Raw genomic sequence first — 57,671 nt, forward strand, 5'->3', positions numbered from 1 at the left:
CACCCATCTAACCAAGCATTTTTAAACATCAGTGGTGAATACCACACGCCGCCTAAGATAAAGGTGGCAAGGGCTGCAATTAGCACCGCAATAAAATTAAAATCTGCAAAATTCATAGCGTGGCTCACAAATAATACACCCTACTAAGCGTAGCTTGCGAACACCGTACGAGCAAAATTCGTGCGTTGCTCACTGGAGTGCGACATATTGCCGCACTGTGGCGGTTTGTTATTGCACCTCGCCCCTAAGCAATTGAAAATTCAGACATGCTTTTCAATTCTCAGTGGATATTATGAAGATAAAGTCAGCCCTTGGCGCAACCATCACCGCACTTCTCGCAGTCAATAGTCAGGCCATGGAAGTGATCACCGTGCACTCGCAACACCATGATACGGGTGCTCGTTTAATGCAAATACCGGCACAAAAGTTTGCAACCGACACAGCCGATTGGCTCGATGGTGTTGTTGGTGCGGGTGTAAACAAAAATGGCCCGATAACAGGTTTAGCGCAATACCGAGGTATGTTTGCCCAACGCATTAATGTCGCCAGCAATGGCCTCAACTTCAGTGGTGCAGGCCCCAATTCAATGGATACACCACTCAGTTACACCCCTGCCATCATTATTGCAAACATGGACATCTATCGCGGTATTGCCCCGGTCAGTGCCGGTATCGACACGCTTGGCGGGGCCATTGACGTAAACATGCGCCGCGCTGAGCTCGATAGCCCATTGACTGTTAATGGCCGCATCAATGCGCAAGATAATGGCTCAGGAGTCAATGCTAGCCTCGCTGGGGGCGCTGGTAATAGCCAATTTGCTTGGCTCGCCTACGCAGATACGCGTAACAGTGATGAACAAGAGGCCAAGGAAGGTGCTATTCCGAACAGTGATTATCAGCGTCACCAGTATGGTGTGCTTACCACGTCGGCCCTAAATCAAGGGCGCCTCTTCGCTAATATTCATCGTACCGATACCAAACAAAGCGGCACAGCCGCGCTGCCTATGGATATTGATTACATCGACACCACACGATTTGAGGTATCGGGTGAGCACGAAATCAGTGACACAACGCTGTTATGGGGTGTGGGCTTTCAAGATGGCGAGCATGGTATGGATAACTACCAACAGCGCGCCCTCAGTACCGCGCAAAAAGCACGTTATACCCTGGCTTTAGGACGCAGTACCAGTCTCTTTGCCCACATACAAACAGGGGCTTGGCTATGGGGCTATGATGGCAGTATCAACCGTCATGATGCGGACATCACTAATCCAAACAATGACGCGTTTTTCGTGGAAAACTTTAATAATGTTGCTGATGACCGCCATAGCCTATTCACCGAATACACGTTTAGCCACCGCAAGCTCAACACAACAGTAGGCGCACGGTTGAAATACAATGTTGCCGATGCCGATAAGGTAAGTTCCACCATGGCCATGATGATGCCAGCGGTTGCAACCTTACAAACTCGTTTTAATGATGCAGACAAAAGCGTCAGTGATACCACTTTCGATGTGGTCATCAATAATCGCTATACGTTGAATTCACACTCAGACCTCAGTTACGGTGTCGCTATCAAAGAGCGGGCTGCGAGCTATCAAGCGCGTTATTTATGGCTTCCCATGCAAGCAACCGGGGGCCTTGCGGATGGTAAAACGTATGTCGGTAATATCAACCTTAAACCTGAAACGGCGTACCAAGCGAATGTGGGTTGGTCATACACCAGTGAGCGGCTCTCGATAAAGCCTCAGCTATTTTATCAACGAATTGATAATTACATCCAAGGCACCCCCAGTGAAGACAGTCTGGTGAATATGGTGGCGATGATGATGTCTGGGCAAGGCGCGCTTCGCTTTAGTAATATTGATGCTCACCTTTACGGGGCTGATATGAGCGCCGAGTATCAACTCTCTCGTCAGTGGCAAGTTAATGCTCAGATTAGTTATGTGCGCGGTAAACGCAGCGATGAGGTGAATGACGATCTCTATCGTATCAGCCCACTTAACGGCCAATTGAGTGCCCATTACTATGCCAATGATTACCAAGTGGCTGCGCGTTGGCGCTTCGCCCAGTCGCAAACGCATGTGTCGCACTATAACAACGAGCTGAGCTCACCCGGCTATGGTGTCGTTGATGTGAGTGTAGATTATGATATCAACAGCCATTGGCAGTTCAATGCAGCGGTTAACAACCTGTTTGATCACAGCTATGCGCCACATCTCAACGGCATAAACCGTGTTGATGGCCGGGAGTTAGATAAAGGACAGCGTTTACAGGCACAGGGCCGTACTCTCCATCTAGGTGTTAGTTTCTCTTTGTGATAGCTACCAAAGGCCACGTTATTATTGGCCTTTTTTCTTTTCTAAAGCCTCCTCAGCAAGATTAATTTGCCACCGGTTTTTTCTGCAACTTACGTTGTAAGGTACGTCGGTGCATGTTGAGTTGGCGCGCTGTTTGCGAAATGTTGCCATTGTTGCGCGTCAGCACCGCTTGAATATGTTCCCACTCCAAACGCTCAGGAGACATGACCTCATCGTCGTGCGAAACGTGTGAATGCACAATATCATCCTCCAAAGTGGCTAGTAAAAGTGCCATAGACACAGGCTTAGCGAGATAATCATCAGCGCCGAGCTTCACTGCTTTAACAGCAGTGGCAATACTGGCAAATCCAGTTAGCAATATGATGCGCGCACTCGGCAGCAAAGAGCGCAGCGGAGCAAGCAGTTGCAGTCCAGACTCATTATTTAAATTCATATCCAAAATAATGTGACTGGGGCGTAACTGTCGTGCTTGGAACAGGGCACTTTGCACACAATCAGCATGTGCCTGCGCTTGGGTGTGCGCTTCTAGGCGCCGCATGAGTGTTCGCGCAAAGGCCAGGTCATCTTCAATCAGTAACAGCTTCATAGCGCCTCTTAGGAATAGTGATATCAATGCATGCACCGTGTTCATTGTTAGCCAATGCCAAAGTGCCACCAATGCGCTCTATCGTGGCGTTGGTTAGCCACAGCGCCACACCAAAACCATCGCTACTCGCTATCACTGCGCTGCCCAAGGAGGCCTGCATCTCAGCGCTAAACCCTCGGCCTTGGTCCTCAATTCGCCAATGAAGAGCAGAGTCAGAGTCGCGGATGGTAATCGTGATACGCTCTGCCCCAACCTCTTCGTTTGCCCGCACAGCATTGGCCAATACGTTAATCACAGCGGCACTCAACAATGGGTCACTAATAATTTCAATATGTTCACCTTGATGTGGGAGCTGACAATGCAGTTGCTGAGAAGGATAATTCAGCGTGAAGGCTTGTCGGATCTCATCAACGAGCTGTAATAGCGGCTGGTAATGTGGCGCTCTTTCATGAGCATTACGCAGTTGCTGCGCCCGGGCACGAAACAAATCTAACTGCCGCTGACACTGCGTCAAAGGCACCGCCATATCATCAATCACAGGCTGTAACGTCGGACTGTCGGCGCTTAGCTCCCTTGCTTCATCATGCAACAGCGCCAAATTTGCAAGCGGTGTGGCTAATTGGTGGGTCGCTTGCGCTGCAGCGCTGCCCAAGGACACAAGCTGCTCAGCGCGAAGCTGCTCTTCTCGGCTTTGGGCAATAGCGCGTTGTTGTTTTGCCAAAGTGCGAGACAATGCGCTAACCAGAGTGGCGACCACAACTGCACTGAGTACAAAGTTTATCCACATGGCGATAAAATGGTGGCGCATTTGCATGCCATGCTCACCTTGATGATGCAATGGCATCATCATCACTAAGGCCGAGTAAGCAGCAATTGCAATCACGGTTAACAACACCGTTAAACGCCCAGGTAAGGTCACAGCAGCAATCATAACCGGCAACAGCAACAACGATACAAAGGCATTGGTCGCCCCGCCACTGTGCATAAGCAGCAAGGTTAAAAACAAGATATCAGCTAATAATTGCCACACTACGGTGGCGGCGCCCACCGGTGCGCGACTGTGGATGCGTCGTCGTAGCACCACCACACTCAGCAGCTGAAATAGCGACTCCACGGCGATGATGCTCAACAGCGGCAAGAGTGCTAACGCAAAATCAAGTACATAGTAAGCAATGAGCACCGCCAGTAACTGCAGTGCAATGGCGACACTGCGTAGCAATAACACACGGCGAATGCTGGATTGTAATAGCAGGTCCAAAATAACAGCGCTAAGAGGTGAAGAATAACGAAAGTCTATCGTTATTCTGGCGTTGAGAAAAGCACAGAGTGGGTGACTACGGCGACGTTACCGACTTAACTGGAAGGCCTCACAAGGCGTGCCTTGATGGTAAACTAAACGCCAATCTTGATTGCTATTCAGGCACCATATCGACATCCTTACAGAGTAGTGCCATTGCCCTCCTTTGATGCGTCTGAGCGCACCTCGGTAAGAGAGCTGAGCGACATCAGCGCACAGCATACGCCCTTCAAAATCTTGATTGTGAAAGGTGGGTTTGCGCCCCTTGGCTTGTTCTTTTGGTAGCCGAGCAAGCACATTGTCCTTATCAAAGCGCCGGCCATCGGCCGACACCTCGATAAAACGTTCATCAAGCAACTCATTTAATCGCGAGGCATTGCTGCGCACCTCTTCGCTCATTAAAGTTCTCTCTAACTCAATCAGTTGCGCCAACGTTTGCGCTTTAATCTTGCTCATGATGTTTGATGACTTTCCCTTCTTTCATGACAAAGGTCACTGCGCTTAGTTGCGAAATATCCTTTAATGGCGACTGCGCAACAGCAATTACATCAGCGTAGTATCCGTTTTGCAATTTGCCAACTTCCTTGCCCATATTCAATAGCTTAGGTGCTTGCTCTAAACTAGTCGCCAACGCTTCACGGGGCGACAAACCATACTCAACTAACAATGCAAATTCGCGGGCGTTATCTCCATGGCGGGATACCCCGGAGTCGGTACCAAATGCGATATTCACGCCTTCATCTAAAGCCCGTTGGAATGATGCTTTCACCACCGGGGCGACCTGCGTTATTTTGTCTACTATAGCCTGAGGAACCTTATCATTGTGCTTCACTTCCTCACTCACAGAGATCCCCGCTAACAATGTCGGCACTAAGTAAGCGCCCGTACTTTTAAACAGCGCCACCGTTTCGTCATTAGCATAAGAGCCGTGTTCGATAGAATCGACTCCGCTGCGAAGTGCAGCTGCAACCCCCTGGGCGCTGTGTGCGTGAGCTGTCACAGGGCGACCAAGGTTATGAGCGGTATCAACAATCGCCTTCATTTCCTCATCAGTCAGTTGCTGATTGAGCCCCGCTTGAGTGTTACTCAATACCCCGCCGGTGGCCGTGATTTTGATAACTTGCGCCCCGGCTTTAACAATCTCGCGCACCGCCCGTGTGCAATCATCGGCGCCATTGCACACGCCCATGCGTGGAGCAAACGCATCAAGCACCTCTTGTCTATACCCATGTAAATCACCGTGGCCACCTGTTGGAGTCACCGCCTCACCTGCAGCAATAATACGTGGCCCCTGTATTACGCCACTTTCTACTGCTCGTTGCAGCGGAAAAATCACCTCGTTATAACTGCCCAAATCACGTACGGTAGTGAACCCCGCGTTGAGGGTATTGCCAAGAAATTGCGTAGCACGTAACGCCTGATCGGCCTCGACCTCCTTCAACCACCTTTCAGGGTCAGCCTGAGGATCACGTTCAAAACTAATATGCACATGCAAATCTATTAGCCCCGGCATTACAAATTGCTCCTTAAGGTCAATAGTATGCGCGTCGGCCAAGCCTAACGTCTGAGCACTGACATAGCCTTCATGAATGCCCTGGACACGACCGTCTACTACTTCCAGGGTTTGCCGCTCAAGAACATCGGCATTGGCCGCTGGGAGTAATTTACCGGCATAAATCAATGTACTTTGCGCCCAAGCGCTTGCGCTTGATAACGCCAAAAGTAAGCTTGCACATGTGATGAGTTTCATTGTTTTTCCTTGGTTATTATTTTCTTTTACCTGAACATACTTTGCCGGTGCAAACCAGTATAACTCGACCAAAACGCTGCATTTTGGTATAAAGTTGCCATAGCAAAGAGATCGGGCCAGATGAATAAACAAACGTCCGACGCAGCAACCTTAGGAATTTTTATGCACTATGCAGAGATCACTGGCTGGGGCAAATGTATCCCACCAGCACGCATTACTAACGATGACATTGCCACCGTGGTTGATACCTCAGATGAGTGGATCAGCTCTCGCACCGGTATTAAAGCCCGCCATATTAGCCACGTAAGCACTGCTGAGCTTGCAACCGTGGCCGCCCAACGCGCGTTAGATTGTGCTGGCGTTGACGCCGAGCAGCTTGATCTCGTGCTGGTCGCCACTTGCACACCAAGTACCATGGTCGCCAACACAGCCTCGGAAGTGCAACAACGCTTAGGCGCCAAAGGAGCCGCTACGTGTGACAGTAACGCCGCTTGCTCTGGTTTTTTATATGCGCTGCAAATGGCCACGGCACAAATCCAGGCAGGCATGATTAAAACCGCTGTTGTAGTCGCCGCCGAGCGCATGCTGTGGTATGTCAATTGGGCCCTGCGTGACAGTGCGGTGTTATTTGGCGATGGCGCGGGTGCGGTGGTACTGCAAGCCAGTGAGCAACCATTAGGGTTACTCGCGAGCAAAAGTGGCTGTGACAGCAGCGACCGTTCAATTTTGCATATTAGTAACTTTGGCACCAACGTGAATAAATACCAGACCATTGGCGGGTCTGATTTAAACTTTGTTGGCCCGGAAATCTTCAAACGTGCCGTCAAAGGCATGAGTGTAGCCTGCGACGATGTGTTGAGTCAGGCACAACTTAGCCTCGATGACATCGATGTATTAGTCCCACACCAAGCGAACTTACGAATTATCCAATCAATTCAACAGCGCTTAAAAGTAGACGATGACAAAGTGATGGTTAATATCGATGAATACGGCAATACCTCCGCAGCAACCATTGCTATTGCCTTGTGTGAGGCTGTAGAAAGAGGGATGGTCAAACCTGGCGCGAATATCATGTCAGCCGCCTTCGGCGCTGGCCTGACATGGGCAGCCAGTTACATAAAGTGGGGTGAGCGTGTAACTCCAGTGCGTGATAGTCAAGCGGCGTTACCTGAGTGCTCGCAAACTGGGTTAGAGCTCATTGCCGAGGCGGTAACGGCCTGCCAACAAGGGTAACGCGACTATGGGCTGCAATGGTGGCCCAATTACTTTAAAACTTTCATAAATGCCGCTATGGTTACCTTGAGCGTAAGCTATATAGGAACAGTGTTATGGCTAAAGACGGTTTGAAAGTAGATATAGAGCGCCACCAGCAGTGCATCTATATCGCCTTAGTACTGACCGGTACGTTGAATCATGAGCACTATCAACTACTGACGCCATTATTCGCTTCAGCCTTGGCTGATATTGACGAGCCCATTGTCGATGTTTTCATCGACGCCAGTCAGCTAGACGGTTTTACAACACGAGCTATGTGGGATGACTTTAAGTTAGGGGTTATTCATCGTAAGCAATTTAAACGCATAGCCTTGTACGGCCATAAAAAGTGGCAAAGCTTCGCGGCAAGTGTTGCAAATTGGTTTGTTAGTGGCGAAGTTAAATATTTCGACGACCCCCGCGCGGCAATCGCCTGGTTATCTGAACATTAAAAAAGGCCGCTCACGCGGCCTTTTGTGTAACTTTTTTCTTAGCTACCAAAGCGCTGTTGCAACATGGTGTATGCAGCACGAATACCAAAAGCCTCACCACCAACCGGGCGACCTGGTAGTGCGCGCACATTCCAGGCCATAACATCAAAGTGCACCCACGGTGTTTCTTTGGCAACAAACTCTTGCAGGTAAAGCGCTGCGGTAATGGCGCCGCCAAATGGCCCTTGTGAGCAGTTGCTCATATCCGCCACGTCGCTTTTCAACAAGTTTTTATACTGAGCAAACAGTGGCATACGCCATACTGGGTCTTGGCTTTGATAGCCAGCCTCTGTCAACGCCTGAGCGATGCCATCATCGCTACTGAAAAAACCGGGTAACTCGGTGCCAAGAGCAATTCGCATAGCGCCGGTGAGGGTGGCGAAATCCATAATAAGATCGGGGTTATCTTGCTGCGCTTCATCAAGCGCATCGCACAATACTAAGCGACCCTCGGCATCGGTATTGTCAATTTCAACGGTAATGCCTTTACGGGTTTTAACCACATCACCTGGGCGAAACGCATTACGTGACACCGCATTTTCGACTGCAGGAATTAACACCCGTAGCTGCACGTTTAATCCAGCTGCCATAATCATATTAGCAAGGCCCAATACATGCGCTGCACCGCCCATGTCTTTTTTCATTAAACGCATGCCCGCCGCAGGCTTTAAATCTAAACCGCCGGAGTCAAAGCATACGCCCTTGCCTACTAAAGTGATTTTAGGCGCCTTTTTATCGCCCCAACGCAAATCAAGTAATCGCGGCTTGTTTTCACTGGCACGACCGACCAAATGAATGGTCGGATAGTTTTGCTCTAATAGCTCATCACCGATCCACTGTGAGAATTGGCCATTGTAGCGCTCAGCTAAGTCGCTCATGACTTCACTTAAGTGTTGAGGCATCATATCCGCCGCAGGCGTATTAACAAGGTCGCGCACTAAGTTTGTCGACTCAACACTGGCTATCAGCTCATCGAACAACGCCTTATCGGTTATGAGTAAACGCGCTTTCGGTGCATTCGTTTGTTTATAGCCAGTGAATTGATAGCCACCGAGCGCAAAACCCAGGGCAATATCACGTTCGTTGGCGCAGTCAGTCAGTTGATAATCGCCCTCTGGCAACTTGTTCACACTGTCTCCAGCGGCCCACACACTTTGCTCATTATCGCTGACTAAGACTGCCAGTTTAGGTTCGCCATTGTCGGTATTTGGCACAACACATAGGCCTTGACCTCCATCGAGTGAACGCAATACCCAAGTTCGGGTAAAGTCGTCCTGTTGCTCAGACCATGTCTCTAAGTTGTTTTGATTGATAACATAAAAAGGGATTGGCGCGTTATCCTTATGCGGCGTATTTACCAAAAGATTCATTGCAGACTCATCGTTGGTTGCTGATAATATTCAGCATATCAAGTTCGCCTTATAATTGGTATAGGATGAGTAATGGCGTCTTCACTTTCCAGCCGACGGTTGTTTTTTGCCCTGGGCTTAAGCAACGAGGCAAAGTCTTCACTCGCGCACTGGCTACAACACCATGTCATCGCCGATAAAGCCTTTACGCAACCACGAAACTGGCACTTAACCCTATTATTTCTTGGCAATACCCCTTTGAATACGGAGGCTGCGCTGATTAAAGAAGTGAGAACTCTGCGGCTTAGGAAGTTTAACTTAAAGGTGGCAGACATCGATTGGTGGCCCAGTAATGGCATTTTTCACCTTCGCCCCAGCTCACCACCTAACGCGTTATTAACACTGCACTATGGCCTCAAAGAGATAGCACAGAAACATGATATTGAAGATCCGCATCGACGCTATCGCCCCCACATCACCCTAGCAAGAAAATGCAAAGCGATGCCCACAGTTGCTCAACCGATGCCAGCTTTTGACATGCAAGTGCATAGGTTTACATTGTTTGAGTCGACCCGTGATGAGCAAGGCTTGGTCTATCGCCCGATTGAACATTTTACGCTGTATTAGCGTGCTTTTAAGCAAATACATTGAGACTCTGAGGATGGCACACTATGCTAAAGGTAACCGGTTCCCTACATCGCATTACCAGTCAGAACCACGACTTTGAATTATCTATTTTCAAGGATCCATCATGACGCGATTTATTTACTTTCTTTTACTTTTTTCTTTCGTTGCCCACGCAGAAAATGTGCATGTCGGCGATTTTGGCGCCACAGCCAATGATCAACAAGATGACAGCGTAGCGATACAAAGCGCCCTCGACTCACTGGCCAAAGGTGACACGCTTATCTTTGCTGAGGGCACGTACGATGTGTGCGCCACCTTAGTGTTGCAACACAGTGAGCAAATCACCTTGCGCTCTTTTACACAGAGTAAATTAAAAAAATGTGCAAACTTTTCTGGAGAATACTTGCTTTACGTTAAGCCAGCGCAAGACTTCACCTTGAGCTCGTTACATTTTCAAGGACTCCATAACGGTCACCAAGTTAGCACCTGGGGCAAACAAGGCGTGTATATCGCCTCAGCTACAAACGTAAAAATTATCGGCAATGAGTTTAGCAACTTTGGTGATGCCGCTTTGCGAGTGACCTCCGGGCCTGAAGCCGATTATTTCACCACCAATACCCGTGAAGTCATGATCGCCAGCAACCGCTTTAGTCAGTGTCGGCAAGTGACAACAACACAAGCACAGACAAACTCTTACGTGGGAGGGGTGAATGATATTGTGGTGTTGGACAATGAATTTGAGAGTTGTACCCTTAAGCTTTCAACTCGTGCGCCAGCACAAACTGCGAATGTGTTGTTCAATACCTTTAAGGATATTAACAAGACCGCATTTGAGGTGAGCTACTACTCAGATCTGTGGGTCGCTCATAATCGCTTTATGAACATCGATGGGTTTGTAATGAACTTATACCCGAATTCTCAAGCTCCCCGACAAATTCCATGGGATAACATTATGTTTGAGAAAAACTTTATTCATAACACTCGATTTGGTCTGCGTCTAAATAGTCTTGGCAGAGAGCAACTGCGCCCTGTGTACGCGTTGACCGTGCGCGATAACCGTTTTGAGCAAGTCCACTTCGCCGAGGAAACCAACTGGCGTGATATTGTGCGAACCTACAGCTACTCTGATCACGCTTCTTTCGATGGAGTACATATTTCTGGAAACGAATATGAACTCGCACCAGACAGCGATTTTCTTTACATTGATCCCCTTAGTCGCAATGTGTATATCGACAACAACACAGCCCTGCCCACCCAACCGGGCAGTTAGCTGAGCGCCGCCTAGTTGGGCACGCCAGTGGCTAAACTAGTCCTTAGGAGGGGGACTGTCGTCGCAGCGGGATGAATTCTTAGCAGGTGGTTTAGGGTGACTGAACGAGCTAGGTAACACCTCAACCCCTACCAGCTTGGCAATTTTAACAACAAGGGGGATGGTAATAGGAGCAAATGGCAGTATTGCAAACACGCCTAAACCCAGCCCCTTTAAAATATCTACAAACTGTTCATTTGCCACTTTGAGTTCATGCTTAGTGGCGTTACCACGCGTGTAGCGTCGGTAAATATCCAGCATCTCTTTTGTTTCTTGGCGTTCTTGCGCCAAGGCCCACTTCACCGTCACCATCGCGCGACGTAATTTCAATTTTTGTCGCCGCCGAGAAATAAGCAGCACGCGGATTGGAGCGCGATGGAATAAACGATAGATGCGCATAAGGTCTTCACTAAGTAGTTACTAAATGATTGTCACACAGATAACCCCTAGACGCTAGCACCATGCAATTTATCCCACTTAGGTCTAATATTTTGTAACAAAAGTTATTGTTGTGTTGAATCTATTGTAAACAACATGTATAGATACCTTATACACAATGACAACAAAGAATCATAAATCTGTATACTAACTGGGGGATACAATATGAAGTTGAAATACAGAACTCTGCAAGCAGCCGTTCGCTGCGCACTTCTTTCCACATCAACGGTAGCGCTGCTACACACCGGTAATGCACTTGCTGAAGACGATAGCAATGCTGAAAAAACGAAAAATATTGAAAAAATCGCCGTCGTAGGGTCACGTGCTGCACCACGCTCTATCGGTAGTTCTCCTGTTCCGGTTGACATTATCGGCGGTGAAGAGCTCAGTAAGGTGGGTAATTCCGATATGTTAGAAGTGCTTAAAGGCACTGTTCCATCATTTAATGTACATAGTAATCCTATCAGTGACGCAGCAACGCTTGTGCGCCCTGCCAACTTGCGAGGTCTCCCCTCTGATAGCACACTAGTCTTACTCAATGGCAAACGCCGCCATCGCGCCTCGGTCATCGCATTTTTAGGCGGTGGTATTAACGATGGTGCACAAGGCCCTGATATTTCAGTGATCCCAAGCATCGCGCTGAAACAAGTAGAAGTATTGCGCGACGGTGCTGCGGCGCAGTACGGGTCGGATGCAATTGCTGGGGTAATGAACTTCGTGCTTAAAGATGCCAGCGAAGGGGGTACGTTTGAAGTACGTCATGGGCAATACTACGAAGGCGACGGTGATAGCACTCAAATTGCCGGTAACATTGGTTTACCGTTCACTGATAACGGCTTCGCTAACTTAAGCTTCCAATATAAAAATGCTGACGCGACAAGTCGCAGTACTCAGCGCGCTGACGCGATTGCGTTAACAGCGGCGGGCGTGCCGGATATTGACGACCCAGCACAAATTTGGGGTACCCCAGAGATTGAAGACGACATTTCCATTTTTGGTAATGTTGGCTTAGAGCTAACCAATGATGATGAGTTCTACATGTTCGGTAACTATTCTGAGCGTGATGTTCGTGGTGGCTTCTATTATCGTAACCCGCATACACGCCCAGGTGTGTACTCCAACGATGGCGGTGAAACGCTGCTGGTGGGTGATTTAACTGGCGATATGAGCGGCAACTGCCCAACCAATATCCAAATCGACGATAACGTACTGGACAACCCAGAGTACATTAATGGCGTTGCTAATAACCCTGATTGCTTTGCCTTTAATGAAATTCTGCCTGGTGGCTTTACGCCAAACTTCGGCGGTAATATCGTTGACACCTCATTCACGGCAGGTGTGAAAGGTGAGTTTACCGATGGCTGGCTCAAAGGTTGGCTCTATGATGCCAGTGGCTCAGTGGGCTATAACGCCTCACGCTACTTCCTCTATGACACCGTAAATGCCTCTTTAGGTCCGCAAACACCGCGCGATTTCTCACCAGGTAAATACGAGCAGCTAGAGAAAACATTTAACTTCGATATCACCCGAACCTTTGATTGGGGCTTGTATTACGATGCCAACGTTGCCGGTGGTATTGAGTGGCGTGAAGAAACCTTCACCGTGATCGCTGGCGATGAAGATTCTTTTGAAATCGGCCCGCTGACAGAGCAAGGCTTCAGTATTGGTTCTAACGGCTTCCCTGGCTTTAAGCCTTCACAAGCCGGTGAATTCACACGCCGCAACTATGCAGCCTATATTGATATCGAAACACCATTCACTGAGAACTTTTTAATGGGCTGGGCGCTGCGCTATGAAGATTACGACAGCTTTGGTTCAACAACTAATTACAAAGTAACGGGTCATTACACTATTAACGACATGTTCTCATTGCGTGGTTCATTAAGCACTGGTTTCCGTGCGCCTACTGTTGGGCAAGCGAACGTTAGTAACGTGCAAACGAACCTAAGCAGTGGCGTGTTGGTTGATTCGGCGCTGTTACCACCAACTAACCCGATTGCGGTTCAGCTCGGTGGTGAAGAACTACAGCCGGAAGAGTCTGATAGCTATACCTTCGGTGCGGTTTACCAAAACGGTGATTTCTACCTAACCATGGATTACTACAACATCGATGTAGAAGACCGTATCAGTCAATCAGAAAAAATCGTGCTTAGCGATGAAGATAAAGACATCTTAAAACAAGCAGGTGTGCCGAATGTCGACCAACTTGCACAGGTCAGTTTCTTCACCAATGACTTCGACACCACCACTGAGGGTGTTGATATCGTAGCCAACTACAGCACTGATTTACTCGATGGTTTCTCAACCTTTAGCTTGGCGTACAACTGGAATGAAACTGAAGTGACCAGCTTCAGTGATATTACCGGCGACTTTAAAGTACAACGCCTAGAAGAAGACCTACCTAATCATCGTGGTACAGCAACTTGGTCACAACAATGGGATTCATTCTCTGGCTTTGTGCGCGTGAATTACTTCGGTGAGTACCAAGGTGTTCATGTTGACTTCGACCAAACAGCAAAAATGGCCGATGCCGCAGTAACGGTGGATGCAGAGGTGACTTACTACCCCACCGAAGCCATCGGTCTATCTGTGGGTGCACAAAACATCTTCGACCAAGAGGCAGAGCCTTTAGATTTCGAGGACCGTACAGGTATTCCTAATAACAATTGGGGTGGCTTGTACTATGAAACCTCGCCGTTTGGTTTCAATGGTGGCTATTACTACGTAAAAGCGACTTATAGCTTCTAATAGAAGCGCATTAACCACATCACAGGCGGGCGTAAAGCCCGCCTTTTTTATGCTTGCGTCGACACAGGCCGCACGGTATGTTGAATTAAAAAGCTTTACCGAATCACTATGACTATTTTAGAGCGCGCTAATCAGCTGCTAAGTGAAAATAAACTGAAGGAAGCCGAGTTTCATTTTAAATCGGCGCTTGAAGCCGACCCGAATCAAGGCGAGGCACTGTTTGGTTTGGGTCGCATTGCCATCCGCTTAGAAAAGTACCCCCAGGCAGTCTATTTGCTACAAAAAGCCTGCCAAAGGCTTCCTAAAGTACTCGACCCCTTATTTGCGCTTGCCGATGCATTTGACGGCCTAGAGAAACGTAGTGATGCTTATGAAGTACTGCACTACTGCACCAAAATTGCTCCTCATAACGGCGAGTCCTTTTATCGCTTAGCCCTGCACCATCTTACCTATGGCTATATCAAAAAAGCTAAGCAGGCTCTGCTCAATGGCTTGGGCTGCCCCGATCACCCGGTCACCCCATACATATACTATGAGTTAAGCCAACTGAAAGGTAATAATGTTACTTCTAAACAGATTGCTCATATGCACACTCTGCTTAGCGCAAGCCGTAGCACGCAAGCCAAAGTGGTGCTGCATTACAGCTTGGCAAAAAGCTATCATAACAGTGGTGACAAAACTCAGGCCTTTGCTCACTATCGTTTAGCCAATGAAATGCAATATACCTTGTGTACGCCTTTAGGCGAGGGCTTCGAGCAGTACATCAACACGCTCATAGCGCAGTTTTCAACAACCTTTATTGCTGAGCAACAAGACACCTTAAAGGCCAGCTTTATTCCGGTGTTTATTGTTGGCATGCCACGGACAGGTTCCACCCTGTTAGAGCAAATGTTGTGTCAGCACCCAAGCATAGCAAGCCTAGGTGAAAACGACGTTATTAGTGCCAAACTGATGGCTTATTTGAGCGCGGTCAATGAAGCTCCTTTCCCACAATGCATGGCCAATACAAACACCGATATTCGTAACCGACTGCGACAGATGTACGTTGATGAACTCACCAAGCATCAACTCGCTCACCGTGTCGTGATCAATAAACTCCCCGCTAACTTTCAGGCTCTCGGAGCTATTCAAGCACTGATGCCGAATGCCGTGTTTATCGATTTGAGACGTAATTTCCAGCCCATGGCTTGGTCGGTATTTTGTCATTACTTTGGCGCCAATGAGCCCTTCTTCTGCCATATGGACACCTTAGCTCGCTACTACGAAGGCTATGATAACTTGATGCAACACTGGCGAGACACGTTGGGTGAGAACCTGATCACGATACATTACGAACAATTAGTGCAAGAACCTGAACAGTCACTACGTAAAATATTCAGTAAACTGGAGTTAAGTTACACACAACAATGCTTGCGCTATTTTGAATCACATCACGCGGTGACGACCTTGAGTCGCCATCAAGTGCGTGAACCCGTCTATAAAGATGCGAACAAAGCTTACAAAGACTATGAGCAAGCCTTTAGCGAATGCTTTAGCCGTAGCGTGAAAACCAGGCCAGTACATCCTGAAACTGATCCCGCTGCGCTTGGGGATGAGTAAGCATGTCAATATGGCCATAGTCATGGTGATGGCCATGACTGCGCCCGTACAACTTAAATTCTTGGATGCCACAACCTGACTCTTGCATAAACTTCTTTATATCTATGGGTTGTGCCAGCGCTTTATCCTTAACCCCTGCGATGTGCAACGTTGGCGGTAACGCTAAGCGTTTGATAGCATGGCCATAATCAAAACCATCGTCGGTATCAATCCAAGGCCTGACCTTTGCCCACTGCATACTTTGATAGTGTGATTTAACGGTTTCATCATCACTGCCCCACTTCAGTTTACGCGCAGGCAAATAGCCATGTTTTTTCGCTTTTTTTGGTGCCAACCAATACCACACCAAATTACCTTTAAGAAATTTACTAGGGTGACGGTTATACAATGAGCGCTTGGATCCAAAGTACGCACAGGCGCTGACTTTCTTTATATATTCAGGAAAGCGAGCAAAGACACTGTTGAATAACACTCCGCCCCAAGAGTGAGCGACCCAAAAACGAGGGAATTCACCGGCATGCTCCGTTATTTTGCTCAAAAACGCTGGGATTTCATGACATATGGCCTCGGTTTGCCCATAACTGGCCCCAGGGCCTATTGATGGCTTGCTTTCGCCACGACCACATAAGTCGGCGACATAACATCGATATCCATGTTTAGCTAAAAAAGGCGCTAATCCTTTATTCGAATGCGTATAAAAAATCTTGCCATTTTCAACAGCACCATGCATAAAAAAGATGGCTGGACCTGTGGCGTTATCTTGCGCAATATAACGCAAATGCAGGGTTTGCTGCTCACTGTAATCAATATATACCGACTGTTGAATAATATCGCTCATACTTGATATTGCTTATTCTTTTTCACTCATCGTACCAGCATCAAATGTTATCAACAAGTAACATAATTCAGTCACTATTTAGCCACAACAGCTATGCTCGCATGATGAATAGGCCAGAGGTGTAAAGAAAAGTCATGAAACTAAAAATGAGCAATATGAGCGTATGTAACGCTCTTAGTCCATCACAAAGCACTACAGCAACAAGGTGATTTTCTCTATAATGGGGCTTTTAGCCGAATAGAGTTTGCCCTTGCATCCGAAGAACCGTCACGCCAACGGCTATGATTTCGACGCCTTGTGTCGAAGCTTACCTTGCTTAGAGAACCACATTATTACTCGGCGCGATGGCCAGCCAAGTATCGATTTCAGCGATCCGAACGCGTTAAAAACACTCAACCAAGCACTGCTTAGGCACCATTATCACATTGATATATGGGATTTACCCAGCGGCTTTTTATGCCCCCCGGTTCCCGGGCGAGCCGATTATGTGCACCACTTACACGACCTACTTGCCAACGACAGCGGCTTAGATGTCGCGCATCATAAAGTAAGGGTATTGGATGTGGGGACCGGCGCATCGCTCATTTACCCTATCTTAGGTCATAAACTATTTAACTGGCAGTTTGTTGCCAGTGATATCGACCCCCAGTCTGTCAAGCTCGCTAAGCAGTTAGCACAACTCAATCAATTACCTATCAAGGTACAACAACAAAAACGTCCAAGTAGTTATTTTAACGGCATAGTTAAAGCCCAAGATACCTTAGTCGCCACCCTGTGCAACCCGCCTTTTCACGACAGCGAACAAAGCGCACAGGCCGGAAGCGAGCGCAAATGGCGTAATCTGAAAGGCCAAGCAAAAGGGGCGCACCTCAACTTTGGCGGTCGTGCCAATGAGCTATGGTGCCAAGGTGGCGAACTTGGCTTTGTGCGCGATATGATTTTAGAAAGCAGCCATTATGCCGAGCAGGTACTGTGGTTTAGCTCATTGATTTCAAAAAAAGACAACCTCAGGGCCCTCAAAAACACTTTGCGTAAGGCTGGGGCCATCAATATTGAGGTGGTGAATATGGCCCAAGGGCAAAAAGTCAGCCGCTTTCTTGCTTGGAGCTTTATGCCACAGAGTGAACGTCAAGCACGCTTAGAACAATTGCTTTGCTAAGTGGTACTCGGGTCATTGAGCGCTTGCTTATAATGTTTACGACACACGGAAACATAGCGCTCGTTACCACCAATTTGCACTTGGTCGCCACTGGCAACCACCGCTCCTTCGCTGTCATAGCGCAATACGTGGTTGGCTTTGCGGCCGCAGTGGCATACGGTTTTTAGCTCCACCAGCTTATCGGCCCAGGCTAATAAATATTGTGAACCGACAAAAAGTTCGCCAAGGAAGTCACTGCGTAGGCCATAGCATAAAACGGGTATGCGTAACTGATCGACAACCTCGGTCAGCTGCCACACTTGTTGCTTCGACAAAAACTGGCTTTCATCCACCAACACACAATTTACCGGCTGGATTTGGTGCTGCTGTTGGATAAGTGCAAACACATCAGACTCACCGTCAAAGACATAGGCATCGGCCTGCAAGCCAATTCGCGATGCAACCTTACCAACACCTGAACGGTCGTCTATCGCGGCAGTCATAATCATAGGGCGCATACCGCGCTCACGATAGTTAAAAGCCGATTGCAATAAGGTTGTGGACTTTCCAGCATTCATCGCCGAGTAGTAGAAATAGAGTTGAGCCATAGTGATTGTTATCCATTTTTTTCGCGCGCCAAGCTTACACTAAGGCTTTAGTAAAGTCATATCTCCTCTTAGAGAGCTTTAAACAACAAACACTAATCGCGAATTTGTAGATAGCGTCGGTAAATAGCCGTGGTATCCAAGCCTTTTAGCGCATCCCATATACGTTCCACTCTGTGAGGGTGTGCCTGGTAAAATTTTGGTGCGAAGATAAGATAGCCATAGTGCACATCGAAAGGCGGATAAAGTGGGCTCACCCCTTGGATATCGGCGGGCTCAACGTATAGGTTCTGATTACCGACTTGGCAAAAATCCATCACTGCGTGTACACGCCTGTTTGCCAGTAGCCGATAAGCGTCTTGCTGCGAAAAAACAAAATGCACAAAAACTGGCTGATCGTTTAAGCGCTGGGCAATAGCGTAACCATGCGGCAAGGCAATCGCCACGCCTTGCTGTTGCAAATAGTGCCTTCTTGGCCAGAACTCATGAAATTCACGATTGCCAATAAAGCAACTACCCACTTTACTCAGTGCACGACCTGTATCAACGTCATTGTTAATCATAGGATAACGCAGCCGAGAGAGTCGTTGCTTTCGATAGCTGCCTATTAATGCTTGCGCTTCGCCCTTTTCGACCATATCTAAACAGCGCTTCCAAGGTCTGCGAATAAATGCAAAACGCACGTTCTCTAGGCGTGACTGTAATTGTTGGATCACTTCAATATTAGCACCAGGGTTGTGGGTAGGCACCTCTCGGGTTTGTCCCATGTAAAACGGCACCACCTCTTTGTCCTCATAACAGAGGGTTATTCGCAGATTGCTGTTAGCTGCCAATGCGACGCGGCAACAAACAACTGTTATAACCACCATAAAAAGGAGGAACCGGACCATTTAAGACCACTTAGCTGGATTAATTGTATTTTAGTTTAGCCGTCGCAGTGGGCCTGTTCAAACGCTAGCAACCATTGTTTCTTGTCCACCCCACCGGCATAGCCAGTCAACGTACCGTTACTGCCGATAACGCGATGGCAAGGCACGATAATACTGATAGGGTTTTTGCCATTCGCCGCGCCGACGGCACGCACTGCGTTTGGGTTATCTAATAACTTGGCAATATCACCATAGCTGCACGTAGTCGCATAACTTATCGTCATCAATGCATTCCACACTTGATTTTGAAAATCAGTGCCGGCGACATCAATAGCCACATCAAATGTTTGCCGAGCACCATCAAAGTACTGCTGTAGCTGATAGAGTGCTTGATTTAGCAAGTCGTTGTTGCAACTAAGGCCATTTTGGGCACGGCCCATATCAAAACCGACATAGCACAGGCCATGATCGGTCGCTTGGATTAACAAGGCGCCTATCGGCGTCCCTAGCGTTGTTTGGTACATAGTCATAATTGTTGCCATAGCTGAAAGGTTAAATAAGAACGAAACGGTGCACAGGCCTCGGGATTTATGTTCGGCAGGTGTTGCAGCGCTTTTTTGACCCCCAAGTCCCCCCCTAAATAGATATCAGGGTCGCTCAGACCACGCATCTTCGCATAGTTTACAGTCCAAGGGCCGATACCTTTTATGGTTAACCAGGCGTCTATATCGTCAATACCATGGCTGCTCACATGCCGGGCTAAATCAATAAGCGCCTGTTTACGCCTTGCGGGCATTTTAAAAAAGCTAAGCTCACTTTGCGCCACTTGGTGAGCCCTTGGAAAATAGCGCCCTTCATCACCGAGCGATGCCACCAAGGTTTTGCTTAACTGTCTTGCAGCACTCACGCTGACTTGTTGACCTAACACCGCCCTGATGCCCGCTTCGAACGGCTCCCAAATCCCTGGCAGCCTGAGTCCTTGTTTAAGCGGCAGACACTCCCCGAAAGCACGATGCAGTTGCTGATTGATCACCTCGGTATCGGCATCCAAATCTAAAACACGGCGAATGTTCGCTACTACAGCCTGTAAATGAGACCAATCAGTGAGAGTAATATCAACCCAAAAGCCTTGTTTCGCCCGGTCAAAAACAGCATTAAACTGGCCTTTACAGGATGCATACTCAAAGGTGCGACCATAGCTGTTAGAATCAACCCACTCTACAGGGTCGACCGCCCGCTTTGCTAAAAACTGTTGCATGGCAGGCCAGTCATAAGGCGGGCGAAAACTTAAAAACAAATTAATATGCTGCTGCGCAGGCGACGTTCGACTACGAATATCACTCGGAGTGAGCTTTAGAAGCTGTTTAAATGCATCATTGAAGCGCCGAACACTGTTGAAGCCTGAAGCGAATGCAATGTCAGTAATTTTTAGCTGTGTTTGCTGCAATAGCTGTTTGGCAAACTGGCACTGAACAAACTGTGCGTATTGGCCAGGTGCGATACCATAATGTCGTTTGAATAATTGACTTATATAACTTTGCGACACCCCTAGGCGCGCCGCCAGCGCGGGTAACCCGCCCTCACGCCATTGCCCTTGATCAATTAACTTTTTGCCACGCAGTGCGGTTGTTTGCGCGCCCAGCCAAGGGTAACTGCCTGGGCTGGCGTCGGGGCGACAGCGCAAACAGGGTCGAAAGCCGGCTAAGGCTGCCTGATGTGCATGCTGATAATACTGCACGTTATGCTCTTTTGCCGCAGGGGCTGGGCAAATAGGCCGACAATAAATGCCGGTACTACGCACTGCAACGTAAAAGAGCCCATCAAAGCGCTTGTCACGGCTCATCCGGGCTGTTTGGCAGATATCTGGGGGATACATGCTCTACACTCACTTTACTTTAAGTCTTGTGATCAGCTTATCGTAAAATGCGTGAATACCTAGCCAGATTTTACACTCAATATAAAATTAACTTAGCGCCCTGTCGCTTGATGAAAAAGCGCCTCCACCGCTGGCCAATCTATGACCTCATAAAAGGCTTCAATATATTCTGGTCGGCGATTTTGGTACTGTAAGTAGTATGCATGCTCCCATACATCCAAACCTAGAATAGGCGTTAATCCATCCATTAGTGGGCTATCTTGATTGGCACTGTTGACCACTTGAAGTCGATGGCTACTATCAACCACCAGCCATGCCCAACCACTTCCAAACTGCGTTAATGCCGCCTGTGTAAACTGCTTCTTAAATGCCTCCCAGCTCCCTAAGTCACCTTTGATACCCTGAGCTAACGCCCCTTGTGGCTGCGTGCCACCTGAGGGGCTCATCACTTGCCAAAACAAACTGTGATTGGCATGCCCACCCACCTGATCACGGACCGCAGGTCTCAGTGCCTCGTCTATCGTAGCGATGTTACGCAACAACCAATGTGCCCCTTTGCCCTCATATTCGCTGTCTTTCAAGGCGTCATTGGCCTTATTGATGTAGGTTTGGTGATGCAAAGTATGATGAATTTTCATGGTGCGGCCATCAATATGAGGCTCCAGGTCATCATAGCCGTAAGCTAATTCTGGAAGTTGAAATGCCATCGTCACTCCTTATTTAGTGAAAAGTGGGGTGTGTAACACTGTGCTGATTAAGCGCGTGTTGTAGTTGCTTATGAGTTTCAGGGTTGGGGCCATAGAGCTTGGCGAAGTGCATCAGTTGCGCATACGTTTTATCACTATGGATAGCGCCGATGTGCATGACACTTGGGTCAGAGTGCTGACGCAACGCCAGCATATTGGCATGCACTTGAGTAAGCGTGTGTGCAGCGCCACTTAGGTTACCAAGGCGAATGTAAGTATCTGCAAGGTTGTGGGCAGCCACGACCATAGCAGGGCTACATTGCGCCAATGCTTGGCAACGCACGCCCTCATCTTTTAACATTAAAAATTGCGCCATCAAGCGATAGCTAAGTTGGTAAGCAACTGTGTATTTATCTCTGGCGAGGTGCCACTGCTTAGCGTTGAATGCGTGATTACCGGCTTGAATATCGACTTGCCAAGGGGTGAGTGCGGATTGCACCCAAGGCAAGTCAGTTAATGAAGATTGGCTCATACTGATTTACATTCACGTCACTGTGGGTCATATCACTACCTTAAACACAGACAAACGTTAATGCAAATCATTTTTATTTATAAATTTAATTTACTAACCTCATTGCGCAAACTGGTGCAGCTGCTCACCATCTAAGCGATAGATAATCCACTCACCTTGTGCTTGCGCGCCGATACTCTCATAGAAGTCAATCGCTGGCTTGTTCCAATCGAGCACCACCCACTCAAAACGGCCACAGTCTTTTTCAATCGCGCGACGGGCAAGAAATTGCATCAATGCCTTGCCTGCACCTCGACCTCGCTTATCTTCGCTAACATATAAGTCTTCAAGGTACAGGCCATTGCGGCCCAACCAAGTGGAATAATTGAAAAAGTACACTGCAAAGCCGATTGGCTCAGCATCAGGCGCCTCACTATCAAAGCAAATCACACTATGGGCGGTCGCTCCTTCACCGAACAATGTGCGCTCAATGTCCTGCTCAGTGGCAGTGACCGCGTCCGGCTCTTTCTCATAAATAGCGAGTTGATTGATAAAATGATAGATAAGCGGCACATCATTGATCACCGCATCGCGGATAAACACTTGACTCATAAAGGTTCCTTGGACTGTGAATACCCTTCCATCATACAAGTGCGAGCCCACCTTGCAAGTTATACACGTGCTCAAAACCCAAGGCTTTTAAGTTACTGATAGCCTGCCCAGAGCGATTCCCTGTACGGCAGATCAATACATAGTGTTTACTTTTGTCCAGCTGTTGCGTCAACAACGCATTCGCGAGCCGGCTAAGTGGGATATTAATAAGCTGTTCTGGCGCTAACGTAAATAGGCTGCAAATATCCGTTGCGCCGTGTTCATAGGGTTCACGTACATCAAGTACCACAGTACTGTCGCTGTGCTCATGCAGTAACTGCTGCAACTGCTGTGCGCTCAGCTGTGCCCCACTTGCCTTGACGGGGGCTAGGCTAAAGCCACATAAGGCGCCGCATTGCTCGCCTTGGCGTTGATCTAACTGATTTTTACGCAAAGCAAACTGCTCATGATCAATATCCCCTTGCAATAAGGCTGCCAACAGCTCACTGGCTTGGCATTGTGCCTGCCAGGTCATGGCAAAACACTGTTCGTAGTCGTGCGCTGGGCAAATAACCGTGTTTTGTTCAAGTAATTGACTGAGTAATTTCAGCGACTGCGCCATTTGCTCGCAACTGGCATCGTCGAATTGAGTACTGCCCAGGCCACCCCAAACAAGCAAATCGCCACAGAAACAGGCTTCAATATGCTCGTTTTGAGAAAGTAAATAACTGACACTGTCACTGCTGTGCCCTGGCGTGGTAACACGGCTTAATTGGTGTGAGCCAAGAGCAATAGTATCACCATGAGACCACCCAAGCTCACCTCTCGCATCGACTTCTAGGCGCTGCGCCAACAGCGAGCGTGCGGAGTCTTTATCTTGATGTCGGTGAGTTTCTAGTACGGCTTTGACCCGCAATTGCTGCTGCTTAACTAACCGAGTCAGGCGAGGCACCAATTCAACAATGGGGTCGATGATTACTGCGTCATTATTGTCAGCGACAAATAGCCAACAACAACTGCCTTGATGGCGCAATTGTGTAAGCCCCAGTGCACAGACCTCTTGCTCTGGCTGATGAGCATCAGAGACGATGAGACAATGATTACTAAGCACTGGTTTTAACGCACAAATGCGCTCACAGGCCAAAGCGATATCTGCAGCGCTGGCAGCAGGACCAAAAGACATACGAATGGCATTTTCGCTTTGCCAGTCGCTAACACCCATGGCATCAAGTACGAAACTGCGCGATGCCCCAGAGCTACAGGCTGAGCCACCACTAACGCGGATCCCCGCAGCATCGAACAAATCCATCACCTCTTTAGAAGTCAGGCTATTAACGCAAAAGTTCAGTGTCGTCGGCACCGTTGATGCTAAAGGCGCATTAAAGGTGATATCACCAAAGGTTTGCTCTAAGGCACTAATAAGTTGGTCGCGGTATTGATGCAAGGTGCACACAGGTTTGAACACCGCTTGCTTAGAATCTAGCAGTAGTTCAAATAGTTCATACAAACCGGCGATACCGGGTAGGTTCTCTGTTCCTGAGCGCATACCACTTTCTTGACCCCCTCCGGCGATGAATGGGGTATAGGGGCTATTTTCGCGAATATACAAAAAGCCTATTCCCTTAGGTGCGTAGAGTTTATGCCCAGAAAAAGGGGCATAATCAATTGTGGTATCACTTAAGGCCAACGCCTGTTTACCAAGAGCTTGAACGCAGTCGACCATCCAAGACACGTGCGGATTATGCGCTCGGATCACTTTCTCGAGTGCAACTAAGTCTTGATATACGCCGGTTTCATTATTCACCGCCATGGTACATATCATTAATGCTTGGCCCACGTGCTCTGCAATAAATTGGCTATCTAGCAAGCCATCTTTGTCCACCGGAATCGCCAAAACTTTTGCCCCAAGCCCTAATACTTCGTTCCAGTGCTTCAGGGTATTTGGCACGGCCTTGTGCTCAGTCGCCCCATACAGCAATACACTGTGCTCGGTGGCTTTATGACGGTTTGCCAGCAGCGTGGATACCACTGCCGTTTGAATTCCTTCGGTCGCACCTGAGGTGAAAAGAATATCGCCATTTTGCGCACCTATCACCTGGCGTGCCTTATTGCGCGTTTGCTCCAATAAATATTTCGCTTGCACACCGGTTATATGAGAGCTTGAAGGATTTCCAAAACACACTTGCATGGTATGTGACACCACATCGGCAATACACGGCAGCACCGGGGTGGTGGCATTGGCATCAAGATAAACCAGATCATGGCTAGGCTGGGTGAAGAAACGCTGCGACATAAGACACTATATTACTATTAGCTATAACTTATAACCATTGTACACATAAGCACTCAACGCAGTAAGACTAATTTGTTCGAATAAACCGAGGTCTTATGAGTTTATCGTATAACTCGTGCGGCAGCAGGGGGAGCTTGTAAAGAGTAAAAGGAGATTGCTGCATAGAAGCAGCAATCTATCGATATTTTTAATCGTTGTTCATTTCCTCGACTAACGCTTTGGGCATGCTTTGATGGGGTTCATCAGCACTGCTAGACCACGCATTAATAAGCGCACGTACCAGTGACGCCAGTGGGATTGCGAAAAAGACCCCCCAAAAACCCCATAGGCCACCAAAAAACAGCACCGCGACGATAATAAAGACCGGATTCAAGTCCACTGCTTCTGAAAAGAGTAAGGGCACCAACACGTTACCATCAAGTGCTTGAATAATGCCGTAGGCCACGAGCACTGACCAAAACTCGCTACCGAGTCCAAACTGAAACAAAGCGACGGCAGCCACAGGAATAGTCACCAACGCCGCACCAATAAAGGGAATAAGAACTGAAAAGCCCACTAACACACCCAGCAGCGCCGCATACCGCAGGTCGAAAATGGTAAACACCACAAACGACACACCACCAACAATCACAATCTCAAACACTTTACCTCGGATATAGTTCATAATTTGCTGGTTCATTTCTATCCACACCTGATGGATTAAACGGCGTTGTTTGGGCAGCAGCGAACTCATGCTTTGGACCAGCTGCGCCTTATCCTTGAGCATGAAAAATATCAGTAGTGGCACTAATATCAAATAAATCAGCCATGCGGCCACATCTTTAAGTGAGGTTAAAGAAAATGACACCAAGGTTTGCCCAAGCTCCACCGCTTTAGACTCAACACTGCTGACCACCGAACGGACCTGTTCGGGCGAAATGAGAGTTGGGTAGTCTATGGGCAAGTGCAACAAATAATGTTTTCCTTGCTCAAGCATGGTTGGCGCCTCTTGTACTAGATTACTGGTTTGTTGCCACAACACGGGCCCAATCCCAAATAAGCTGCCAATAACTAACGAGCAAAATAAAGCCATCACCACCACCGTAGCCAAGAGTCGTGATAGACCCAAGCGCTGCAAGCGCGCCACTGGCCAGTCTAAGAGGTACGCCACCACCACTGCGACCAACGCAGGCATCAACAAGTTACCGAAGAAGTAGAGAATGGCAAACGCTGCAACGAGCAACAGCAATAAGGTGACAGAGTGAGGGTCAGAAAACTTTCTTTGATACCACGAACGCACGTATTCGAACACGAATTTAAATCTCCACTATGAGGCGGTAAAACGATGGTTGACGCTGCAACGCATAGCTCAGCCCTTGCTTTTTCAAGTACCGTTCAATATCGGTAAATTCTTGAGTGTTGGTATTCAACAATAATAATAAACGACGATGGTCACCCTGAGCACGCTTTAGCGCGAGCTTAAATTGCACAAACTGCTGCGGACACCGTAACGACCGTAAATCAACTTCCACCATTATATTCACATTACCTTGCTTGGCGCTTAACACTTGTTATCGATGCCAATATGTCGCTGAGATTAAGCGTAAAAAGAAATAGTTAGTAGATGATACCGATTCCTTAATCATACCGTAAAAAAGCTTAAAAGGTTTACGACATTCGTTTATGCTTAATACTATAAGGCGAAAATGAAGGAAGCGTGTCATGGCGACGTCGCATAACAAAGCTAGGCTGCCTGCCAATCCGACCTTAAAGGAAATCAATTGGTATAAAAAACAGCTTAACTGGGGTGAACTGCCGCCTTTTTACCATATGGTGTCACAAAGCCTCAGTGAGTCTGAAAACCTGCTAGAGCACGGGTTTGATACAGCTATCAAGCGCTTACTCGATAAACGAAATTGGAACCTGAAGACACTCGGTGGGCAGGAAGATCATAATGGCATTATCCACTGCGATAACAAGCCGCGTATCGGTTTACATCAAAGCTTTACCGAGCGAGGCTTTGAGCTCAGTGCTTATGCTTATGCTGGCGACGAGAAAATTCGTCATTACGTGCGTGACAATGCCAAAATGGAATTCGATGTGTGGGATCCGGCGACTATGGAGCATGTGATCCGCATCGGCCAGTTGCACAAATTCATCGCGTTTTACTTTGATAATGGTGATGAAGCCGATAAAGCTCTGATCATCCATGCCCATAAAGTCGTGCATGACACGGTTGAATTGTTACGTCGCGAATTGAACGTTCAAGCCTACAACGGAGTCTCAATAAAAGAGTTCTACAAAATGTGCGAAAAGCACCACAACGCTGGCGGTAGTGAGTTCGCACTGGCTAGGTTGATGGAGCCAGATGATTATAACCACAAGGAATAATATGCCTTTTAAACGTATCTTGTTGTCCTGTGCTTTATTGAGCACAACGTTTATGCCAGTAAAGGCACAAAATACCTTTGAGCTGCCAGATTTAGGCACCTCGGCTTTGCAGGTGCTGCCCATTGAAAAAGAGCGGGCTATTGGCGATGTGATGATGATGCAAATTCGCGGTTCATCGCCGGTCATCGACGACCCCGTGCTTGATGAATACCTCACTACGCTTGGCAATAAGCTTGTCTCCCACGCCGACGATGTGCGTTTTCCATTTTCTTTTTTCTGGATAAATAACAAAGATATTAACGCATTTGCTTTCTATGGCGGGCACGTTGGCGTTCATACCGGGCTAATCGCTCAAGCAGATAACGAGAGTCAATTGGCGTCTGTGCTCGGGCATGAAATTGCGCACGTGACTCAGCGCCACCTAGCAAGGCGTTTACAGCAACAAAAAGATAACTCTGGGGTTACTATTGCCGGGCTGATTGCCGGTATACTAGCGACCGTTGTTGCCCCCGATGCCGGCATGGCCATTATTTCCGGAACCCAGACACAAAGCGCACTGAGCCAACTCAGTCATAGCCGGGGGGCTGAGCAAGAGGCCGATCGAATCGGCATGCGCACTTTATACGAAGCTGGATTTGACCCTCATGCATCTGGCGAGTTTTTAACAAAACTGGCCGCGCAAATTCGTTACCGCCAAAAACCGCCGGTATTTATTCTTACCCACCCATTACCACAAAGCCGGATCAGTGATGTCCGCTTGCGTGCACAGCAATATGAAAAGCGTCAATATGGCCAAAGCTTAGAGTTCTACCTTGCGAAAAGCCGCATTCTGGCCCGCTACGGTTATGACTCACAACAAGCGCAAGAGCAGTTTAATAAACTACTGCGGGAGAACGCCTATGGCGACAAGTCAGCATTGCACTACGGGCTGGCGCTGACCTTAATCGACCAGAAAAAGTTCGACCAAGCATGGCAATACCTCGCGCCCTTGTTGGAACGCGCCCCGAGTAATCTTTTTTATTTGGATACGCTAACCGATTACTATGTTGGCAAGGGCGAGCCCGACAAAGCCCTTGAGCATTTGCGCCCATTTCATCAATTGCGGCCAAACAACCAAGTTATAACCTTAAACTACGCCCACGCTGCAATTGAAGCCGAGGACTATGCGCTGGCCACTGAACTGCTGCGTAGTTTTACGTTGGAAAAACCAGACCACTTTTTGGCTAAGCAGCTGCTTACCACTACCTACCGACGCCAAGACGACAAAGCAGCCTACCATGAGGCCAATGCGGATTTAATGGCTCAGGTGGGGGCGTATATGAAAGCCGCTGATGAAGTTCAAAAAGCCCTTAATCATATTGAACCGAATGAAGCGATTAAACATAAACGGCTGAAGGCATTGTTAGCGCAATACCGGCAAATGCAAAAAGAGCTCGCTCGTTTATAACGCATATGCCACTTCAGTGGCGCAAATTGAAGCAACAATGTGTGCGCCTCTATCAACGGGCGCACGTATCTTTTACACTATAGGTATAAATTTATCGGCCCCGCCTGCACTGCCAAGGCCAATATGGTTGTGGCCAGCTCACAGCAATCAAGGGCAAAACATCCGCAAGAGGAAGCTATGTCTATCGTTATTTATCACAATCCACGTTGTTCTAAATCACGCCAAACTTTGGCCCTAATCGAGGAAAAAGGCGTAGAGCCAGAAGTCATCAAGTATTTAGACGATACCCCCAGCGTAGAGCAACTAAACACACTGGTACAACAATTAGGCTTTAGCTCTGCCCGCGAATTAATGCGTACCAAAGAAGACACGTACAAAGAGCTTGATTTAAAAAACCAGCATGACGAACAGGCGCTGTTAAATGCCATGCATCACAATCCAAAGCTTATCGAACGTCCTATTGTTGTAAATGGCAATAAAGCCGTTCTTGGACGTCCTCCTGAAAATGTCTTGGAGCTGCTGTAAATGGCACCTATTTTAGTGCTGTACCATTCTCGCGGTGGCAGTGTTCGTGCATTGGCCGAGGAACTTGCCGACAGCATTGAAGCACAAGGCGTTGATACGCTAATACGCTGCGTCAGTGAGGATGGGTCGCACCCTCAAGTAGACTTAGTCGAGCTCAGCCAATGTTCTGCATTGGCTTTTGGCACTCCGACTCGCTTTGGCATGATGGCCTCGCAAGCAAAAGCGATGTGGGAGCAAACCAGCGAGATGTGGCTTAAAGGCGAACTCATTGATAAGCCAGCCTGTGTGTTTACTTCTTCAAGTAGCATGCATGGAGGCAATGAGGCGACGTTGCTTAACCTGGCCACGCCGCTCCTGCACCATGGCATGTTATTGGTGGGGGTGCCTTATGACGTTCCGGCATTGAGTAGCACCACCTCAGGGGGCGCGCCTTACGGGGCAAGCCATGTATCTGGGGCGCACAATAACGCTCAATTGAGCAACGATGAAAAACAGATATGCCAAGCTCTGGGCAAGCGCTTAGCAACGTTAACGAGAAAGCTTAATGACTGATATTGCAAAAAAACCGATCACTAAACGCTACCAACTTTTGGCGTTGACCGGCTACATTGGCCTGCTAATTCTAATGCCGCTGTGGATGTTTGTCTTGGTACCACGCACTGACTATTCACTGGCATTTACGTTTGGTTTGTATATTCTGCCGTTGTTACTGCCATTGAAAGGCATTATTCAAGACAAACCTTACACCTATGCTTGGGCCAACTTTGTGGTCATGATTTATTTTATTCATGGTTTTACCTTGTTGTGGGTCAGCCCCGACGAGCGCCTTTGGGTCATTCTTGAGTTAATACTCTCAAGCATGATGTTTGTAGGTTGTACTTACTATGCCCGACATCGCGGTCAAGAATTGGGTCTAAAAGTAGGTAAGCTTAAAGATGACCTAGCCCAGGAGAAGGCCGCACAAGAATATCATCGCCAAAACCACCACAAAGATAGTTAGTAAGCTCGCAAACATGCCAGAGCTCTGCGCTTCGGCATGTTTGCATAAGAACGACCTAAAAGTGCCTCTACCCCGCCAGCTGGCTTAAAAACGCCAAGGCAACGACCGATAACAGGCCTAATTGGGCCACCAAGGATAATACCGAGCCCATGCGAATGACCCCTAAACCAAAGGGGTGTTTTAGCTGTGGATACAACGCACAGCGCTTTAAGCTAATAGCAAAAAATATCGCCACCATGGAAAACATGGTCAACGCGATGGTGAGCTCGCTTTTATGCTCAATGCTCTCATCAAAAAAGAAAAACAGCTGCAGCGGTAGCAACATCACCACCAAAGCGTGCAATACATGCACCTTGGCAACACGCATGTACTGCCCCTGTGGTGAAAGCTCTTTAATTCCAAATTCACGTTCCATTAGGCGCACCAGCTCTTTTCGGTTGCGCTCCACGGCGTAACGATAACAACTGAGCCCAGCGTTATTTTTAGCGTGAAAGTTAGCCCCGGCGCGCAACAACAACTTCAAACATGCGCTGTTATCGGCTGCCACAGCATAGTGTAAAGCAGTATTGCCCTGCTCATCTTTAGCATCCATCGAGGCATCGCCGAGGATGGCTTCAAGCACCGCTACAAAGCCTTTCTCAGCGGCCAGCATCAGTGCGCTTTGTCCTTGCTCGTTATATTCGCTGCCTTTCGCACCTTGCTCAACAAAGCGCATAGCCAAGCTTTGTTTAGCATGCTCACTTTGTAAGTGTGCCAATAGCGCTTGCTCGAGCAGATGCTGCAAATTATCGTCGGTCGATAGATGCTGCAATAAGGTGAAGAAGTCTTTACCTTGCACCAATTCGGCTTTGGCGGCATCGAGTACGGTGTCTTTATCCGCTGCACACTGTGGTAAAAACGCTGAGAACTTAGCTCGAAAGTCTACTTCCTGCCAGACCAGCATAATGTCCGCACTGGAGAGCAGCGCGCCGCGAGCTAGCAACTGCTCCAACAGCGAAAAATAGCGCTGTTCAAATAACAATTGCGCCAATGACATCGGCGACTCTAGCGCCAATTGGGCATTTACATCGGCATATTGGCTCAAACGTTCAAGCAAAAACTCGCTTATTTGCTCGTTGGTGTATTCATTATTTAGAAAATACTCTCGCGCGGCGTTAATATATTGATGGGCCTGCTCATCAAAGTCACTGATATGCTGGAAAGTACACTCGTCAAATGGGTCTCTTGGCGCCAACCATACCAAGTAATAAATAGGCGGTAACACCGTGGTGCTGACATTGTCTTCGATTTTAGTACTACACGCCGGCCACGCCTCAAGGGCGTCTAAAATAAATGCGCCGTTTTGCTCAATAAGCCCCTTGAGTAATAACGGATAGTGTTCAGGCCAAATTAGTACCTTTTCCATTGCTTGGGAAAACTCCACTAAATGTTTGTTAATGTTGCATGGCAACGGTGGTGTCAGTTATAAAGGGCACAGCCTTACCCTTCACTTAATACATGAGCGAACAGTGCAATGCAAACTTGGCAAGTTATTCTAATTATCGTCGCCGTTTTTGGCTTCGTCGGGAGCAATATAGCGCTGCTCAAACACTCCGCCAAACTGGATATGAAACGCCTAAATCAAGACCCTGTTGAGAAAGCGAGACAGCGCCTGAAAGAAAAGCAGCGCAGTGCCCAAGATGAGCACTGCGACAAAGACTAAGCCACTAGCCAGTTTGCCATTAGCGTGATCACCGGTAAGGTGATCAGCGTTCGCAATATAAAAATAATAAATAGCTCAACTATATTTACCGGTATTTTACTACCCAATAGTAAGGCCCCCACCTCTGACATGTAAATCAGCTGCGTGACACTCATTGCGGCTATGATAAAACGCGTCACTTCACTGTCAATATTCGATGCCGCTAGAATCGACGGTATAAACATATCAGCAAAGCCAACAACGATGGTTTCCGATGCTTTGACGGCCTCGGGGATCCCTAATAACTCAAGGTAAGGAATAAAAGGCTTACCTAGCCACGTAAAGACCGGGGTGTATTCAGAAATGATCAAAGCAAACGTACCCACCGCCATCACCACAGGCAACACGGCAAAAACCATGTCTAATGCGTTGTGCACACCTTCTTGTACCGTGCCCTTAACCCCTTTGGCATGGCGCGCCTTGTGCAAGGCCATATCCAAAGACTGACGCCAAAGGTTTTTCTGCGCCGAGTGCGACTCATCATCTTGATTTTGAGTACTGCCGTCCACGTAGGTGTTCTTTTTCAAGCTCAGTGGTGGAATACGTGGGAGAATGAGCGCGCATACCACACCAGCGACACATACCGTCAGGTAAAACGGCGCAAATAAGTGCTCTAATCGTACCTGCCCAATCACCACAAAACAGAAGGTAATCGACACTGCTGAGAACGTAGTGCCAATAATAGCGGCCTCACGCTGGGTGTAATGCTTGTCTTCGTATTGGCGCGCAGTCATCAAAATACCGACACTGCCATCCCCTAACCAGGATGCCGCACAGTTTACCGCGCTGCGCCCTGGCACGCCAAAGAGCGGCTGCATAATTTTCGTAAACAGCGTGCCCACCAATTCTAATAACCCAAAATTAAGTAACAACGGCAACAAAAAACCAGCCAAGATAAACACCGTGAGCAATAGCGGCAGCAGCTCATTCATAACAAATGCGCCGGTGTTCTCGGAATGAATCGCCACTGGACCTAATTCAAAATAGGTCATCACAATAAACATCATGCCCAAAAGGCGTACCACCAACCACACGGGCGTCACAACAAACAGATGCCGGATTAATGTGTTATCAAACAACGACCGAGGTTGCACAGTACTCATAAGTAAAGAGAGCAACCCGGTTCCACAGATAATTATTAGCAATAAGGTACTGGCTATTGGCGCTAACCACACACGCAGCATATCAGCCAATATTGCCACAGTGATTTTTATCTCCCCTTCCCAAGGAATAGGCACCATAAACAAAAATACCCCTATCAAGGAGGGGATAATGAAGGTCAGCAAAGTGCTGGCCATTGAACGGGGTTGGCTTGTTGTCATAATCGTTACTTGTTCATTGTTATTATTGGCCCATTTACTGGGCTCTATACATGAAAAAAGGAAAAGAGCACGACACTCTTTTCCTTCATGGCCTGCTTATCAGGCGTTATATTTGAATTCCTCGGGTTCGCAGCGCTTGCACCAACGCTTGTTGCAAGTCGTTCATGGTGCCGGGTTGCAATACTTCACCCTCTTTATCCATCCAGGTAATGCTGGTGCCACCCTCGCGCGTAGTGCTCATCAAAATTTGATACTGCCCATCTTCAAGCGGTAGCTGCATGGCTTCCTCGCCCCAGATAGAGTCCCAAACGCTGGCTTCTGGCTTGGTGTAATCTGCAATGATTCGCCCTGAATCTACATCCACCTCGACAATGGTGAATTGCAGCCGCTCCAAGAAACCTGCAAAGCGTTCAAACACGACATTGTAAGCTTGCTCTGTGACCAGTGCCGCATTGCCTTTGTTGTCAAAACCCATATCCAGAGAAATGATCCCTTGGCGCTGGCGCAGCTCTACTTTCAATTGACGATAGCGATAATCAAACTCCGAAATGACCGCGTTGAGCGCACGAGTTTCAAGACGCTGTTGTAATAGTGGCGTCAGGGGTACATCGTCTGAGCGATAGTCCACCATTTCTGCGCGCAAAGCGGCAGTGCGCTGATGGTCTTTCTCCTCGATGATGAACTTGTAACGCTGCTCAGCGACTATCTCGTCATCCCATAACCACCCTTCTTCAACTCGCACGATTGAAAACCAATCGGTTTCCACGGTGCCGATTAACTTATCCGCACTTACTGCTTGTGTGTTGTAGTCAGATAAAACGCCCTCAATTGCGTGCCAAATAAATTCATCAAGATCTTCGATGCCTTCGTTTTTGTCAAAATATACACGGGCCAGCTTTTCGTTTTCATCCAGCCAACTGCCCTCAGCAAGCGGCATTATTTGCATTGGCGGCTTTGTTGCTTTGGCTTGTTCGCTATTATCGTAACGGGCAACATCCATTTTATAGGTTGGGTCTTGGCGCGGTGCATCAAGCCCTTCAGGGGCCACCACCGGTTCATTGGTACGGTAATTACGTGGATGATGTGCTTCGCTGGTAAAAATACCGCATCCGCTTAAACTGACTAAGGCACTTAACATCAATGCTTTAGGGATCCAATACTGCACGTTATCTATCTCCTATGCTCACCTTTTTTTATTCTACAGACTTTGAGTCGGTGAGACGTAATTGGTTCAGTGTCAGGTTAAAACTTGGTGCACTTACAACTGATCCATTGACCATTGCAAGCGGTATTAAGCAGAGTATCGACACTCGCCACCGCTCATCTAAATCAGCGGTATGGCAAAAATTTTCACTATGGTACTTTTACATTGCTGTAAAAACAAGAAAGACGCCGTGCAAATGCGAATAAACTCGGTCACGGCTAAAAGTTGCGCGTAACACCGCTGGTTGTGCTAAACTGCGCGGCCATCTAAAGGTTTTCGTTTTCTCTTAGCAAGGGTCGAACAACATGGCTGAATTAGCCAAACAACAACTAGTGATCACCGCCATAGGTGAAGATCAACCCGGTGTAGTCAGCGCACTAACGCAATTAGTCAGTGACTGTAACTGTAATATCACCGATAGCCGAATCGCTATTTTAGGCAATGAGCTTACTTTCATTATGTTGCTGTGCGGCGACATGGCGGCCATCAGTCGCGTAGAGCATACCCTGCCAGCCACGGGCATGGAGCTGGGCTTATTAACAATGATGAAGCGCACTTCAAGTCATAATGCAGAGCAATATGGTGGCGGTTACAACCTCGAATATCACGGCGTTGATACCCCAGGTACGCTGAGCCAAGTAACAGGCTATTTTGCCGAGTACGGTATTAGCATCTGTTCATTAAAATCAGACACCTTCGATAAAGAAGAGCAGGCATACATGCGCTGCGAGCTTGAATTTAACGTACCGCAAGAATTAGATATAGACGCGTTTAAAGTATCATTTGAGGCGTTATCGCAACGCCTTGAAATTGATTACATTTTCAGACGAATAAGATAAGGAATCACTATGAATACCTTACAAGCAGGCGATAAAGCCCCTCTTTTCAACCTTCAAGACCAAGACGGCAACCCTGTCAGCTTAGAAGCACTCCTAAAAGAGCATCAGGTGTTAGTTTATTTTTACCCGAAAGCGCTTACTCCTGGGTGTACTGTGCAGGCCGAGCAATTGCGCGATCACAAAGCGGCTCTTAGCGAGCACAATACGGTTGCTGTCGGGATCAGCCCCGATCCGGTCAAAAAGCTGAAAAACTTTGAAACTAAAAAAGAGCTAAACTTCCAGTTGCTTAGCGATGAAGACCACAAAGTTGCCGAGGATTTCGGGGTGTGGGGCTTGAAAAAATTTATGGGCAAAGAATACGACGGCATCCATTTATACCCTCATTAATATTCTGCACATTACGCTCTAAAAACCTCCTCCTTTCCTTTTCTAAAATCATAATTTACTACTACGCTTAAAAACTGCACAGTCCTAATGGATAACGTACGTTTTTATGGAAGAGTTCTGTTCTTTTGTATCAAACAAAGAGCCCATTGATTTATCTAAGTCTTTATTGAATGAAGATGATGGTATTTGGTTATCTAAATCTGATTCATATACCGGCGTTGCGGCTTTTGATGAAGAACTAAGAGTGCTGCCTTTAATTTCCGAGTTTCTCTCCCACAACTTGAGAAACAATAAAATAAGCCTCCACACCGCTAAAACTTACGCTAAGAATCTAACCTATTTTTTGGCTTACCTGAAAAAGAGACCAGAATTTAAAGGCACATTACTTGATGAGGCCTTCCTAACTGTTTCGAAGCATGTTATCGAAGAGTACCTGGCAGATCTAAAAACCATCCATAATCTGACTTCAGCTACGATCCGAAATAGAGATGCGACTCTCCAAGCATTCATTCACAAGTTTCTTTATCAAAACCAGGAGCTTCGAGATGCATATATCGAGAAAAGCCCGTATGCCGACGGTTTAATTAGTGGGCCGGTAAAGCAAAGACTTGTAATTTCTTGTTCAATTGATGAGCTCACAACATTGATGATGCAAAGCAACTCTGAAAGGGAAAGGTTGATACTTCAGTTTATTTTTGATTCGGGAATCCGGAGATCTGAATTACAAAATGTAACTAGGCAAGACATTATAAATGCTTGGGAGTTTAACAGCCAAAAGCTAATATCCAGAAACTCTGATACACCTACTATATCCCCTTATGCACCTCTTTCTATAGAAGGCGTGAAAGGTCGCCATAACAATAAGAAGCAACGAATGACCTTAGTAAGTCGAGCCACACTAGACAGAATAAATAGGTATCATTCATCACCACTATATAAAAAGTACGCAAGAAAATATCCATCTCCCTATGAAACTCCTGCATTTTTTAACGCTCAAGGGGGGTCGATTACACCTAAGTGTTTATCTAAGCTGCTCGATAGAGTTTCGGAAAGAGCTATAAAAAGGGAGTTAATATCTAAGCACATATCTCCTCATAAACTTCGCCACGGTTTCGCATACGACTTACTTCAATCACCCGATATAGGTAAAACCTATGTTGACAGACTTGCTGTAGTACAAAAGTCACTTGGTCACGCTTACCTGAGCAGTACAGAAGTTTATACGAAAATACCGCTGGAATTATATAAAACAATAACAGATAGCGACGGTGAGTTGATTACAAAAGCAGAGCGAATGGAGCGGTTAGTAGAAAGGACACAACTAAAAATATCCATCAAGGACAAAAAATGAATATTGCATCACGCTGTATGAACGAGTGGGAGGAGTTGTTATCAATTCAGTTAAATAGTTTTAGTGAACTGGCACAGCCCACAAAAGGGTCACCGCATCGGCAACTTATGCACTTATTCACTTCAGTTTATAAAACTAAAACTAGTCAGTCATACAAAAGTGATATTAAGTCAGCTTTCAAGCATGTGTCAGCATTGATGGAAGAAAAGTTTGATAACGAACCAATTTACCTCAGCCAAGAATTAAACGAATTCTCATTGAATGAATTTCATGCTTATTTGAAGCGCTGTATGTTATGCGAAAAGTTACATAATCGTTATGCAAACGTCTTGCAAAGCACATATAAAAATATTTTGAACAAAGCTATCGAAATTAAAACTCCCAATTTTGAAAGGTTCTATTTGCCTAGCGCATTTTGCTATCACACAAGGGTAACGGAGCGATACAAGCCTTACAGCGAAATCGATAGGAAGCAGATCGGAAAAGCAATAGATAAAGATATCAGCAAAGTCTTAAAGCTAATTCAACCTTATCAAAAAACAGGTAAAGGTCGAGCCGTTATCGATGACAAAGAGAGACTTAAAAAAAGAGATAATGAGATTCTCACATTGGACGATGCTCGTTGGATTTTTGAGAACAAAATGGACTGCATACCCATTACAAGTTCTTATGATTTTCGAAAAACGCCCGCCGGTAATATTTTCTACAAAATCATTAGTAGTCATGGTGTTTATTACCAAGATATTTATGAATCCTGGGGAATATTGTGCAAAGTTACCATGAGTCACTTGCTTCCCTTTCTACTGAAACTACTTCAAGTAACGGGTATGAATGTTGAGTCAATATATGCTCTGGAAATTGACGATCTGGTCGATAAACACCCTGCAACAGGCAAACCGTGTTTACGGTATTGGAAAGAGCGCTCTGATGGACAAAAGCTGTATCATTTAGATATCTTTAAGGCAAACCTCCAGTGGCTAACTAACAGTCAGGGAAATCAGGTAAAAATCATTTTCGATAATGTATTGAGATTAACGTCTCAACTAAGAGAAAAGGCACCTCAAAAACATAAAAACAAGTTGTGGCTATTCGAAATCCATAACGGACTAATAAAAAGTCTTCCTTGTGCGCATCATGTAACTAAAGCTGTAAAAATATTTTCTGAAAACCACCAACTCTTTGACCAATCTACTGGTGCAAAAACCTTAGAAACAACTAGGTTTAGGCCAACTTTTGTTAGTGACCTTATAGAGCAGGGAGTATCTATTAGGGAAATTCAGTTGTTACTGGGTCATAAGAGTTTATATACGACTATGCGTTACTTAGATGTACATGATTTTGGAAGAACTGCCAGAGAAAAAATCAAAGAAAAGCTGTTAGAGATACATCGTAATGCTCAGTCTTCAGTGCACTATAAGCGTAATAAGAGAGAGAGTCAGAAGCATAAAGAAGATTCGATTCCCATATCAACGCCTTTAGCTACGTGTAAAAACATTTTTGACCCACCAGAGTCGGTTAAAAGTCTTTCTAACTATACACCTGGCAAACCATGTAGTACGTACAATATGTGTCTAAGCTGCCCAAATGTGATCATAACGCAGACAGATTTGCCCAAACTTTTTGCTATGAAACGAGACTACTTAACAAAAATCCAAAATAGTAGGATCCTGGATACTCCCTTTGGCCATGTAATAAAAAGCAACCTCGCGTTACTAAATCCAATATTAGACACCCAATATTCGGAATTCAGCTCCCTGGAACTGGATGAAGCCGAAAAGCTGTCGTTATATATCGAAACAACAGAGCTGGTTTAAGGAAAAAAATGGATAGACAACCACAATACCTCAGCATTTTAAGTACGATTGCTCAGCTAAAAAGATACAAGTCAAATATTTTAAATGCTGGCTACAATCGAGCAGTAAACAAAGATAACGCACTGTACCTAAATGAATTACTCAAACTACCAGCCTCAGAGACTTCACTGTTTTCTGACACTGAGTGGGATTTCAACATAGAAAATCCTAATGTTTCCCCCAGTATCAGAGGAAGTAAGCTCAGGATTAACTTCGCCAAATATAAAAACGTTCCAACAGAGGTTACTATTGAAATAAAGTGTATTTTACTAGCCGTACTACTTACTCCAGAAGTTTTTATAAACAATAGAAAAAAAGCCAAAAAAAAGACAACTAACAAACTTGCAGCAAATACAGTTTTGGCACACATGAAGTCAGGGCTGCGGTTCCTAGAAACTCTCTTTCGACATCTAAAAACTAAGCTTGGACATGAACACATTGAAAAAACATACCTATCTCTTACTCAATTACAGGCTGATGATTATAGAGAAGCGGCCAAAGCCCACAAAAGTACCTATAACGATGACTTGAGACAATTTTTCTCTTACATCCAAAACCCTTACACATCCGAGCATATTTTTGGGAAAAGCGTTCCTGCCTTCGACTCAGATCAATTCACATGGGAAAGCCGTTACAAAAAGCAAGTTTCGACTCAGGTCTTGCCAAACTGGGCTTTTGATCAGCTCGTAAGGGCTGCTTCACTGCTAGTGCACGACTTTCTAATAACAATGGAAGAAGAAGTATTAGACTCGTATGTAAGTCGATATTCACAGATTAATACCCCAAAATATTGCAAAGACGTAGGACTTACACAGTACACTTTTAAACTATACAGAGCCTTTCGCCTTCTTAACGCAGGTTATGCTGAAAAATTTGTGGATTCAAAATATGGCATACCCAATGAACTGCGTAATTCGAAGGGAAAATATAACTTTAAAGATATGACGTTCTTTCTAAATGAGCGTCAAGGGTGCAGCTTTTCATTGTCTAGTGCTTATGAACACTTAGCGCTTGTAACCTGTGCTGCTAAATATCTAATAGGTCAATATACGGGGATGCGCCCATCCGAGTTGGCCGTAATTGATTTAAACACCTGTCTAATTGAGGAGAATGGAATAAAACTTCTCCGTTCGCATGTTTTCAAAGGAAAGGACAGTTTCTCTAAAGGGCTATTCGATGATAAGTGGGTTGTTATCCCAATCATTGAAGATGCAATTAATGCGATCAGAATTTTGAGTTCGATAACGCAAAGAGGTTTAGCATTTAGCTCTATTCAAACTAAAAAACCTGAAGAAACAGAGAAACCGCAGAACTCGGTTATGATATGCCATCAAATAAAGATATTTATAAGACACGCTTTACCAAACGATGACCTTGGCTTTAATAATTATATGATGCGCCATACACTAGCATATCAACTATATAGGCTAGAAGCAGGCCTTCCACTAATTTCATTTCAACTTAAGCATTTGGTCAATACCGTAGATAAATTTCTATCACGAGGATCTACAAGTGATGTCACAATGGGCTACGGCGGGATTGCAGACAGTTTAGTTGAGAGCCAAACAGCACAAAGACTCAGGAAACAGTCTGAGATTGAAGTGATTAAAGCAACAGCAGACCCAGATGGGAACTACCTTGGAGGCAAGGCAATTGAACATAAAGAGCGGTTAAGAATTGCTTTCAAAGGCTATATGGCAAGCGGTTATTCCAAGGATGAAATCTTTGAAGCAATGGCCGACCAAGGCCTTGGTGTCATTAATGTAGGATTAGGGTATTGCTACGGTTCTGATAGCACAAATACAGACCTTCCCTGCATTGGCTCCCTCAGATGTAACCCTAACCGTTGTTCAAATGCCATCGTGAGTGAGGCTAATGCTCCCTATTGGCGAGAGATTTACAACACTAATAGAGCAAACCTCAACAACCCAACCTATCAAGACAATTATGAGCAAATACAAGAGGTGATTAGCGAGGCTAAGCAAGTACTCGAATTACTAGGGCATAGTGTAGACGATGAATAACTTTGATGAGAGAAACCAACGAGATTTTGAGGAAAATACGGAGCGTTTAGTCGAAGCCATCGATAGAATAGGAGCAAGCGCCAATCTACCACCTACAATCGCACAGTTGTCAGAACTGACAGGGATGCATAGGAATGCAATCAGCAGAAGGCAGTGGCCTGTAGTTAAGCTTAAGGAAATAAAAAATAAACGAAAAGCGCTAAAACAGCAACAGTCTAGCGAAAAGAAGAAGATTGATCCGATTAGTATTCTTGAAGGTAAACTCGATAACGCAAAGCGCGAGCTTGTTTACTGGTTCAACAAAAACTTAGACAACGAGAAAAAAATTAAACAGCTCGAACAAAATCTACAGAGAATGACTCAAGCCCGTGGCGACTATGAAAATATGTTAAAGCAAGAGCGCCAAAAGACATCTGAACTCACAAAGCAGTTAAATATTATGCGTGACTTGTTATCATAGGAATTATAAAGCTTACGCCTCCAAAGAGATTTGATTACTCAACACAATGGCGAAAAGCTATTTTAACAAAAACTACATTCATTGATGGAAGAAGGAAGGATTGAATAATGGTTGAAGCAGGCCAAAAAGCACCAGAATTTACATTGCAAGATCAGAATGATGAATCAGTTTCTCTTACCGACTTCAAAGGCAAAAAAGTACTTGTTTACTTTTACCCAAGAGCCTCGACCCCTGGTTGTACTGTTCAAGCTTGCGCTCTAAGAGACACAAAATCAGAACTTGACGAGTTAAACGTAGTGATTCTCGGTATTAGCCCTGACACACCGAAAAAGCTTACAAACTTCACCAATAAACAGGAACTGAACTTCACCCTACTCGCAGACGAAGATCACGCTGTTTGTGAAGCATATGGTGTTTGGCAACTGAAAAAATTCATGGGCCGTGAAAATATGGGCGTGGTACGAACATCTTTCCTAGTTGATGAAAACGGCAACATCGAGCATGTATTTAATAAATTCAAAACCAAAGATCATCATGAAGTAGTTTTAGACTACTTAAAAAATTAACAAGCTGCACAAACTAAGGTGAACCAGCTCTGACAGTTACTAATTTTCATTAGTAACTGTCAGATTTTTTTGGGAAAAAAACCTTCATACCGATACGGTGACTGATGGTTGCTCTAACTTTCGGCTAGGTATCATAAGCAGATGGTTAGAGCGCGAATAACGGACAAAAATACGGCGCGAAAATAGCGAATCCGCATTGTTTTTGTCCCAATAACCGCTCAACGAGGTAAATATGTTCGTCAGTGTTAGCTGTGCTACATGCGCAAAGATGGTCCACTGCGCTCGTGTTCTACTTCTCTCTTGATCTCAGGTTTTGGCTCTAGTTTTAATCCATGATCCAAACCAAACTCATATAGATTCATGCAGCTTGTAACTTTATTATCTTTATTAATGCCAGCAACGAAAGAATAACTACCGACGGAACCGCCGCTTGATTCATCAACCTTGGACTTATGCTCAATAAGTCTTTCAAGGTAGGAAATAAACTCTTCTTTTTCTTTACCTGCTTCAAATATCTCGCTGATTTTCGATACGGGACTATTTGAAAAATACGTTTTACCTCCGAGGCCAAATTTTCCTTTTGCAATTTGGCCATAAATCAAGAAATGGTGGCTGTCACTAGAAGATAATTCAGCCGCCGCCAAATCATAGTTCTTATATTTCTTCTTTTCAGTCGCCAAAGATTTTAAGTCTTTTTTAAACTCTAAAACGACCCACTTTTCACTACTAGAGAGAAATGCATCTCCAGCTTTTTCTTGCTCTCCGTCTAGTGGAGATAAGATCATCTCATCAGGAATAAACTTCCTAATAAAGTAATACTCAACAGTTTTTTCCCACCATTTCATTCGATACTCCTTGTACAGTTAACACCACGCTCACCTGAACGTAAGATGCGTGGCGAGTAATTTTTTCATGTGTTCAACTTGTTAGAAGCTTTTGCTAGTTCCATTTTTCAAGACCTTCGGCAATGCCAAATAAGCTAGATACAACATGGTGTAACATTTGAAATCCCTGATAAACAAACGGTGCTTTCCTATCAATTTCGATGAGCTTAAATGCCTCTTCAATTTTGCTGCTAGGCAGATGTGCATCAGCATGACGCAACTCGTATACACCAACTAATGATGAGGTAATCTTTCGAACCAATTCCCTGTCATATTTTGAAGCTAATAAGTTCTCCAAAGACTTCAATGAACCCCATTTTTCCTTTTTCGGCGGGATAACAATAGCTTGCATTGCCTGGGCATCAAGGCTATCTGCGATTAGTCTCGCAAGATCTTTTGCTAATGCAAAAAAAGACTGTTCATCTATAGCCCTAAAACGATGGGTTTTCTCAATGAGTTGAGGTATTGCATCATGCTCGCGAAATATCTGGATATTAAGCTTTTCCATTGCCAATTTGTTTACAAGTTCAATGCCTTTACCTAAAAACTCCTCTGGAGCTTTCGTATCAGCGGGTTCGGCTTTTACTTGAGAAGCAAGTAGCTCATTGGAAACCCCTCCTTCTGGGGTAATGTTGTAGCCAGCCCAAATCTGTTGCTGCCACTCTGGTAGAAGACCTATATCTTTTGCATACACATTAATTAAGCCGAGTTCGTTAACTCCAAAATGGACACCATAACCATGACCACAAGAAACACTACCAGTTTGAGCGGTATAAAAGGAGAGATGACCACCTCGTCTATGGCATAAAGCCATTATGACCTCGGGCTTAAACCATACCCACTTGCCAGAATCGATGAGGTCTTGTCCACTTGACTTGTTGCCTTCTGCATCGACCACAAAAAATGTAGTTGGCTGTGTCTCATCTCCACGAACCTTGGGACTGATTGCCCCTGGCAGGATCACTTCATTTCGCCATAGTTCGCCAGATACCCTATAGAGTTTTCGACCTTCGAACTCTCTTTCCCAAGACTCTCCATGAGTATTTTCGTCGGTAGGAATACCAGATATATCTGGTACATCATCAGTTTCATCCACATCCGTTCTAGCCACATGAAATACAGCCATCTTTCCGCCAAACGGATTTCCACCTTCATGAATCTCTGTAACTCTGCCTTCCCAGCGATCTAGCTTATCCTCGTATATACTATTTCCATCTTCCCAGACAATATGGGATGCATCGCTAAGAATGGTATCTCTATTAAAGTAATGCGTCATATAGAGCGCCATATCTCTAGCGCAGAGATAATCTTTCAAATATTGAGATTTGATTTCCAATAAAGCAGGCTTGTTGTTTTCAGAAAGTTCAAGCCGTGCAACTTCAACATAGCCGTCATTTGGGCAAACCCAAGAATTACCTTCTCGCTTCAATCCAAGTGTGACTACTAAATCTTGATTCAGATGCCAAACATTAGGGGCATCATCTTGAGACATTTGGTCTAAGACTAGGTGGACTCCTTCAAACTCACCACCGTAATCTCGATAAACTTCTGCTGGTATATATTTACCATCATCGACCCAGCCCGAGTGATTATGACTGATCCCAATATCCATCCAGCCAAGTTTCTTTGCTTCTTCAACTTTATCATTTGGTACAGCTATTGAGCCGCTGCCGAAAAAGTCCTCCTTGTAGCCCTCGTAGCCATATCTCCCCTTCTTCTCTTTATTTAATACCGCACGCAGTGGAATCCAGACTGACTTTCCGAAGCTTTTGCGTCGAATATCTTGCATTTCAAACCATTCTTGATTCACTTTATTTTATTCTCCGATGTTTGAGTATTGAGAGCTTCTAACTTTTTCTAGAGAGCAAATCGCGCGATTTTCTAATAATATCTCGCTCATTTATGTACTTTTCCATTGATAACAGATCTCTAAAGCCCTTACTACGGTCAATATTGCAACAGATTGCTTTAAGTATTAGTTCTGCAAAGAGGCAAAGTTGGGCCTGTTTCTTTTATCTATGTTCAATAACGTTAAAGGATGCCGTTCTTAAAGCCTTTAGCGTCCACTATTCCTTCTCAACGACCTTAGAGTTTGAATCTTTATTTTTAATTTCATAGATACCGGCTCTATATATGATGCTTTAACATTGAACCATAGCATGCTCTATTGTTTTTCCCGTGTTCAACATTTGTTACTAAGTTGCTTCATTTACGAACTACCAAACAAATACTCTCTACAGTCGTCCCAGTTTTTAACTAAAACGGGAAATGACCAAGGCTGGCTCTTGGCCAAGATAAAATCATCCGAATTTACAGGTAAATTATTGTGAGCGAAAAAGTAATGCAATAATGATTTTCTAATACTGATTGGTGAGACATTCTCAAGGTCAAACTCTTCTATAATAAGCTGTCTACCTTCGCTACACAGAGTTGGATTGGCTACTAACACTACAGACAGTACTTCATGCCACATAGTGTCTTTGGGCAGTTCAGTTTTATTGATTCTTGAAGGGATAAGTTCAGGCTCCGTACTAAACCTTGATAGTACGAAATCGCGATATTGACAGTGATCATAACAATAAGCTCTTAAGTGAGCCCGATTACCAACATAAGCAATGCCACAAGGCTTTAAAGTTCTTTTTGCGCCAAAGGGAGAATTTGCAGATTTATAGATAACCTGAATGTCAGATTCAGACTCTATAGCCTCCATAATCCTAGGAAGGAGCCCCTTTATCTGACTTCGCTTTAGTGTCGGTATGGTTTCAATAGACTTGCTACCCGAAAAGTTTTCAAAAGAATCACTAAAGCTGGGGGTCAGGCTTTCACTAATAAAATGAGGGCTGAAAGCTTTACTCGGCCGATAAGACTTATCAACTGCATTGTATGGCAATAAGTTCTCTGGATATAGATCCTTATAGAGCTTGATATCGCCGCTAGCTTGCTGTCTTGAAATACTGAACTCCGTGACAAGAGAACGTGAATTTATCTCACGCTTGAATAGCAATTGAAATTCAATAAATTGAAGGCGTTTTTTAACCCCCCAAGAAATATCTTGAAACTTTTTGGGCATATCCAGTTCTTGTTTGTTAATCACAACAGACATTATTAACCACGAACCACAGAGCGTCAATTAACTTTACACGTAAAGAAACTAGACGCATAGAATTTAATCATTTATAGTTTCGTTATCTAAAGGAACTGTGAAGACATATATGTTTTGGAAAAGCATTAGTAACGACCTGTTTAAACCATTGGCTTCTATCAACAGTAAAATCTATTCTGTTTCATTATTTGCCTTATACCGCTATTTGGTTGTTGAACAGATAGAAATAGGGGAATGCACTCCAACCAAAGCTAAACAAATCATCCGTAATAGCCTGTTAGAGAATGGCCAAGAGACGCTCCTTAAAGAAGAAGGAGATGAAGTGCGCACTTTTGATGAGCCCGATGATGCAGCCAGGATTTACAGAAGATTAAAGGAATGTGGATGGCTTCGTGAAATGGATGGAGAAGGCTATAGAAAAGAAACCTTCATGCCAAGCGTTGCTGCTAGCATAATTTCGGCTCTAGAAAATATCTCTCAAGGTCCTATTGCTAAGTTAGGCTCTACTTGCCAAGGCATATATAGTGCAATCAGGACGGTACAGTCGAACCCTAAAAATGGACTTTCTAATATTGAGTTTGCCGCCGATTGCGCTCGCCGATTCTACAAAGAGCTACTCTCTATGGCTGCAAACTGCCAAGAAATTGCTTATACAATGCGTGAGGAGCATACAGGCAAAAAGCTTTTCGAGACATTTTTTGAAGACTTTCTAAAGAAAATTCTATTGGAGGATTACTCGAAGTTAAATTTAACAACTCACCCCTATAGATATCGCGCAGTAACTATTAGTGAGATTTTCGACATTCAACAAAACAGACTAGTGTGGCAAGCCCTTGTTGCAAAACACAATCAAGAATACCAAACCAGAACCCAACAAGAATCAGAAGAAAAGCTAAAAACTGAACTCAATGACATTGTTCAAATCCTCGAAAATATTGATACCACGCTAAAACGAATTGACCACTATCGGCGCACAATGACCAAACGTACTCGCGAGGCAATGCAATACGCGCTAACGGTGGCACCTGAGCTTGGAGAGAAGCTGGATAACCTTATTGGTGGAGTCGCGAAATTACCCAAAAATTCAACCATACCCAGTAATCAATTAACTGAATTTTTTATTACAGACTCTCGTCTTTACCAACCAAGAACAGTAGAAGCTCCTGCTGAGCCAACACAAGTCCAAAAACAACTGCCAAAAATTGAAGATATTGCGCGTAGTCGTGCTGTTGATGCCTATATCAAACGAAGAGCCCCTTCACCAAGAAGGATATTACATCTTATTGAGAAAGCTCTCGGCACTAAGCTGCGTATAACAACTGACGAAATTGAAGTGAACAGCCTAGATGATCTAATTGCCTTTTTGCAAATGCGAGATTTACTCCATGACGCTGTACCTCCGGGTAGTCCATATAGCCAGTTAGTCAAAATATACAAATGTAAGCCTGTACAAAACGAATATACAGAAAACTCTTTTATTGTTGCGCCCAAAATGATCATAGAACGACGCATTCATCCGAGCAGAACCAAGGTATAAATATGCTAAGAGATTTGAAAATATTATTGGATAAACAAGAAAATGAGCACCTTGAAGCTGAGGATTTTTATCAGGCTGCGGCGCAGATCAGACGCAAGCAATTTATTTGGTATGACGGTCATGGACAACGGGCAAACTATAACCTAGTTCTTCGGCACAAAGAGTATTTTGCGAATTTATTCGGTGCTTTTGGCGATGAGTTTGTTTTGGACAATAACTTTGGCTATTGCGGTGTAATTCCCAAATACCACCGCGGAAAAATGAAGCAACTAGATACCCTGTTCTTGCTAATTTTGGCCAAGCTTTACGATACAGAAGCTCGGAAAGCCTGTATTGAAAATGGTAAAGCGAAGCCTTCACCTTCATTATTGATCGATAATTACTTAGAGCTTACAGGTAAAGAAAAGCCTAAATTCGCTGACACAAAGGAAGCTCTTTTCTCGCTCGAAAAAAGTGGTCTTATTTCACTAGGTGAAAAGGATGAAGCATCAGAACTACCTACAATCGTAGTGTTGCCAACGATTAAAGTAATTCTGTCGGAACAATATATTTCACTGCTAGAGCGCTTTGCCGAAGATAAAGTCGAACAATCATTTGATGGAACTAGAGACGAAAAAGTGACGGAAGTTGGGGAAATTACTCATGAATAAGACAAAACATTCAGCGAATATGCACCGCCTTGTCAGGGTGACTTTGATCAACTGGTATTTATTTGATTATGAAGATATTGCTATTGATGTCGATGTTGCACTTTTTAAAGGAGTTAATGGCGCGGGGAAAAGCTCTCTAGCCGATGCTTTACAAACAATTTTTGCCGGAGGTGACGAAACCAAAATAGCGCTTAATGCAGCGAGCGGCGATAATAAACAATCTGGACGTTCAATACTTTCATACGTACTCGGTGTTGTAGCTGAGACTGGCGGGATGCGAGCGGTACAGCCGCGCAAAGTATCTAATTGCTATTTGTCCGTGACATTCCAAAGGCCTGACAACTCTTATTACAGCTTTGGACTTTCTTTATTTGCCAGAAATGGTGACAAAAAAGTAAAAAAAGAGCGTTTTATAATTGATGGCTTAGACCTTAGCAGCATGGACTTTATGGATGGCAATAACACCATTGTCCCTTGGTCAATAATGCAAAAGCGCTTGCAGTTAAAGCCTGCTGCCGTCTCATTTCCGAATAACGCTTTAGACTACAGAAGACAATATTGTGAACTGATGTCTGGCACAGGTGCTAGCCAACAAATTGCTTCGAATATGATGTTACAAGCTTTTAAAAATGGCATAGCTTTCAAAGAAGAAAAAAGTATTAACGATTTTATCTGGAATTACATTCTGCCAAAACGAGCTATCGATGTTGACAGAATTGAGAATGACTATAGTGAATACCAACAAATAGAGGAGCTTATCGTTACCACTGAAGAAAAGCTGAATTTGTTAAAAAAGATTGTAAGTGCATACAATCGTTATAAGCAGAAAAACGAAAGTGTTTTAGCTTATCAATGGTGTGAGCTTGAAGCAGCATGTTTATCTACTGACGACAAGCTAAATAAAAAACAAGACGAAGCTGAAGAGTTACAGCTAGAATTTGATTCCAACCAAGAGAAGCAAATTGAACTTGATAAAGACGTAAAAAGGCTAAAAGAGCTGTCAGACGTAGCTAAAGCAGCTTGGCTCGGCTCTAAAACGTATCAGAAAACGCAGAGCCTTACTGAAAAATTAGAAAGTAAAACTCAGTTACGTGATACGAATAACAGCATGTTATACCAATCAAATAAGCAACTGCGGCAGATCGCTGAGTTTGCCTGGCCGAAGTTTGAAGATACATCTCTATGCGAATCGGCCAAAACAATACAAACTAACTTAAAAACAATTATTGGTGATGATAACGACCTTCTATCTTCCCCTTGGTATTTGTCGTTAATAAATATTGAACAGGCCCTTGTTGAGCTAAACAAACTAAAAGAGCTGTCACCAAAATTTCAAAACGAGTCATCAAATTCGAAACAAAAAACTGACGCGTTAACTGAGGAGTTTGCAGAACTTAAAGCCTCATATGAGGACTCTAAGCAAGGCAAGGTACGTTTTAATAAGTCAACAATCCATGTATTAGAACTGCTAAAAAGCTATGGAATTGATGCCACACCTGTATGTGAGTTAGCTATTATTAATGATGAAGAGTGGCAGTTAAGTATTGAAAGCTTTCTTAGAAATAACCGAGAAGCCCTAGTTATTAACGCCCAGGACTATGACCAAGCACTTAAGCTATATCGCAAGGAAAAAAACAGACACAGGCACATTCGTCAGGTTAAGTTGATTAACCCAGATAAAGGTTTTGGGTTTGAAGGTGCTCCAGATCCGGATAGCGCGGCGAGTTTAATCGAGTCAGACGACCCAGTGGCACTGAGGTTCTTGCGAGGCTTGCTACATAACGTGAAACTGGTTGAAACTGAAGATGAATTACGCCATGAAAAACGCGCTATAAGCCGAGATGGAATGGTCGCAGGCAGCGGCGCTATCAGTGGTGGGGGTAAACCAATTGACTCAATTATGTTTGGTATCGAGGCCAGAAAAAAACATGCACAAGCTATACAAGCAAAAATGCAATTACTAGCTCCATTGCTTGCTGAGATTCAAAGTAACCACAAAAAATTTGAATTGCTAGTTAATGAGTTCATTCCAAGTATAACAACAGCAATTAACAACGGATCTGAGCTGCCCAGAGCACTAAGCCAATTTGAAGAATTTGACACGGCTGTTACAGAAATCAGCCATGCATTAAAGCAGCTTGAAGACGAAGGTGATGAACAGTTTGAACACAGATCCAGAAAAGCTGATAAAGCATTTAGCGAAAGCAGCGAAAAACTAAATCAGATCAAAATTGATATAGGGATTAAAGAGACAAAGCTTAAAGAGTATTCAGATGAAATCCAAAGGCTTTCTTTAAAGTATGAGGAGCAAGTCCGTAAACGGAAAGATTTTGAAGCTTCTAATAAGTTCTCTTTCGATTTAGCTAATGAAAGGTTAGAAGAGCTAAGTGATTTAACTGAAGAAAATTATACTCTGCTTGCTCAGCAAGCTAGGTTAAAAGCCGATGATGCCCAAAACGCAGCTCAAAATGCCTTGAGAAATGCTGGTGAATCACTTACAGAGTATTGTTCAAATTTTGAGCCAGACGATAAAAAGGAACTCGCCGAGTTAAACCAATCACAACCACTTCAAGCATCAGACAGATGTAAGGCGCATATAGATACAATCGAAAAGACTGAATTAGCAAAGTATGTCGTGGATTCAAAACGAGCCAGGGAGACTATGCTGAAAAACTTCCGAGCGGAAGTCGTTGCCAATTTGAAGGAGAGCTTTCAACAGATAAAACAAACATTTACCATCCTAAATGAACAGCTAGCAGAACTGACATTTAATAATAATGTTTACCAGTTCCTTTATCCTGTTACAAGTATTGATTCCTTGAAAATGATTTACGATTACGTGACTGATACTTCAGATCTAGACATCGACAGCGTAGGTACATTGTTTGATGAACAAAAGGATGATCCAGCCGTTAACATAATTGAAAATCTACTACTAGAAGGTCGATTGAGAGAGATTTCAGACTATCGCAATTTCTTTAGCTATGACATACAGTCAAAAGACATTCACACTGACACTAAACGAAAATTTAGCGAGCTGTTGAAAACAGGCTCTGGGGGCGAAAAACAAGCACCATTTTATGTGGCATTAGGCGCATCCTTTATGACAGCTTATAAAATTCATAAGTTTGGTAATCAAGTAGAGGGTGGAGCTGCAATTGCCGTATTCGATGAAGCATTTTCGAAAATGGATGGTAACAATGCCAAAGCTGCACTGTCATTTTTCCGGGAGATTGGATTACAAGTAATAATTGCAGCACCACCGGAAAGTGAAATTAAGACTGGCCCATATGTTGATAAAACCTACACAATTTTGAGGAATGGTGATCAGGTTTATATTGACCACCACACATACAAAGATGATGGAAAAAAACTGCTGGAAAGTGATGACCATAATATTAATCCTGAGATTCTCTCTGCATTAATTAAAGAGGTTGAAATGGAGTTCAAAGGAACACAAATTGATTAATACGCTTCTTGAAAAGTTACTAAAAGCTTGTAACAAGTCAAATATATTAATTGAAAGGCAGAAGTTCAACATTACGCACAAAAGGTACGATTTTTATCATAGTTTGACTATCAATGAGCGCTTAAAATGTCACGAACAACTTGAGCTCATTGGCCGTCAAACCGGTGCGCTTCAATTGAAATATGCGGTAAAAGCATTCGGTGACGAAGATTTATTGGAAAGCGTTATTCTTACTGATGTTCGTCGCCTTTGCCATTTTCTTAATATCCAAATATTTTCGGAAAATACACAACTGGCATTAGACGCTATCGAAGAGATCAAGAACTCATGCCCTTCTTGGCTATCAGATACTCTAACTGAGATACAAGATGGGTGGTGTAAAGGAAAAAAGCCTTTTAACTGTTGCCCAGATGATAAATCTAAAATATTGGATGCTTGTAGGTTTATTGTTTGGGCAGAGTCCATCAGCCCCTCACAACTTGTTGCTGCTGACATTCGCACCATTAGCGCTCAACTTTTCAATGATTCTAAGAAGTTAGAAAACTTAGCCTCCAAAGTAAAATCATTAATGAAAAACAAGTTGCCAGAAGAAGTTATGGCTCTCAGTGCAACCGAAGTATTATCCTACATTGGTGTTTCTCGATTTCCACCTTTGTTTAGGTTCAAAGGTAACCTTGTGATCGAATTCAAGTCTGGTGAGATAGAAACAGTTCATTGCTGGCCATACATTGGAGTTTCACCAGATGGAGTTTCTGACATTGTAATAAATCAGCCCCCTAAATATGTTCTTTTCATTGAAAATCAGACAACCTTCGAACGTTATTGTAGAGAAGTGGCCGACAACGGTTTGGTGTTTTACACGAATGGTTTTCCATCGAGAGCGTGGCAGTCTTTGTATTCAAAAGTAGAAAGCTTGTTGCCTCCTGAGACCCCCATGTATCACTGGGGGGATATCGATATAGGGGGATACCAAATATTGGCTCATATGGCTTCATTATTTGAACGTAGTGTAATACCTTACATGATGACCCCTAATGAGCAAGCTAGAGTATCAGAGAAGACTATTGACGTTGATAAATTAATTAAGTGCCTCGACAAGGTAGATGGTGGCCCAATCTGTAAGCTTAAAAATACACTAAAGTTATTGGGGAAGTCTGAAATCAATTGGGTTGAACAAGAATCTTTAGAAGTAAAGCCTGTCTGCTAGTTGGTACTGTCCACTTCCCCAATAGCAACAGGTTTTACTAACTTTACTGTTTTTTACGTGATTTAATATCTTAAGTTTACGTCTAACTTCCCTTTCTTCTTTTCTGTTCATCTATAACCTCAACCAATGCATTGTAATTATACAAAAATGTGTCAGCCAAGGTCTAAAGATTCACAATTTATCAGATAATTCTAAAACTCTATCTAAAGGTCTACAGTTAGGGTCTATTTTTAGTCCTACTCGTAAAAAATCGAATGATTTCTTCGGTAGAGATTTATACCTGGCTACTAGGTTCATTTTGTCTATATCTTCATCGCTAGAATATGTGTTGAACATTCCTGTAGGAGAAAGATAATCATATAAGTCTGACAAAGTCTCTTCATCTTTTAACATTGACCTGATAAGATTTTTATCACTTTCAGAAATTTTCTGAGTGCTAGCAAAGAAAGCATTTCCTTTGATATTACGTCCATAAACAATATTTACTTGAATGTCGTTCCCCAACAGCTGTCTAAGCTCCTGCTCAATCTTATCAGTAGCATCTTTAGTATAAAGAACAGTACAAATATTTAATATCTTCAATTCCTTAAAGAATTTTATCAACTCTTCACGTTGCTGCGCATCACAATGGAAATACTTACTGGTAGAACTGTACTCTGCTTTGCCTAGATAATATTCCATAGCCTTTCTAATCTGAAAACCAGTTAGTATTAAATCAACAACTAAAGTGGCGCTATATACTCCCTTTTCCAATGCTACTGGAGTAAAAGTCGAAACGCCCCTACCCAAGGACTCGTCCCGGTAGAGAATTCTATGAGTCCCATTGTAATCATCCACATTTTTTATTAAAAATAAATTGCCAGAGCCTTCATCAATCTCTTTTACTTTCTCAATAAACCCATCGATTTCCTTATCCAGCATTACCTCATGAGCCTGAACCAGAGTGACCAAAGGCTGGTGAAAGCGAGACGGGAGATGAGATAACCAAATCTTTAATAGTCTCTCTGCTCCTTCACGTTTTATACCTCTATGGTGCTTGATAACATAAGCCGCATCGTCAAAGCCATTAAGGTTCTGCAAATCTGAAGAATCGATAGCGGTTAGTATAGGTAGACTTGAACTCTGCTTTTTCTCAATAATAATTGATTCATATCTATTAACGATATTGTTATACATGACACTTATATACGAATTAATTGAAATAATGTACGCATTATCATGAAAAATGTAAGAGTAAACATGATCCGAACCATTGATCAAGGACATGTGACGCAATTCAAATGTAACTATTTCCCTTGTGGTTGGGTTTATCACTTTTACATCATTAAAAGAATAAGAAACACTATCTATTTTTACACTTCTGCTAGAGAGGGATGCACTAACTTCTGATAATCTAAAACCTTCAACCCCAATCAATTCGGCACTCAATTCACTATTTTCAACAAGAAAATCAAGAGTATTCAGAAAAAACTCAACGTCATTACCGAGATAAAATGGTACTGCTATTTGATGATTTCCCGTAATAAGGGATAAAGAACGAGTAATTCCGTTTAAAAGAGATTTAGGATTTTCATCTGACAGAGAGGATTTTTTATCAACAGAGAAAATATGCATACTATCAATTTCTCTGTCATTGAAAAATTCCTGATATTGGTTAACAAACTTCTCTAGCCTTTGAAGAGGTTCAAGATCGGAAAGATAAATATAAAGTGCCGCTGCAAAAGCAATGTCGTGAAAGTACTCCTGATATTCCTTATCACTAGCCAAAAGATTAGAGTAATACTTAGAGATAAATATACTTCTATCTATTTTTCCATCTAACTTATTGAAGTACTTATCATTTAAAAATTGAATTTCGTCATCCCTTTGAGACAAATATAAAAGAAAGGCGTTTATTAAGTTTTCTTCGCTATTATCTAGAGAGGTTACATTTTCAAATTCATCCTGAATTATAATCTTTGATTTATAGTTGAATTCATTAGAAAAAATTGATAAATCATGAGTTGAAAGAACTCTTTCAGGACAAAAGACTATAGGTGTAAAAGACTCTGATTTTCTCTTCTTTAATAGGTCAATTAGAAATGAAAATTTTTGTTTTACATCAACATTAAGGAGGTATTCGCTTAGGTTTGTCAATTCAGCTTTATTGTAGTCAAAAGTACATTCTGAAAAGCCATTACTACTCTCCAAAAGATTAGACGGCGACAAAAACTCATTAGTAGGCTTCCTAATTAGAATTTTATCTTCTTTCTTTAAAGCTGTAATCCCATTTTCAATAATATTCCTTTCAAACCATTTCTTACTATTAGGGAATATTGATACTTGCTCGCTTTCTATCAGCCAATTGTAAAAGTTTGATTTGTCTTTAAGAATTGCTAAATTATGCTGAATGGATTCAAACTTCCAATTGGCTTCACTAATTGTGAGAAACACCAATAGAGCGTTATGATATTTTTCAAACAAATTCCAATTATCTCTCCCACCTCTAAATATATTACCATCAACTATAGAAGATATAATCCAATTGGCACGGGGTAAGTTAATATCCACAAACCCTAGTTTTTCTAACCAGTTTGGAGATGAAAATCTATAACCTAAATAATTCAACTCGTTAAATAGATGGGTGCAATATCTCCACATTGATTCGATCAGCTCATTAGACTCATAGTGGTCGGACGTAGAGAATAGGCATAGCAAATAATAAAGCTTATTTGCGGTTTCGATGTCTATGATATGACTATCAATTCTATCGGGAGAGAATTCACTTTGAAGGTACTCAATGGACATTTTCGCGAAAAACATTTGAGAAATATTTTTCAGTACATCTTTATTGACGCTTTCATTATAGGATAGAAAGTAAGCTAACTTTATAAAATCGGGTAATGATTTCATATCGTTAATATGAATGTTAAGGTGAGAAAGCAAATCTAAATTAACAATTACACTATTAAGATTTGAAGATGAAATTGCTATTTTTATAAAATATTTAGGAGATATATTTCTATAATCTATAGAACAACCAAAATGCATAACCATATATGCCATATGTTCCTCAACAATTTGTGAGGTAGATATATGCGACGCTACTAACTTCTCTGCTATAGGTTTTAAGAGCTGCCTTTTATCCTTATTCAACTCTAGCGCATTGATCAGGCAAGATGTCAACACTTCAGACTGTAACACATCATATTTTTCAATCTTATATATGACTTCCCATCCAGGATTTAGCTCAAAGATAAAGTTAAAAAGGTTTTTGTATAAGCTGCCTCTCCCTGTTCCCGCTTTCAAAGCAGGGAGTATCTGTTCAGTTTTTAATTCATCTAACTCTTTGACGCCATCCAAATGGGAGAAAATAAATGAAAGATCTTCTTGGCATGAATCTGACTGAATGAGTGATACAAACTCATTTATTGCCATATCCTTTTGTTTATCGCTAGATATGGAAAAAGCCTTCGTAACCTGATCAATTGTATATTTTGATTGAGACCTATATTTATTAAACTTCTCATGAAAAGATGAAATTTTTGAAATAACAGTCTTTTCTTCATTTATATGTAAGTTTAATAGCTCTAACCTTGATTTTAGCGAGGATAATAAACTTTCTGCTTCGTACTTAGTCTTAGCAATGAAAAAGATATCATCCACATATCTTTGATAAAGTAGTATTTCACCGTTGGCAAACTTTTCCTTAAAAGCTTTATCAAGATCAATTAAGTAGAATTCTGCAAAGAAGCGAGCATAAGCAGGCCCCTGAGGTAGACCGGCACTATCTCCAACAATATCTCTAGTAATTGAGAAAAGGGCTTCTAAACACTTTTTATATCTATACTTGGTTTCTTCCTTCATAGAAGAAACTATATTTCTTACTGATGAATCACCATCGCCGAGCAAAAGTCTCTTCAAACTGTCGTGTGGGATATTATCATAGAAATTTTTTATATCTGTTTTAACAATGTAAAAATCTCTATAATCTCTGTTTTCGATTGCGTCTGTAATATTAGATATAAACTTAAGCCATAAAAATAACCAAGGCTTAAATATATAACCACCTGAATACCCCTTACTTATTTGATATCCATGAGAAAAATCATCTTGTTTTATATCTAAATAATATGCGATTTGTTTTATTATAGTAGAAGTACTAACCCTGGTAGTCGATGACAATGTAATCAACTCCCTAATTTTATTCCCTTCATTTCTCTCATGCCTGTAGAAACTCCAATTCTTCTCCCCATTAATAAGACACTCTAAATCATACAGGTATTCATCGGAGCTCCTTGAGCACAGTTCCTCTATTACAGTTTTTGATTGAACCTCGTCATTTAAGAACAAATAATTTATCTCAGCGGCTCGTGTGATTTCGATGTCTTTCTTTGAGTAATGAAAGCTCGCATCTTCGAAGTCTAAATATTTTGGAATACATGACTTAATCAGCTGCTCAACCGTAAAGCTTTCCTGAAATTTCTCTTTTAAAGTGCTTTCGACTTGCTCTTGAGTTGGGAAGTTAAAACTACGCAATGAATTAATTGCTTTGCTGGTTATATTAAAATCATAATT

Annotated in this window: 49 protein-coding genes and 1 pseudogene (2 of these 50 cut by a window edge); 25 read left to right on the forward strand and 25 right to left on the reverse strand. The window is 44.1% G+C overall.

Annotated elements, in window-relative coordinates:
- On the reverse strand, positions 1-116 hold the 5' end (the start) of the coding sequence (locus EXT46_RS04945; protein ID WP_130145586.1) for a DUF1761 domain-containing protein. Its footprint begins 289 nt before the window's first position; the window shows 116 of its 405 coding nt (coding positions 1-116); the start codon lies at positions 114-116; its stop codon lies off the left edge, out of view.
- Positions 117-292: 176 nt separating this feature from the next.
- Between EXT46_RS04945 and EXT46_RS04950 the strand changes: the two genes are divergently transcribed.
- Positions 293-2,320 carry a TonB-dependent receptor gene (locus EXT46_RS04950; protein WP_130145588.1) on the forward strand — a complete coding sequence of 676 codons (2,028 nt, stop codon included), beginning with the start codon at positions 293-295 and terminating at the stop codon, positions 2,318-2,320.
- Between the two features lie 61 nt (positions 2,321-2,381).
- Here EXT46_RS04950 and EXT46_RS04955 read toward each other — a convergent pair whose 3' ends face one another.
- The 4 genes from EXT46_RS04955 to EXT46_RS04970 form a co-directional block, all read right to left on the reverse strand.
- A complete protein-coding gene (locus tag EXT46_RS04955; protein ID WP_130145590.1) occupies positions 2,382-2,906 on the reverse strand; it encodes a response regulator in 525 nt (174 codons plus the stop codon).
- Positions 2,887-4,164 (reverse strand): ATP-binding protein, encoded by a 1,278-nt coding sequence (locus EXT46_RS04960; RefSeq protein ID WP_130145592.1) that lies wholly within the window; start codon positions 4,162-4,164, stop codon positions 2,887-2,889. Before EXT46_RS04960 ends, EXT46_RS04955 begins: the two co-directional genes overlap by 20 nt.
- 87 nt (positions 4,165-4,251) lie before the next feature.
- Positions 4,252-4,659, reverse strand: a complete 408-nt coding sequence (locus tag EXT46_RS04965; protein ID WP_022944460.1) for a nuclear transport factor 2 family protein — start codon at positions 4,657-4,659, stop codon at positions 4,252-4,254.
- On the reverse strand, positions 4,646-5,953 hold the full coding sequence (locus EXT46_RS04970; protein ID WP_130145594.1) for an amidohydrolase family protein: 1,308 nt from the start codon (positions 5,951-5,953) through the stop codon (positions 4,646-4,648). The genes EXT46_RS04965 and EXT46_RS04970 overlap by 14 nt, the downstream gene beginning before the upstream one ends.
- A gap of 162 nt (positions 5,954-6,115) precedes the next feature.
- Between EXT46_RS04970 and EXT46_RS04975 the strand changes: the two genes are divergently transcribed.
- Together EXT46_RS04975 and EXT46_RS04980 are read left to right on the forward strand one after the other, a co-directional pair.
- Positions 6,116-7,186 (forward strand): ketoacyl-ACP synthase III, encoded by a 1,071-nt coding sequence (locus EXT46_RS04975; protein WP_026111037.1) that lies wholly within the window; start codon positions 6,116-6,118, stop codon positions 7,184-7,186.
- A 95-nt stretch (positions 7,187-7,281) separates the two neighbouring features.
- The gene (locus EXT46_RS04980; protein WP_130145596.1) at positions 7,282-7,659 is read left to right on the forward strand and encodes an STAS/SEC14 domain-containing protein; all 378 of its coding nucleotides are present in this window, start codon (positions 7,282-7,284) and stop codon (positions 7,657-7,659) included.
- Between the two features lie 38 nt (positions 7,660-7,697).
- Here EXT46_RS04980 and EXT46_RS04985 read toward each other — a convergent pair whose 3' ends face one another.
- Positions 7,698-9,068: a leucyl aminopeptidase family protein gene (locus EXT46_RS04985; RefSeq protein WP_130145598.1), complete on the reverse strand. Its 1,371-nt coding sequence runs from the start codon at positions 9,066-9,068 to the stop codon at positions 7,698-7,700.
- A 72-nt stretch (positions 9,069-9,140) separates the two neighbouring features.
- On the opposite strand from EXT46_RS04985, the gene thpR reads away from it, so the two are divergent.
- Positions 9,141-9,674, forward strand: coding sequence for an RNA 2',3'-cyclic phosphodiesterase (gene thpR / locus EXT46_RS04990; protein WP_130145600.1), 534 nt, complete (start codon positions 9,141-9,143; stop codon positions 9,672-9,674).
- A gap of 124 nt (positions 9,675-9,798) precedes the next feature.
- Positions 9,799-10,944 carry a glycosyl hydrolase family 28-related protein gene (locus EXT46_RS04995; protein WP_130145602.1) on the forward strand — a complete coding sequence of 382 codons (1,146 nt, stop codon included), beginning with the start codon at positions 9,799-9,801 and terminating at the stop codon, positions 10,942-10,944.
- Positions 10,945-10,980: 36 nt separating this feature from the next.
- Here EXT46_RS04995 and EXT46_RS05000 read toward each other — a convergent pair whose 3' ends face one another.
- Positions 10,981-11,382: a hypothetical protein gene (locus EXT46_RS05000; RefSeq protein ID WP_235418752.1), complete on the reverse strand. Its 402-nt coding sequence runs from the start codon at positions 11,380-11,382 to the stop codon at positions 10,981-10,983.
- 204 nt (positions 11,383-11,586) lie between these two features.
- On the opposite strand from EXT46_RS05000, the gene EXT46_RS05005 reads away from it, so the two are divergent.
- Positions 11,587-14,169, forward strand: a complete 2,583-nt coding sequence (locus EXT46_RS05005) for a TonB-dependent receptor (protein WP_130145604.1) — start codon at positions 11,587-11,589, stop codon at positions 14,167-14,169.
- A 108-nt stretch (positions 14,170-14,277) separates the two neighbouring features.
- Positions 14,278-15,768: a sulfotransferase gene (locus EXT46_RS05010; protein ID WP_130145606.1), complete on the forward strand. Its 1,491-nt coding sequence runs from the start codon at positions 14,278-14,280 to the stop codon at positions 15,766-15,768.
- Here the strand turns inward: EXT46_RS05010 and EXT46_RS05015 are convergent.
- The gene (locus tag EXT46_RS05015; protein ID WP_130145608.1) at positions 15,701-16,606 is read right to left on the reverse strand and encodes an alpha/beta fold hydrolase; all 906 of its coding nucleotides are present in this window, start codon (positions 16,604-16,606) and stop codon (positions 15,701-15,703) included. The genes EXT46_RS05010 and EXT46_RS05015 overlap by 68 nt on opposite strands.
- Before the next feature lie 250 nt (positions 16,607-16,856).
- Here EXT46_RS05015 and rlmF point away from each other — a divergent pair, with 250 nt between their 5' ends.
- A complete protein-coding gene (gene rlmF, locus EXT46_RS05020) occupies positions 16,857-17,765 on the forward strand; it encodes a 23S rRNA (adenine(1618)-N(6))-methyltransferase RlmF (protein ID WP_130145610.1) in 909 nt (302 codons plus the stop codon).
- Here the strand turns inward: rlmF and EXT46_RS05025 are convergent.
- From EXT46_RS05025 to EXT46_RS05070, 10 genes are all read right to left on the reverse strand, one after another.
- The gene (locus EXT46_RS05025) at positions 17,762-18,352 is read right to left on the reverse strand and encodes a thymidine kinase (protein WP_130145612.1); all 591 of its coding nucleotides are present in this window, start codon (positions 18,350-18,352) and stop codon (positions 17,762-17,764) included. The two genes, rlmF and EXT46_RS05025, sit on opposite strands and share 4 nt — an antisense overlap.
- 92 nt (positions 18,353-18,444) lie before the next feature.
- Positions 18,445-19,131 (reverse strand): hypothetical protein, encoded by a 687-nt coding sequence (locus EXT46_RS05030; protein ID WP_130145614.1) that lies wholly within the window; start codon positions 19,129-19,131, stop codon positions 18,445-18,447.
- A gap of 143 nt (positions 19,132-19,274) precedes the next feature.
- On the reverse strand, positions 19,275-19,742 hold the full coding sequence (locus tag EXT46_RS05035; protein WP_130145756.1) for a methylated-DNA--[protein]-cysteine S-methyltransferase: 468 nt from the start codon (positions 19,740-19,742) through the stop codon (positions 19,275-19,277).
- Positions 19,743-19,744: 2 nt separating this feature from the next.
- Entirely contained in the window at positions 19,745-21,094 is a 1,350-nt protein-coding gene (locus tag EXT46_RS05040) for an AlkA N-terminal domain-containing protein (protein ID WP_130145616.1), read from the reverse strand.
- Between the two features lie 92 nt (positions 21,095-21,186).
- Positions 21,187-21,801, reverse strand: a complete 615-nt coding sequence (locus EXT46_RS05045; RefSeq protein WP_130145618.1) for a superoxide dismutase — start codon at positions 21,799-21,801, stop codon at positions 21,187-21,189.
- A 13-nt stretch (positions 21,802-21,814) separates the two neighbouring features.
- Positions 21,815-22,312, reverse strand: coding sequence for a hypothetical protein (locus EXT46_RS05050; protein ID WP_130145620.1), 498 nt, complete (start codon positions 22,310-22,312; stop codon positions 21,815-21,817).
- 99 nt (positions 22,313-22,411) lie between these two features.
- The gene (locus tag EXT46_RS05055) at positions 22,412-22,903 is read right to left on the reverse strand and encodes a GNAT family N-acetyltransferase (RefSeq protein WP_022944477.1); all 492 of its coding nucleotides are present in this window, start codon (positions 22,901-22,903) and stop codon (positions 22,412-22,414) included.
- A gap of 31 nt (positions 22,904-22,934) precedes the next feature.
- Positions 22,935-25,175 carry an aminotransferase class V-fold PLP-dependent enzyme gene (locus EXT46_RS05060; RefSeq protein ID WP_130145622.1) on the reverse strand — a complete coding sequence of 747 codons (2,241 nt, stop codon included), beginning with the start codon at positions 25,173-25,175 and terminating at the stop codon, positions 22,935-22,937.
- Between the two features lie 187 nt (positions 25,176-25,362).
- On the reverse strand, positions 25,363-26,466 hold the full coding sequence (locus EXT46_RS05065) for an AI-2E family transporter (RefSeq protein WP_022944479.1): 1,104 nt from the start codon (positions 26,464-26,466) through the stop codon (positions 25,363-25,365).
- 4 nt (positions 26,467-26,470) lie between these two features.
- Positions 26,471-26,689, reverse strand: a complete 219-nt coding sequence (locus EXT46_RS05070) for a sulfurtransferase TusA family protein (RefSeq protein WP_026111040.1) — start codon at positions 26,687-26,689, stop codon at positions 26,471-26,473.
- 187 nt (positions 26,690-26,876) lie between these two features.
- Here EXT46_RS05070 and EXT46_RS05075 point away from each other — a divergent pair, with 187 nt between their 5' ends.
- The 5 genes from EXT46_RS05075 (at position 26,877) to EXT46_RS05095 (ending at position 30,517) form a co-directional block, all read left to right on the forward strand.
- Positions 26,877-27,545 (forward strand): hypothetical protein, encoded by a 669-nt coding sequence (locus EXT46_RS05075; RefSeq protein WP_130145626.1) that lies wholly within the window; start codon positions 26,877-26,879, stop codon positions 27,543-27,545.
- Position 27,546: 1 nt separating this feature from the next.
- Entirely contained in the window at positions 27,547-28,992 is a 1,446-nt protein-coding gene (locus EXT46_RS05080; RefSeq protein ID WP_045978996.1) for a M48 family metalloprotease, read from the forward strand.
- Between the two features lie 177 nt (positions 28,993-29,169).
- The gene (gene arsC / locus EXT46_RS05085; RefSeq protein WP_045979065.1) at positions 29,170-29,517 is read left to right on the forward strand and encodes an arsenate reductase (glutaredoxin); all 348 of its coding nucleotides are present in this window, start codon (positions 29,170-29,172) and stop codon (positions 29,515-29,517) included.
- On the forward strand, positions 29,518-30,069 hold the full coding sequence (wrbA, locus tag EXT46_RS05090) for an NAD(P)H:quinone oxidoreductase (protein ID WP_022944483.1): 552 nt from the start codon (positions 29,518-29,520) through the stop codon (positions 30,067-30,069). It abuts the gene before it with no gap.
- Positions 30,062-30,517 (forward strand): DUF2069 domain-containing protein, encoded by a 456-nt coding sequence (locus tag EXT46_RS05095; RefSeq protein ID WP_045978995.1) that lies wholly within the window; start codon positions 30,062-30,064, stop codon positions 30,515-30,517. Before wrbA ends, EXT46_RS05095 begins: the two co-directional genes overlap by 8 nt.
- Positions 30,518-30,584: 67 nt before the next feature.
- Here EXT46_RS05095 and EXT46_RS05100 read toward each other — a convergent pair whose 3' ends face one another.
- Positions 30,585-31,922 carry an ankyrin repeat domain-containing protein gene (locus EXT46_RS05100; protein ID WP_045978994.1) on the reverse strand — a complete coding sequence of 446 codons (1,338 nt, stop codon included), beginning with the start codon at positions 31,920-31,922 and terminating at the stop codon, positions 30,585-30,587.
- Positions 31,923-32,030: 108 nt separating this feature from the next.
- On the opposite strand from EXT46_RS05100, the gene EXT46_RS05105 reads away from it, so the two are divergent.
- Positions 32,031-32,219, forward strand: coding sequence for a DUF2897 family protein (locus EXT46_RS05105; RefSeq protein WP_130145628.1), 189 nt, complete (start codon positions 32,031-32,033; stop codon positions 32,217-32,219).
- On the opposite strand, the gene EXT46_RS05110 is transcribed toward EXT46_RS05105, so the two are convergent.
- Both EXT46_RS05110 and bamC read right to left on the reverse strand, forming a co-directional pair.
- Positions 32,216-33,580, reverse strand: a complete 1,365-nt coding sequence (locus EXT46_RS05110) for a YjiH family protein (RefSeq protein WP_130145630.1) — start codon at positions 33,578-33,580, stop codon at positions 32,216-32,218. The genes EXT46_RS05105 and EXT46_RS05110 overlap by 4 nt on opposite strands.
- Positions 33,581-33,686: 106 nt before the next feature.
- Entirely contained in the window at positions 33,687-34,745 is a 1,059-nt protein-coding gene (gene bamC, locus EXT46_RS05115; RefSeq protein WP_053910813.1) for an outer membrane protein assembly factor BamC, read from the reverse strand.
- A 344-nt stretch (positions 34,746-35,089) separates the two neighbouring features.
- Between bamC and EXT46_RS05120 the strand changes: the two genes are divergently transcribed.
- The 7 genes and pseudogenes from EXT46_RS05120 to bcp (EXT46_RS05150) all read left to right on the forward strand — a co-directional run bounded on the left by EXT46_RS05120 (position 35,090) and on the right by bcp (EXT46_RS05150) (position 42,264).
- Complete coding sequence (locus EXT46_RS05120) at positions 35,090-35,623, forward strand: ACT domain-containing protein (protein ID WP_045978992.1); 534 nt, start codon at positions 35,090-35,092, stop codon at positions 35,621-35,623.
- A 9-nt stretch (positions 35,624-35,632) separates the two neighbouring features.
- Positions 35,633-35,995 (forward strand): annotated as a pseudogene (gene bcp / locus EXT46_RS05125) (thioredoxin-dependent thiol peroxidase); the annotation flags it as partial.
- 121 nt (positions 35,996-36,116) lie between these two features.
- On the forward strand, positions 36,117-37,361 hold the full coding sequence (locus tag EXT46_RS05130) for a tyrosine-type recombinase/integrase (protein ID WP_130145634.1): 1,245 nt from the start codon (positions 36,117-36,119) through the stop codon (positions 37,359-37,361).
- Entirely contained in the window at positions 37,358-39,175 is a 1,818-nt protein-coding gene (locus EXT46_RS05135) for a site-specific integrase (RefSeq protein WP_130145636.1), read from the forward strand. The genes EXT46_RS05130 and EXT46_RS05135 overlap by 4 nt, the downstream gene beginning before the upstream one ends.
- An 8-nt stretch (positions 39,176-39,183) precedes the next feature.
- Positions 39,184-41,238 carry a site-specific integrase gene (locus EXT46_RS05140; protein WP_130145638.1) on the forward strand — a complete coding sequence of 685 codons (2,055 nt, stop codon included), beginning with the start codon at positions 39,184-39,186 and terminating at the stop codon, positions 41,236-41,238.
- Complete coding sequence (locus EXT46_RS05145) at positions 41,231-41,698, forward strand: hypothetical protein (protein ID WP_130145640.1); 468 nt, start codon at positions 41,231-41,233, stop codon at positions 41,696-41,698. Before EXT46_RS05140 ends, EXT46_RS05145 begins: the two co-directional genes overlap by 8 nt.
- A 107-nt stretch (positions 41,699-41,805) precedes the next feature.
- Complete coding sequence (gene bcp, locus EXT46_RS05150) at positions 41,806-42,264, forward strand: thioredoxin-dependent thiol peroxidase (protein ID WP_205988211.1); 459 nt, start codon at positions 41,806-41,808, stop codon at positions 42,262-42,264.
- Positions 42,265-42,518: 254 nt separating this feature from the next.
- Here the strand turns inward: bcp (EXT46_RS05150) and EXT46_RS05155 are convergent, their stop codons facing one another.
- From EXT46_RS05155 to EXT46_RS05165, 3 genes are all read right to left on the reverse strand, one after another.
- Complete coding sequence (locus tag EXT46_RS05155) at positions 42,519-43,109, reverse strand: hypothetical protein (protein ID WP_130145644.1); 591 nt, start codon at positions 43,107-43,109, stop codon at positions 42,519-42,521.
- Positions 43,110-43,203: 94 nt separating this feature from the next.
- On the reverse strand, positions 43,204-44,958 hold the full coding sequence (locus EXT46_RS05160; protein WP_130145646.1) for a hypothetical protein: 1,755 nt from the start codon (positions 44,956-44,958) through the stop codon (positions 43,204-43,206).
- A 399-nt stretch (positions 44,959-45,357) separates the two neighbouring features.
- Positions 45,358-46,251 carry a WYL domain-containing protein gene (locus EXT46_RS05165; RefSeq protein ID WP_130145648.1) on the reverse strand — a complete coding sequence of 298 codons (894 nt, stop codon included), beginning with the start codon at positions 46,249-46,251 and terminating at the stop codon, positions 45,358-45,360.
- Between the two features lie 97 nt (positions 46,252-46,348).
- Here EXT46_RS05165 and EXT46_RS05170 point away from each other — a divergent pair, with 97 nt between their 5' ends.
- The 4 genes from EXT46_RS05170 to EXT46_RS05185 are packed head-to-tail and all read left to right on the forward strand — an operon-like array spanning position 46,349 to position 53,114.
- Positions 46,349-47,788: a Wadjet anti-phage system protein JetA family protein gene (locus EXT46_RS05170; protein ID WP_130145650.1), complete on the forward strand. Its 1,440-nt coding sequence runs from the start codon at positions 46,349-46,351 to the stop codon at positions 47,786-47,788.
- A gap of 2 nt (positions 47,789-47,790) precedes the next feature.
- Positions 47,791-48,438, forward strand: coding sequence for a DUF4194 domain-containing protein (locus tag EXT46_RS05175; protein WP_130145652.1), 648 nt, complete (start codon positions 47,791-47,793; stop codon positions 48,436-48,438).
- The gene (locus EXT46_RS05180) at positions 48,431-51,907 is read left to right on the forward strand and encodes an SbcC/MukB-like Walker B domain-containing protein (RefSeq protein WP_130145654.1); all 3,477 of its coding nucleotides are present in this window, start codon (positions 48,431-48,433) and stop codon (positions 51,905-51,907) included. The genes EXT46_RS05175 and EXT46_RS05180 overlap by 8 nt, the downstream gene beginning before the upstream one ends.
- Positions 51,900-53,114 (forward strand): Wadjet anti-phage system protein JetD domain-containing protein, encoded by a 1,215-nt coding sequence (locus EXT46_RS05185; protein ID WP_130145656.1) that lies wholly within the window; start codon positions 51,900-51,902, stop codon positions 53,112-53,114. Before EXT46_RS05180 ends, EXT46_RS05185 begins: the two co-directional genes overlap by 8 nt.
- Before the next feature lie 171 nt (positions 53,115-53,285).
- Here EXT46_RS05185 and EXT46_RS05195 read toward each other — a convergent pair whose 3' ends face one another.
- Positions 53,286-57,671 carry the 3' portion of a reverse transcriptase domain-containing protein gene (locus EXT46_RS05195; RefSeq protein WP_130145659.1) on the reverse strand. The gene runs 963 nt beyond the window's last position, so 4,386 of the gene's 5,349 nt are visible here — the last part of the coding sequence; its start codon lies beyond the right edge, outside the window; its stop codon occupies positions 53,286-53,288.

This window comes from Pseudoalteromonas sp. CO325X (assembly GCF_004208955.1).
GTDB classification, from domain to species: Bacteria; Pseudomonadota; Gammaproteobacteria; order Enterobacterales; family Alteromonadaceae; genus Pseudoalteromonas; species Pseudoalteromonas ruthenica.

Coding starts and splice junctions, on each gene's coding strand:
- EXT46_RS05100 (WP_045978994.1), bottom strand. CDS start 31,922: ATGGAAAAGGTACTAATTTGGCCTGAACACTATCCGTTATTACTCAAG.
- EXT46_RS05180 (WP_130145654.1), top strand. CDS start 48,431: ATGAATAAGACAAAACATTCAGCGAATATGCACCGCCTTGTCAGGGTG.
- EXT46_RS04965 (WP_022944460.1), bottom strand. CDS start 4,659: ATGAGCAAGATTAAAGCGCAAACGTTGGCGCAACTGATTGAGTTAGAG.
- EXT46_RS05005 (WP_130145604.1), top strand. CDS start 11,587: ATGAAGTTGAAATACAGAACTCTGCAAGCAGCCGTTCGCTGCGCACTT.
- EXT46_RS05060 (WP_130145622.1), bottom strand. CDS start 25,175: ATGTCGCAGCGTTTCTTCACCCAGCCTAGCCATGATCTGGTTTATCTT.
- EXT46_RS05040 (WP_130145616.1), bottom strand. CDS start 21,094: ATGTATCCCCCAGATATCTGCCAAACAGCCCGGATGAGCCGTGACAAG.
- EXT46_RS04955 (WP_130145590.1), bottom strand. CDS start 2,906: ATGAAGCTGTTACTGATTGAAGATGACCTGGCCTTTGCGCGAACACTC.
- EXT46_RS05045 (WP_130145618.1), bottom strand. CDS start 21,801: ATGGCATTTCAACTTCCAGAATTAGCTTACGGCTATGATGACCTGGAG.
- EXT46_RS04970 (WP_130145594.1), bottom strand. CDS start 5,953: ATGAAACTCATCACATGTGCAAGCTTACTTTTGGCGTTATCAAGCGCA.
- EXT46_RS05050 (WP_130145620.1), bottom strand. CDS start 22,312: ATGAGCCAATCTTCATTAACTGACTTGCCTTGGGTGCAATCCGCACTC.
- EXT46_RS05015 (WP_130145608.1), bottom strand. CDS start 16,606: ATGAGCGATATTATTCAACAGTCGGTATATATTGATTACAGTGAGCAG.
- EXT46_RS05025 (WP_130145612.1), bottom strand. CDS start 18,352: ATGGCTCAACTCTATTTCTACTACTCGGCGATGAATGCTGGAAAGTCC.
- EXT46_RS05035 (WP_130145756.1), bottom strand. CDS start 19,742: ATGTACCAAACAACGCTAGGGACGCCGATAGGCGCCTTGTTAATCCAA.
- EXT46_RS04975 (WP_026111037.1), top strand. CDS start 6,116: ATGCACTATGCAGAGATCACTGGCTGGGGCAAATGTATCCCACCAGCA.
- EXT46_RS05095 (WP_045978995.1), top strand. CDS start 30,062: ATGACTGATATTGCAAAAAAACCGATCACTAAACGCTACCAACTTTTG.
- EXT46_RS04980 (WP_130145596.1), top strand. CDS start 7,282: ATGGCTAAAGACGGTTTGAAAGTAGATATAGAGCGCCACCAGCAGTGC.
- EXT46_RS05140 (WP_130145638.1), top strand. CDS start 39,184: ATGGATAGACAACCACAATACCTCAGCATTTTAAGTACGATTGCTCAG.
- EXT46_RS05120 (WP_045978992.1), top strand. CDS start 35,090: ATGGCTGAATTAGCCAAACAACAACTAGTGATCACCGCCATAGGTGAA.
- EXT46_RS04985 (WP_130145598.1), bottom strand. CDS start 9,068: ATGAATCTTTTGGTAAATACGCCGCATAAGGATAACGCGCCAATCCCT.
- EXT46_RS05070 (WP_026111040.1), bottom strand. CDS start 26,689: ATGGTGGAAGTTGATTTACGGTCGTTACGGTGTCCGCAGCAGTTTGTG.
- EXT46_RS05010 (WP_130145606.1), top strand. CDS start 14,278: ATGACTATTTTAGAGCGCGCTAATCAGCTGCTAAGTGAAAATAAACTG.
- wrbA (WP_022944483.1), top strand. CDS start 29,518: ATGGCACCTATTTTAGTGCTGTACCATTCTCGCGGTGGCAGTGTTCGT.
- EXT46_RS04995 (WP_130145602.1), top strand. CDS start 9,799: ATGACGCGATTTATTTACTTTCTTTTACTTTTTTCTTTCGTTGCCCAC.
- arsC (WP_045979065.1), top strand. CDS start 29,170: ATGTCTATCGTTATTTATCACAATCCACGTTGTTCTAAATCACGCCAA.
- EXT46_RS05080 (WP_045978996.1), top strand. CDS start 27,547: ATGCCTTTTAAACGTATCTTGTTGTCCTGTGCTTTATTGAGCACAACG.
- EXT46_RS05130 (WP_130145634.1), top strand. CDS start 36,117: ATGGAAGAGTTCTGTTCTTTTGTATCAAACAAAGAGCCCATTGATTTA.
- EXT46_RS05145 (WP_130145640.1), top strand. CDS start 41,231: ATGAATAACTTTGATGAGAGAAACCAACGAGATTTTGAGGAAAATACG.
- EXT46_RS05175 (WP_130145652.1), top strand. CDS start 47,791: ATGCTAAGAGATTTGAAAATATTATTGGATAAACAAGAAAATGAGCAC.
- bcp (WP_205988211.1), top strand. CDS start 41,806: ATGGTTGAAGCAGGCCAAAAAGCACCAGAATTTACATTGCAAGATCAG.
- EXT46_RS05000 (WP_235418752.1), bottom strand. CDS start 11,382: ATGCGCATCTATCGTTTATTCCATCGCGCTCCAATCCGCGTGCTGCTT.
- EXT46_RS04950 (WP_130145588.1), top strand. CDS start 293: ATGAAGATAAAGTCAGCCCTTGGCGCAACCATCACCGCACTTCTCGCA.
- EXT46_RS05075 (WP_130145626.1), top strand. CDS start 26,877: ATGGCGACGTCGCATAACAAAGCTAGGCTGCCTGCCAATCCGACCTTA.
- thpR (WP_130145600.1), top strand. CDS start 9,141: ATGGCGTCTTCACTTTCCAGCCGACGGTTGTTTTTTGCCCTGGGCTTA.
- EXT46_RS05055 (WP_022944477.1), bottom strand. CDS start 22,903: ATGAGTCAAGTGTTTATCCGCGATGCGGTGATCAATGATGTGCCGCTT.
- EXT46_RS05110 (WP_130145630.1), bottom strand. CDS start 33,580: ATGACAACAAGCCAACCCCGTTCAATGGCCAGCACTTTGCTGACCTTC.
- EXT46_RS05105 (WP_130145628.1), top strand. CDS start 32,031: ATGCAAACTTGGCAAGTTATTCTAATTATCGTCGCCGTTTTTGGCTTC.
- EXT46_RS05135 (WP_130145636.1), top strand. CDS start 37,358: ATGAATATTGCATCACGCTGTATGAACGAGTGGGAGGAGTTGTTATCA.
- EXT46_RS05165 (WP_130145648.1), bottom strand. CDS start 46,251: ATGTCTGTTGTGATTAACAAACAAGAACTGGATATGCCCAAAAAGTTT.
- EXT46_RS05155 (WP_130145644.1), bottom strand. CDS start 43,109: ATGAAATGGTGGGAAAAAACTGTTGAGTATTACTTTATTAGGAAGTTT.